At 65.8% G+C, this 56,250-nt stretch carries 52 protein-coding genes and 1 pseudogene (2 of these 53 running past the window's edge); 15 read left to right on the plus strand and 38 right to left on the minus strand.

The genetic code is table 11. From position 1 onward, the window contains the following. From iolD to ACM9HJ_RS06100, 3 genes are all read right to left on the minus strand, one after another. Positions 1 to 1,449: the 5' portion of a 3D-(3,5/4)-trihydroxycyclohexane-1,2-dione acylhydrolase (decyclizing) gene (iolD, locus tag ACM9HJ_RS06090; RefSeq protein ID WP_416570812.1), read on the minus strand. It extends 399 nt beyond the left edge of the window; the window shows 1,449 of its 1,848 coding nt (coding positions 1–1,449); the start codon lies at positions 1,447 to 1,449; its stop codon lies beyond the left edge, outside the window. After that, positions 1,446 to 3,368, minus strand: a complete 1,923-nt coding sequence (locus ACM9HJ_RS06095; RefSeq protein WP_416570813.1) for a bifunctional 5-dehydro-2-deoxygluconokinase/5-dehydro-2-deoxyphosphogluconate aldolase — start codon at positions 3,366 to 3,368, stop codon at positions 1,446 to 1,448. Before ACM9HJ_RS06095 ends, iolD begins: the two co-directional genes overlap by 4 nt. Positions 3,369 to 3,502: 134 nt before the next feature. Next, on the minus strand, positions 3,503 to 4,405 hold the full coding sequence (locus tag ACM9HJ_RS06100; RefSeq protein WP_416570814.1) for a MurR/RpiR family transcriptional regulator: 903 nt from the start codon (positions 4,403 to 4,405) through the stop codon (positions 3,503 to 3,505). A gap of 167 nt (positions 4,406 to 4,572) precedes the next feature. Here ACM9HJ_RS06100 and iolG (ACM9HJ_RS06105) point away from each other — a divergent pair, with 167 nt between their 5' ends. Together iolG (ACM9HJ_RS06105) and iolG (ACM9HJ_RS06110) are read left to right on the plus strand one after the other, a co-directional pair. Then, positions 4,573 to 5,559: an inositol 2-dehydrogenase gene (iolG, locus tag ACM9HJ_RS06105; RefSeq protein ID WP_416570815.1), complete on the plus strand. Its 987-nt coding sequence runs from the start codon at positions 4,573 to 4,575 to the stop codon at positions 5,557 to 5,559. A gap of 14 nt (positions 5,560 to 5,573) precedes the next feature. Then, positions 5,574 to 6,554: an inositol 2-dehydrogenase gene (gene iolG / locus ACM9HJ_RS06110; RefSeq protein WP_416570816.1), complete on the plus strand. Its 981-nt coding sequence runs from the start codon at positions 5,574 to 5,576 to the stop codon at positions 6,552 to 6,554. Between the two features lie 367 nt (positions 6,555 to 6,921). On the opposite strand, the gene ACM9HJ_RS06115 is transcribed toward iolG (ACM9HJ_RS06110), so the two are convergent. Next, the gene (locus ACM9HJ_RS06115; RefSeq protein ID WP_416570817.1) at positions 6,922 to 8,199 is read right to left on the minus strand and encodes a histidine-type phosphatase; all 1,278 of its coding nucleotides are present in this window, start codon (positions 8,197 to 8,199) and stop codon (positions 6,922 to 6,924) included. A gap of 29 nt (positions 8,200 to 8,228) precedes the next feature. After that, a complete protein-coding gene (locus ACM9HJ_RS06120; protein WP_416570818.1) occupies positions 8,229 to 10,787 on the minus strand; it encodes a TonB-dependent receptor in 2,559 nt (852 codons plus the stop codon). A 403-nt stretch (positions 10,788 to 11,190) separates the two neighbouring features. Here ACM9HJ_RS06120 and ACM9HJ_RS06125 point away from each other — a divergent pair, with 403 nt between their 5' ends. After that, entirely contained in the window at positions 11,191 to 11,382 is a 192-nt protein-coding gene (locus tag ACM9HJ_RS06125) for a hypothetical protein (RefSeq protein ID WP_416570819.1), read from the plus strand. Beyond that, positions 11,379 to 12,131: a triose-phosphate isomerase gene (tpiA, locus tag ACM9HJ_RS06130; RefSeq protein ID WP_416570820.1), complete on the plus strand. Its 753-nt coding sequence runs from the start codon at positions 11,379 to 11,381 to the stop codon at positions 12,129 to 12,131. Before ACM9HJ_RS06125 ends, tpiA begins: the two co-directional genes overlap by 4 nt. 18 nt (positions 12,132 to 12,149) lie before the next feature. Here tpiA and ACM9HJ_RS06135 read toward each other — a convergent pair whose 3' ends face one another. The 12 genes from ACM9HJ_RS06135 to ACM9HJ_RS06190 form a co-directional block, all read right to left on the minus strand. Then, positions 12,150 to 13,607: an alkaline phosphatase D family protein gene (locus ACM9HJ_RS06135; RefSeq protein ID WP_416570821.1), complete on the minus strand. Its 1,458-nt coding sequence runs from the start codon at positions 13,605 to 13,607 to the stop codon at positions 12,150 to 12,152. 5 nt (positions 13,608 to 13,612) lie between these two features. Next, complete coding sequence (locus ACM9HJ_RS06140; RefSeq protein WP_416570822.1) at positions 13,613 to 14,419, minus strand: inositol monophosphatase family protein; 807 nt, start codon at positions 14,417 to 14,419, stop codon at positions 13,613 to 13,615. 6 nt (positions 14,420 to 14,425) lie between these two features. Continuing rightward, entirely contained in the window at positions 14,426 to 15,772 is a 1,347-nt protein-coding gene (locus ACM9HJ_RS06145; RefSeq protein ID WP_416570823.1) for an MFS transporter, read from the minus strand. A 144-nt stretch (positions 15,773 to 15,916) separates the two neighbouring features. Continuing rightward, entirely contained in the window at positions 15,917 to 16,570 is a 654-nt protein-coding gene (locus ACM9HJ_RS06150; protein WP_416570824.1) for an NrsF family protein, read from the minus strand. Continuing rightward, on the minus strand, positions 16,563 to 17,123 hold the full coding sequence (locus ACM9HJ_RS06155; RefSeq protein ID WP_416570825.1) for a sigma-70 family RNA polymerase sigma factor: 561 nt from the start codon (positions 17,121 to 17,123) through the stop codon (positions 16,563 to 16,565). Before ACM9HJ_RS06155 ends, ACM9HJ_RS06150 begins: the two co-directional genes overlap by 8 nt. A 22-nt stretch (positions 17,124 to 17,145) precedes the next feature. Continuing rightward, positions 17,146 to 17,418 carry a hypothetical protein gene (locus ACM9HJ_RS06160; protein ID WP_416570826.1) on the minus strand — a complete coding sequence of 91 codons (273 nt, stop codon included), beginning with the start codon at positions 17,416 to 17,418 and terminating at the stop codon, positions 17,146 to 17,148. Between the two features lie 3 nt (positions 17,419 to 17,421). Beyond that, positions 17,422 to 17,922, minus strand: coding sequence for a DoxX family membrane protein (locus ACM9HJ_RS06165; RefSeq protein ID WP_416570827.1), 501 nt, complete (start codon positions 17,920 to 17,922; stop codon positions 17,422 to 17,424). Then, on the minus strand, positions 17,919 to 18,674 hold the full coding sequence (locus ACM9HJ_RS06170) for a putative DNA-binding domain-containing protein (RefSeq protein ID WP_416570828.1): 756 nt from the start codon (positions 18,672 to 18,674) through the stop codon (positions 17,919 to 17,921). The genes ACM9HJ_RS06165 and ACM9HJ_RS06170 overlap by 4 nt, the downstream gene beginning before the upstream one ends. Next, positions 18,668 to 19,525 carry a DUF692 domain-containing protein gene (locus ACM9HJ_RS06175; protein ID WP_416570829.1) on the minus strand — a complete coding sequence of 286 codons (858 nt, stop codon included), beginning with the start codon at positions 19,523 to 19,525 and terminating at the stop codon, positions 18,668 to 18,670. Before ACM9HJ_RS06175 ends, ACM9HJ_RS06170 begins: the two co-directional genes overlap by 7 nt. 12 nt (positions 19,526 to 19,537) lie before the next feature. Continuing rightward, entirely contained in the window at positions 19,538 to 19,837 is a 300-nt protein-coding gene (locus tag ACM9HJ_RS06180; RefSeq protein WP_416570830.1) for a DUF2282 domain-containing protein, read from the minus strand. A 215-nt stretch (positions 19,838 to 20,052) separates the two neighbouring features. Further along, complete coding sequence (locus ACM9HJ_RS06185) at positions 20,053 to 20,493, minus strand: PaaI family thioesterase (RefSeq protein WP_416570831.1); 441 nt, start codon at positions 20,491 to 20,493, stop codon at positions 20,053 to 20,055. A gap of 2 nt (positions 20,494 to 20,495) precedes the next feature. Beyond that, positions 20,496 to 20,774: a CoA transferase gene (locus ACM9HJ_RS06190; protein ID WP_416570832.1), complete on the minus strand. Its 279-nt coding sequence runs from the start codon at positions 20,772 to 20,774 to the stop codon at positions 20,496 to 20,498. 79 nt (positions 20,775 to 20,853) lie between these two features. On the opposite strand from ACM9HJ_RS06190, the gene ACM9HJ_RS06195 reads away from it, so the two are divergent. Both ACM9HJ_RS06195 and ACM9HJ_RS06200 read left to right on the plus strand, forming a co-directional pair. Further along, entirely contained in the window at positions 20,854 to 21,909 is a 1,056-nt protein-coding gene (locus tag ACM9HJ_RS06195; RefSeq protein ID WP_416570833.1) for a TonB-dependent receptor, read from the plus strand. Positions 21,910 to 22,200: 291 nt separating this feature from the next. Continuing rightward, positions 22,201 to 23,823: an ABC-F family ATP-binding cassette domain-containing protein gene (locus tag ACM9HJ_RS06200; protein WP_416570834.1), complete on the plus strand. Its 1,623-nt coding sequence runs from the start codon at positions 22,201 to 22,203 to the stop codon at positions 23,821 to 23,823. 161 nt (positions 23,824 to 23,984) lie between these two features. Here ACM9HJ_RS06200 and ACM9HJ_RS06205 read toward each other — a convergent pair whose 3' ends face one another. After that, positions 23,985 to 24,770: a LytTR family DNA-binding domain-containing protein gene (locus ACM9HJ_RS06205; protein ID WP_416570835.1), complete on the minus strand. Its 786-nt coding sequence runs from the start codon at positions 24,768 to 24,770 to the stop codon at positions 23,985 to 23,987. Between the two features lie 184 nt (positions 24,771 to 24,954). Between ACM9HJ_RS06205 and ACM9HJ_RS06210 the strand changes: the two genes are divergently transcribed. Together ACM9HJ_RS06210 and ACM9HJ_RS06215 are read left to right on the plus strand one after the other, a co-directional pair. Next, positions 24,955 to 25,422 carry a (2Fe-2S)-binding protein gene (locus ACM9HJ_RS06210; protein ID WP_416570921.1) on the plus strand — a complete coding sequence of 156 codons (468 nt, stop codon included), beginning with the start codon at positions 24,955 to 24,957 and terminating at the stop codon, positions 25,420 to 25,422. 4 nt (positions 25,423 to 25,426) lie between these two features. Beyond that, on the plus strand, positions 25,427 to 27,700 hold the full coding sequence (locus ACM9HJ_RS06215) for a molybdopterin cofactor-binding domain-containing protein (protein WP_416570836.1): 2,274 nt from the start codon (positions 25,427 to 25,429) through the stop codon (positions 27,698 to 27,700). Here ACM9HJ_RS06215 and ACM9HJ_RS06220 read toward each other — a convergent pair. From ACM9HJ_RS06220 to ACM9HJ_RS06255, 8 genes are all read right to left on the minus strand, one after another. Further along, complete coding sequence (locus ACM9HJ_RS06220; RefSeq protein ID WP_416570837.1) at positions 27,697 to 29,928, minus strand: NHLP bacteriocin export ABC transporter permease/ATPase subunit; 2,232 nt, start codon at positions 29,926 to 29,928, stop codon at positions 27,697 to 27,699. The two genes, ACM9HJ_RS06215 and ACM9HJ_RS06220, sit on opposite strands and share 4 nt — an antisense overlap. Then, entirely contained in the window at positions 29,925 to 32,078 is a 2,154-nt protein-coding gene (locus tag ACM9HJ_RS06225; RefSeq protein ID WP_416570838.1) for an NHLP family bacteriocin export ABC transporter peptidase/permease/ATPase subunit, read from the minus strand. The genes ACM9HJ_RS06220 and ACM9HJ_RS06225 overlap by 4 nt, the downstream gene beginning before the upstream one ends. Continuing rightward, on the minus strand, positions 32,078 to 33,040 hold the full coding sequence (locus ACM9HJ_RS06230; RefSeq protein WP_416570839.1) for an NHLP bacteriocin system secretion protein: 963 nt from the start codon (positions 33,038 to 33,040) through the stop codon (positions 32,078 to 32,080). The genes ACM9HJ_RS06225 and ACM9HJ_RS06230 overlap by 1 nt, the downstream gene beginning before the upstream one ends. 31 nt (positions 33,041 to 33,071) lie before the next feature. Continuing rightward, on the minus strand, positions 33,072 to 33,920 hold the full coding sequence (locus ACM9HJ_RS06235; RefSeq protein WP_416570840.1) for a hypothetical protein: 849 nt from the start codon (positions 33,918 to 33,920) through the stop codon (positions 33,072 to 33,074). Between the two features lie 10 nt (positions 33,921 to 33,930). Continuing rightward, positions 33,931 to 36,186 (minus strand): TOMM precursor leader peptide-binding protein, encoded by a 2,256-nt coding sequence (locus tag ACM9HJ_RS06240; RefSeq protein WP_416570841.1) that lies wholly within the window; start codon positions 36,184 to 36,186, stop codon positions 33,931 to 33,933. Positions 36,187 to 36,217: 31 nt separating this feature from the next. Next, on the minus strand, positions 36,218 to 36,499 hold the full coding sequence (locus ACM9HJ_RS06245) for an NHLP leader peptide family RiPP precursor (protein ID WP_416570842.1): 282 nt from the start codon (positions 36,497 to 36,499) through the stop codon (positions 36,218 to 36,220). Between the two features lie 106 nt (positions 36,500 to 36,605). Then, a complete protein-coding gene (locus ACM9HJ_RS06250) occupies positions 36,606 to 36,878 on the minus strand; it encodes an NHLP leader peptide family RiPP precursor (RefSeq protein ID WP_416570843.1) in 273 nt (90 codons plus the stop codon). Positions 36,879 to 37,030: 152 nt separating this feature from the next. Next, on the minus strand, positions 37,031 to 37,309 hold the full coding sequence (locus ACM9HJ_RS06255) for an NHLP leader peptide family RiPP precursor (RefSeq protein WP_416570844.1): 279 nt from the start codon (positions 37,307 to 37,309) through the stop codon (positions 37,031 to 37,033). A gap of 279 nt (positions 37,310 to 37,588) precedes the next feature. On the opposite strand from ACM9HJ_RS06255, the gene ACM9HJ_RS06260 reads away from it, so the two are divergent. From ACM9HJ_RS06260 to ACM9HJ_RS06275, 4 genes are all read left to right on the plus strand, one after another. Then, entirely contained in the window at positions 37,589 to 38,290 is a 702-nt protein-coding gene (locus ACM9HJ_RS06260) for a response regulator (protein WP_416570845.1), read from the plus strand. 315 nt (positions 38,291 to 38,605) lie between these two features. Continuing rightward, positions 38,606 to 39,820 carry a TonB-dependent receptor gene (locus ACM9HJ_RS06265; RefSeq protein WP_416570846.1) on the plus strand — a complete coding sequence of 405 codons (1,215 nt, stop codon included), beginning with the start codon at positions 38,606 to 38,608 and terminating at the stop codon, positions 39,818 to 39,820. Beyond that, positions 39,817 to 40,782 (plus strand): TonB-dependent receptor, encoded by a 966-nt coding sequence (locus ACM9HJ_RS06270; RefSeq protein ID WP_416570847.1) that lies wholly within the window; start codon positions 39,817 to 39,819, stop codon positions 40,780 to 40,782. The genes ACM9HJ_RS06265 and ACM9HJ_RS06270 overlap by 4 nt, the downstream gene beginning before the upstream one ends. 239 nt (positions 40,783 to 41,021) lie before the next feature. Continuing rightward, positions 41,022 to 42,227, plus strand: a complete 1,206-nt coding sequence (locus tag ACM9HJ_RS06275; RefSeq protein WP_416570848.1) for an MFS transporter — start codon at positions 41,022 to 41,024, stop codon at positions 42,225 to 42,227. A 186-nt stretch (positions 42,228 to 42,413) separates the two neighbouring features. On the opposite strand, the gene ACM9HJ_RS06280 is transcribed toward ACM9HJ_RS06275, so the two are convergent. From ACM9HJ_RS06280 to ACM9HJ_RS06295, 4 genes are read right to left on the minus strand one after another with little or no spacing between them, the layout of a single operon-like run. After that, positions 42,414 to 43,178 carry an enoyl-CoA hydratase-related protein gene (locus ACM9HJ_RS06280; protein ID WP_416570849.1) on the minus strand — a complete coding sequence of 255 codons (765 nt, stop codon included), beginning with the start codon at positions 43,176 to 43,178 and terminating at the stop codon, positions 42,414 to 42,416. Further along, positions 43,178 to 44,236, minus strand: coding sequence for an acetyl-CoA hydrolase/transferase family protein (locus tag ACM9HJ_RS06285; RefSeq protein WP_416570850.1), 1,059 nt, complete (start codon positions 44,234 to 44,236; stop codon positions 43,178 to 43,180). The genes ACM9HJ_RS06280 and ACM9HJ_RS06285 overlap by 1 nt, the downstream gene beginning before the upstream one ends. A gap of 35 nt (positions 44,237 to 44,271) precedes the next feature. Then, positions 44,272 to 44,430: a hypothetical protein gene (locus tag ACM9HJ_RS06290; protein WP_416570851.1), complete on the minus strand. Its 159-nt coding sequence runs from the start codon at positions 44,428 to 44,430 to the stop codon at positions 44,272 to 44,274. Continuing rightward, a complete protein-coding gene (locus ACM9HJ_RS06295; RefSeq protein ID WP_416570852.1) occupies positions 44,427 to 44,996 on the minus strand; it encodes an HpcH/HpaI aldolase/citrate lyase family protein in 570 nt (189 codons plus the stop codon). The genes ACM9HJ_RS06290 and ACM9HJ_RS06295 overlap by 4 nt, the downstream gene beginning before the upstream one ends. A gap of 282 nt (positions 44,997 to 45,278) precedes the next feature. Between ACM9HJ_RS06295 and ACM9HJ_RS06300 the strand changes: the two genes are divergently transcribed. Beyond that, positions 45,279 to 46,112 carry an IclR family transcriptional regulator gene (locus tag ACM9HJ_RS06300; RefSeq protein ID WP_416570853.1) on the plus strand — a complete coding sequence of 278 codons (834 nt, stop codon included), beginning with the start codon at positions 45,279 to 45,281 and terminating at the stop codon, positions 46,110 to 46,112. Between the two features lie 209 nt (positions 46,113 to 46,321). Next, complete coding sequence (locus ACM9HJ_RS06305; RefSeq protein WP_416570854.1) at positions 46,322 to 47,788, plus strand: methyl-accepting chemotaxis protein; 1,467 nt, start codon at positions 46,322 to 46,324, stop codon at positions 47,786 to 47,788. A gap of 60 nt (positions 47,789 to 47,848) precedes the next feature. Here the strand turns inward: ACM9HJ_RS06305 and ACM9HJ_RS06310 are convergent, their stop codons facing one another. The 8 genes and pseudogenes from ACM9HJ_RS06310 to ACM9HJ_RS06345 all read right to left on the minus strand — a co-directional run bounded on the left by ACM9HJ_RS06310 (position 47,849) and on the right by ACM9HJ_RS06345 (position 55,354). Continuing rightward, entirely contained in the window at positions 47,849 to 49,084 is a 1,236-nt protein-coding gene (locus ACM9HJ_RS06310) for an NAD(P)/FAD-dependent oxidoreductase (RefSeq protein WP_416570855.1), read from the minus strand. Next, positions 49,077 to 49,478 (minus strand): hypothetical protein, encoded by a 402-nt coding sequence (locus ACM9HJ_RS06315; protein WP_416570856.1) that lies wholly within the window; start codon positions 49,476 to 49,478, stop codon positions 49,077 to 49,079. The genes ACM9HJ_RS06310 and ACM9HJ_RS06315 overlap by 8 nt, the downstream gene beginning before the upstream one ends. Next, positions 49,475 to 49,885 (minus strand): nuclear transport factor 2 family protein, encoded by a 411-nt coding sequence (locus tag ACM9HJ_RS06320; RefSeq protein ID WP_416570857.1) that lies wholly within the window; start codon positions 49,883 to 49,885, stop codon positions 49,475 to 49,477. The genes ACM9HJ_RS06315 and ACM9HJ_RS06320 overlap by 4 nt, the downstream gene beginning before the upstream one ends. A gap of 17 nt (positions 49,886 to 49,902) precedes the next feature. Continuing rightward, positions 49,903 to 51,222 (minus strand): annotated as a pseudogene (locus ACM9HJ_RS06325) (aldehyde dehydrogenase family protein); the annotation flags it as partial. A 94-nt stretch (positions 51,223 to 51,316) separates the two neighbouring features. Then, positions 51,317 to 52,450 (minus strand): TonB-dependent receptor, encoded by a 1,134-nt coding sequence (locus tag ACM9HJ_RS06330; RefSeq protein ID WP_416570858.1) that lies wholly within the window; start codon positions 52,448 to 52,450, stop codon positions 51,317 to 51,319. 111 nt (positions 52,451 to 52,561) lie between these two features. Then, positions 52,562 to 53,719 carry a TonB-dependent receptor gene (locus tag ACM9HJ_RS06335; RefSeq protein WP_416570859.1) on the minus strand — a complete coding sequence of 386 codons (1,158 nt, stop codon included), beginning with the start codon at positions 53,717 to 53,719 and terminating at the stop codon, positions 52,562 to 52,564. 64 nt (positions 53,720 to 53,783) lie between these two features. Next, positions 53,784 to 54,119, minus strand: a complete 336-nt coding sequence (locus tag ACM9HJ_RS06340) for a 2Fe-2S iron-sulfur cluster-binding protein (protein WP_416570860.1) — start codon at positions 54,117 to 54,119, stop codon at positions 53,784 to 53,786. Then, positions 54,116 to 55,354: a cytochrome P450 gene (locus ACM9HJ_RS06345; RefSeq protein WP_416570861.1), complete on the minus strand. Its 1,239-nt coding sequence runs from the start codon at positions 55,352 to 55,354 to the stop codon at positions 54,116 to 54,118. Before ACM9HJ_RS06345 ends, ACM9HJ_RS06340 begins: the two co-directional genes overlap by 4 nt. A gap of 132 nt (positions 55,355 to 55,486) precedes the next feature. Here ACM9HJ_RS06345 and ACM9HJ_RS06350 point away from each other — a divergent pair, with 132 nt between their 5' ends. Beyond that, positions 55,487 to 56,250, plus strand: the 5' portion of a protein-coding gene (locus ACM9HJ_RS06350) for an AMP-binding protein (RefSeq protein WP_416570862.1). 238 nt of this gene lie beyond the right edge of the window; only the first 764 of its 1,002 coding nucleotides appear in the window; it begins with the start codon at positions 55,487 to 55,489; its stop codon lies off the right edge, out of view.

A 56,250-nucleotide genomic window follows, 5' to 3' on the forward strand; every position in this document is an offset into this window, starting at 1 on the left:
GGCCAGTTCGGAATTCATCATCAGGTAGGACCCGTCGCCCACCATGACATGCACTTCCCGCTGCGGCTGGGCCAGGGCGACACCGACACCGCCCGCGATCTCGTACCCCATGCAGGAATAGCCATATTCCATGTGGTAACCGCCGGGCCGCACCACCCGCCACAACTTGTGCAGGTCGCCAGGCAAGCCGCCGGCGGCACAGACGACGATGGCATCATCGGCGGCCGATCGCTGCACGGCACCGATCACCTGCGCATCGGTGGGCAGGCCGGAAGTGGTAGTGGTGGGGGCGGCCGTCACAAGGTCCACGTTCGCGTGCCAGTCGGCCAGGGCAGTACCCAGCCCCGCCACCCAGTCGCGCGGTGCCGTCCAGCCCGACAACCCAGCGGCCAGCAGGTCCAGCACCCGTCCGGCATCGCCGACCACCGGTTCCGCCCCATGCTTGTGGGCATCGAAGGGGGTGATATTCACCTGCACCAGATCGCGGCCCGTGCCATGGACCAGACGGCGGGAACCGGTGGTGAAATCGGCCAGACGCGTGCCGATGCCGACGATCAGGTCGGCCTCTGCCGCCGCCTTGTTGGCGGCCGCACTGCCGGTGACGCCGATGGCGCCCAGATTGGCGGGATGGTCCCAGGAAAGCGCACCCTTGCCGGCCTGCGTTTCCGCCACCGGCATACCGGTGGCGCTGGCGAAGCGGGCGAGCGTGTCACCGGCCTGGGCGTAATGCACGCCGCCACCGGCGATGATCAGGGGGCGCTTTGCCTTGGACAGCTTGTCCCGCAGCAGCGCCAGTTCGCGCGGATCGGGCTCCACCCGGCGGAAATGCCAAAGGCGGGGCGCGAAGAAACTTTCCGGCCAGTCATAGGCCTCGGTCTGCGTGTCCTGACAGAAGGCTAGTGTCACCGGCCCGCAATCGGCCGGATCGGTCAGCACCGCCATGGCACGGGGCAGCGCGTCCAGCAATTGTTCGGCCCGCTGGATACGGTCGAAATAGCGCGAGACCGGACGGAAGCAGTCGTTCGCCGACACGGTGCCGTCGCCGAAATCCTCCACCTGTTGCAATACCGGGTCGGGCCGGCGGCTGGCGAAGATATCGCCGGGCAGGAACAGCACGGGCAGGCGGTTGACATGGGCCAGGGCCGCCGCCGTCACCATGTTGGTCGCCCCCGGCCCGATGGAACTGGTGCAGACCATGGCCCGGCGGCGCCCCTTGGCCTTGGCATAGGCGATGGCGGCATGGGCCATGCCCTGTTCATTATGGGCGCGATAGGTGGGCAGCACGTCGCCCATGCCGTGCAGCGCCTCGCCCAGGCCCGCGACATTGCCATGGCCGAAGATGGCCCAGACCCCGGCGAAGAACGGCACGGGGCCGTCGTCGCCCTCTACCATCTGGGCCGCCAGCCAGCGGGTTGTGGCCTGTGCGGCGGTCAGTCGGATCGTGCTCATGCTGCCATCCCCTGTTCGCGGGCATCCCGCCAGGCCGTGACCAGCCGCCTCAGCTTGCCGGCCAGGGCCTCCACGGCCTGTTCATCATCGATGGCGCCGGTCAGCCACTGCCTAGCCACATCGTGGAAGATGGTACGGCCCACGGCGAAGCCCTTCACCTGCGGGAAGGTCGCCGCCACCTGGAAGGAGGCGACAAGTTCCTCCTCCGGCGCCGACAGGCCCAGCAGGACGATGCCACGGCATAACGGGTCGTTCTGTTCGACCACCTGGGAGATGCGGCCCCAGGCGGCCGCATCCTCCACCGGTTCCAGCTTCCACCAGTCGGGCCGGATGCCCAGATCGTAGAAGCGCTGAAGCGCACGGGCGACGGTGTCGCTGTCCACGGACATGCCGGCCGGCACGATCACTTCCAGCAGCAATTCATGGCGGGTCTTGCGGCAGGCATCGAACAGGCGCAGCAACTGCCGCTCCTGGCGTTCCTTCAGGTCGGCCGGGTCGTCGGGATGGTAGAAGACCAGGCATTTCACCACATGGTTCAGCGGCCATTCCGCCAGTTCGGTGGCCACGTCGGCGCTGCTCTCGAACACCAAAGGCCGCGATTTCGGCTCCTCGATGGGCCGGCCGATCCAGTAGGGGAAGTCGCCGGCCTTGGCCAGGGCATCGAAGCCGAAGCGCCCGTCCAGCAGCACGCCGAACCGCGCATCGCCGCCGGCCACCCGGTCCAGTGCCGCCAAAGCCAGGGTCTTGAAGGCCGGCACAAGGCCAATATCCACGCCCAGCTCCGCCGCCAGATCCTCGAACTGGCTGCGATGATCGATGGCCAGGACGGTCAGCTCCGGATAGGTCCCCTCGCGCGTCGTGGCCCAATGCACATGTTCCAGGTCCGCATCCTCGCGCAGGCGGAACGGGCGGTCATCATCGGCCAGGAACTGTTCCAGCTCCGTCCAGGTCGGCATGGCCGGGGCACAGCCATGGCGCGACACGACGATCGCCCCGCAGGCATTGCCCAGCTCGCAGCATTCCTCCAGCGACAGGTCACGCAGCCAGCCGCGCAGGAACCCGGCCATGAAGGCATCGCCGGCGCCTAAGACATTGTAAACCTCCACCGGGAAGCCGCGGGCGCCGATACCGTCATCCAGGCTGTCGGGAATGGCACCGGGGAAGGCCACGCAGCCCAGCGGCCCGCGCTTGGTCACCAGCAGCGCATCGGTTTTGGCGCGGATGGCCTTCAGGCAGGCGATGGTGTCGGTGCTGCCGCCCAGGATATGCACCTCCTCCTCCGTGCCGACGATCAGGTCGCAGAGCGGCAGCACCTCCTGCAGGCTCTCCGTCACCGCCCCGTGGGCGACGAAGCGGTTTTCGCCTGCGTCGCGGCCGGTCAGGCCCCAGAGCACGGGGCGGTAGTCGATGTCGAAGACCACGCGCCCGCCGGCCGCCCGCACGGCACGCGCCGCCTTCAGGCTGGCGGCCCGCACGCCCGGCTGCGACAGATGGGTGCCGTTGATCAGCACGGACCGCGCGCGGGCCACCAGTTCCAGATCCACATCCTCGGGCACCAGCGCCATGTCGGCGCAATTCTCCCGGTAGAAGATCAGGGGGAAACTATGCCGGTCGCGGATACCCAGGATGACCAAAGCCGTCAGCCGCGCCGGATCGGACAGCACGCCACTGGTCTCCACGCCCTCACGTTCCAGCTGTTCGGCGATGAAACGGCCCATATGGTCGGCACCGACACGGGTCAGCAAGCCGGTGCGCAGGCCCAGCCGGGCGCCGCCCACGGCGGTGTTGGTGGGGCTGCCGCCGACATATTTGGCAAACGACGCCATATCCTCCAGCCGGCCGCCAACCTGCTGTCCGTAAAGATCGACGCTGGACCGGCCGATGGCCAGAAGGTCCAGGGTTTGATGGTCCTGCGGCATTCAAGCGCTCCCCATGCGTTTTATCGCTGGGCCCGTTGGTCCGGGCCGTGATCTCGCCTCCATAGCTATGGCGTTTCATTGTGGAATGCAATAAAAATTTCATTCTATTAAAAAATAGAACGAACGCTTCGTTGCTACCCCTTGCGTGCCTTGCGCTTCGGCGGTACCGGTTCCTCGGGCTTTTCCTCCGCCGCGAAGGCCAGGCCTATGGCCAGGGCCTGGGCCAGACAGATGGAAGCGGCCAGCGACCGGAAACCCCGCACCTCCGACTCCCGGACCTGCAGCACACAATTGGCGGGCTTGGCGATGGGGCTGACCAGGCTGTCGGAAATGGCCAGGATGTCGGCGCCTTGCTCCACCGCGCGTTCCACCAGTTCCAGCGTTTCGCCGGCATAGGGCTGATAGGAAATGCCGATCAACAGGTCGCCCTTGCGGATGCCGCCCATCTGCTGGCGCGCCAGCCCCGCCACCCCGTCGATCAGGATGGTGCGCCGCCCCACCTGCTGCAGCAGATAGGCTAGGTACGAGGCAACCGGAAAGGAACGGCGAAAACCGGCGACATAGATGGTATCGGCTGCCTGGATCAGGCGGATGGCGGCGTCGGCCTGTTCCACCGTGGCCGGCTGTTCCAGCGTCTGCAACGCCAGGACATTGCCGCGCACGAATTCCGCCAGCAATTCCGCCGGATTGGTGGCCGGGTTGGCGACCATGCTCTGCGCGAAGCTGCGCACCCGCTCGCCATAGTTAAGCGCGGCATTGCCCGACACCAGCCCATCGCGGAACAGCCGCTGCATCTGGCTGGCACCGGAGAAGCCGAAGGTCTTGGCAAAGCGGATGATGGCGGACGGCTGCACATTCGTGCGTTCCGCGATGACGGCCAGCGTTTCCAGCGCCGTCTCATTCGGCTGGTCCAGCACGAAGCGGGCGATCTGTTTCAGGCGCTTGGACAGGCCGTCATACCGTTCCAGGATCAGAGCCCGCAACTCGTCGGCCGTGGCCGGCGGTGTCGTCAGGTCCGGCGTTTCGTCTTCCATCATGCCCCTCGGTTCCAACATGCCCATGGATAGAATATCCGTTCCGGCATGGAATATCGACCATCGAACGTGGATGGCAAATCAATTCCATTTTTTAAATAGAACGAATTTTCATTCCATGATAATCCTCCCCGAAAGGCGGCATCCGACCGCCACCAGGGAGGTTTTCCATGTTCAAGATCGCACAATTGGGGGCCGGCCGGATGGGCAGCGTCCATGCCGGCAATGCCGCCGCCCATCCGTCGCTCGACCTTGCCTATATCGTCGATCCGCGCGCCGATGCGGCAAACCGGCTGGCCCAGGCCACGGGCGCCAAGGTGGCCACGCTGGAACAGGTGCTGGCCGACGGGGATGTGAAGGGCGTGATCGTGGCCAGCGCCACCGATTGCCACTTGGACCATGTGCTGGCCGCACTGGGTGCCGGCAAACCGGTCTTCTGTGAAAAGCCGCTGGACCTGGACCTTGCCCGGCTGCGCGCGGCGGAAAGCCATTTCGGCCCGCAGGCCCCAGCCCTGTTCGTGGCCTTCAACCGCCGTTTCGACCGGCATGTGCGGGCGCTGAAGGCGCGTATCGACAGCGGCGCCATCGGCAATCTGGAAACCCTGCATGTCGTGAACCACGACCCGGAAAGCCCGCCGGCCGGCTTCATCCCCGGCAGCGGTGGCCTGTTCAAGGATTTCACCATCCACGACCTGGACCTCGCCCCCTGGATGCTGGGGGAGAAGGTGGTGGAGATTTTCGCCTGGGCCTCCTGCCTGGTCGATCCGGAGATCGGGCGGCTGGGCGATGTGGATACCGCCAAGCTGGTGCTGCGCACCGGCAGCGGCCGGCTCTGCACCCTGTCGAACAGCCGCCGGACCGGCTATGGCTATGACCAGCGGATCGAGGCATTTGGATCAAAGGGCATGGCGCGCATGGACAATGAGGTGCGCAGCACGGTTGGGGTCTGGGGGGCCGACGGCGCTCAGGCCGATGCCTTCCCCTACGCCTTCATGGACCGCTATGCCGGTGCGTACGCCGCCGAGCTTGACCATTTCGCCCAGGTGCTGGCCGGCAAGGCCAGGCCTGAAACCGGATACCAGGCCAGCATCGACGCGCTGGCCCTGGCCGAAGCGGCGGCTTTGTCCGTCCGGACCGGCCAGCCTGTTAAACTGTGACCAGGGATCAGAACATGCATGACATCGCCATTCTCGGCGCCGGCCGCATCGGCCGCATCCATGCCGCCAACGCCGCCCGCCATCCGGGCCTGCGCCTGAAATATATTGTCGATCCGGTGGCCGCCGCAGCGGAAGCCCTGGCGGCAGAGACCGGTGCACAGTTAGCGTCCCTGGATGCCGCCCTGGCCGACCCGTCGGTGGCCGGCGTGATCATCGCCAGTTCCACCGACACGCATCTGGACTATAGCTGCCGCGCCGTCGTCGCCGGCAAGGCGGTGTTCTGCGAAAAGCCCATCGACCAGAATCTGAAACGCGCCCGCTCTGCCTCCGCCACGCTGGCCGGTGCCCGCCTGTTCCTGGGCTTCAACCGCCGCTTCGACCCGCATTTCCAGGCGCTGAAGGCGCGGCTAGACAGCGGTGTGGTGGGCAATCTGGAGACGGTGCAGATCACCAGCCATGACCCCGCCCCGCCGCCCGTCTCCTACATCAAGGTGTCGGGCGGCATCTTCAAGGATATGAGCATCCATGATTTCGACATGGCGCGCTGGCTCCTGGCCGAGCCGGTAACCCAGGTCTATGCCGCCGCCAGCTGCCTGGTCGATCCCGCCATCGGGGAAGCCGGCGACGTGGATACGGCCAAGATCCTGCTGCGCACCGGCAGCGGCAAGCTCTGCGTCATCTCCAACAGCCGGCGCAGCGGCTATGGCTATGACCAACGGATCGAGGCGTTCGGGTCCAAGGGCATGGTCAAGGCCGACAATGTGCTGGAAAGCACCGTGTCGGTCTGGGGGGCGGAGGGTGCGGCCGCCGACCGGTTGCAGAACTTCTTCCTGGACCGCTACGCCGCCGCCTACCGCCTGGAAATGGACCATTTCGCCGATATCCTGTCGGGCAAAGCAGCCCCCGCCATCACCTATGAGGATGGGGTGGGTGCGCTGGCTCTGGCCGAGGCGGCGGCGCAATCGGCGCAGTCGGGCCAGGTGGTGACGCTGTAGGCATTGAGCCCGGTTACGCGGAAGAAGCCCGCCCAGGAACGATCCGGGGCGGGCTTTTTGCCGCCCATATCACACCTCTCAACACCTTCCCGGCGAAGCCCCTGGTGTTCGCACCATCATTCCCACTCTCTCCACCGTCACCCCGACGAAGGCCGGGGCTCAAGTCGTAGAGCGAAGCGCTTGTCATCTGGGCCCCGGCCTCCGCCGGGGTGACGGTGGATATTGATGAAACCCTCACGGCCCAAAATCTCGCGGAGGGTTGAGAAGGTGCTTTATTGCAAGGAGATAGGTTAAGCAAAAAAACCGCCCCGGATCGCTCCGGGGCGGCAGAACCGACGGCCACCAATGATGGGAAGGAGAGGAACCGTCAGGGTTGAGAGGCGGATTTCAGCTTGGCGTCGACCAGACCGAAGAAGTCGTCCGCCCGGCAAATCGTCTTGTCCTTGCCCTTGGCGCAGCCGGGCAAGGGCATGTAGGTGACGACGGCCGGATTGGCCTTCAAGTCCAGCAGTTCCAGGTTGCGCAGCTGGTCCATGGTCTGGGCGCGATAGAAAGCGCGGACGAAGCGCTTGCCACCCTTGTCGCGCAGCAACTCGATGCCGATGGCCCCGCCCGGCGGCGTGTCGTCGGCCGGATAGCTGTCGATGTGCCAATGCAGGTCCAGCATGCCGGCCAGGTCGGCGATGTTGGTGTCATGCCCGGCCATCAGCGCCAGCTTCACCTTGTCGTCCTGAAGATAGGACAGCATCTGCCGCATGATGGGGGCGGCCGCCCGGTCTGCGATATAGCCGGGCCGGTTCTCATATTTGAACTTCACGGGGTGGAAATTCAGCATCAGCTCGATATCGGCACGGCTGACCCGGCCCCAGGCCACCTCTGCCATCGTCTTGCCTTCCAGATATTCCAGCAGGAAGGTCTGGCTGATGGTGGAACCCTGGCCGAAGGCGCCGCCGACATCGGGCCGCCCCTCGTCAGGGTCGTTCTCCAGTGCCGTGGGCAGGTCGGTGAGCTTGCAGCCGGCGGGCAGCTTCTTCTTGGCGCACCAGTCATCACTCTGCCGGCCCAGGGCCCTTTGCAGGGTGTCGAACTCCTTACTGTACCGCGCCATCTCCGCCGACAGGCCACCCGGCGGTAGATGCGCGGAAGAGGCGGCCATGGCCTTGGCGGGGTCCAGCTTGGCGCCGTTGAAGGTGAGGGGGTGGAAGACCTTATCCTCCTCATCCCCCTTGGGATGGGACACCTCCACCGCACAGCCGGGGGCGAAACCTTCCGCCACGCTTTGGGCAGTGCGGATGGCGCGTTCCTTGGCGCTGGCTTCAACCTTGTACTGACCCGGTGCCGGGCAACCCTCGGCCGGGAACAGGCCGCGGGCGGTGAGGAACTGGCGGTCGAAGCGACCCAGCAGGGCCACACCGGCGGCACCGCGATCGGTCAGGTTGCCGTAGGGCACCGACCAGGCGGGCCATGCGCCTTCCGCCAGACCGGCTGCCGGTTCCTTGGTGGGGGGGCGGATGCCGTGGCGGGTGAACATCGCCACCTTTTCCAGGGTCAGGCCCGCCGGCTGGGCCGGCAGTTCTACCGCACCGGCCGTCAGCGGCAGGGCCAGGGCGGTCGCCGCCAGCAGCGGACGCAACAACGTATGCATCGTTCGATCTCCCTCTTCGCTTGGCCGCATCAGTATTTGAACTGCGCGCCCAGCTTGAAGGAACGGCCATAGCGCTCCGCCTCGGCCAGCAGGTGCTTCTCGCCGATATAGCGGCGGAACTTGGCATCGGTCAGGTTGGCACCTTCCACATACACCTCGACCTGTTCGGTGAAGTTGTAGCCCAGGCGGGCATCCATGGCGCCGTTGCTGTCAGTATAGATGTCGGTCGCCTTGTTGGCCCCCACCGTATCCAGGAAGGGCGAACGGTAGGAATAGGCGACGCGCGCGGACAGTCCGTCCTTCTCGTAATAGATCTGGGCGGACGCCACACGCTTGGACTGGCTGAACATGGGCAGCGTATCGCTGCGGCCCAGCACGCCCTTGGACTTGCTGTCGGTCAGGGTCAGGTTGCCCGACACGCCCAGCCCGTCGAACGGGGACGGCAGGAAGGTGCCCTGCACGCTGGCATTCACCTCCACGCCCTTGACCGTGGCCGACTTGGCGTTCAGCGGCGTGGTGACCAGGGCGGTGGGTAGGGTGATGCCACCGAAGCTGCCATTGGTCACCGTCACCGCCTGGCTATAGATCGGGTTGTCGATGTCCTTCTGGAACAAAGCCACCGACAGCACGCCCTGGCTGGTCAGGTAATATTCGGCCGACAGGTCGAAATTCACCGCCTTCAGCGGCGTCAGATCGGGATTGCCCTTGCTGACCGTGGCCGCCCCCGTATCGACGGTGATATAGGGCGGCAGGTCGGCATAGTTGGGCCGGCCGATGGCGGTGGTGACGGCACCGCGCAGCACGAACCGTTCATTCACATCAAAGCGGGCATTGATGCCGGGGAACCAGTCCGTATAGCTGGTCTCCCCGAAGGAATTGAAATCCTGCTGCGGGGTGGAGGCGGCGTTGATGATCTTGGCCGAATAGTCGCCCTTGGTGTGCTCCAAGCGCACGCCGGGGATCAGGGTCAGCCGGTCCCAGGTGACGGACGCCATGGCATAGGCCGCCGTCACATCCTCCGTCACCTTGTAATCGTTGGCCAGCGTGTTGGAGATCGAGCCGGAACGGCTGTAGGTCAGCGACCCGGCATGGGAGGCGACATAGGCCTGCGCGGCGTCGTAGCTGACGCGCGGATCGATGGGGAACCGCCCGCCGAAGATGGCCCGGCCCGTCGCATCGCCGGCCACCGACGCCAGGGTGAAGCCGGTGGCGTCATAGCTTTCATAGTCGCGGTTATTCGCCTTGCGCCGCGACAGGTACTTGACGCCCACCTTCACATAGGCATCGTCGCCCATCTCCACCGGCAGCTTGTAATCGGCGCGGTACTGGTAAAGGTTTTCCTCCGCCTTGCGCCGGTCGTAGGAGACGGAGCGCGCGCCATAGAGGGCGGCGTTATAGGCTTCGGCCGCCGGCGTCACCTGGAAGATGTCGCTGCTGGTATCATAGGTCGCGGCAAAGGCGTTGGAACCGGTACGGAACTGCCACTCGCTGCGCAGCGGGTCCTCCTTCACCGCACGGGTATAGGTGGCGTCCAGTTCCAGCGTGCCGTCGGCAATGTCGAACTTGCCGCCGATATTGCCGGTGGCAGTATTGTCATCCTCCTGCCGGACGCGGACGAAGCGGGTGCCGCGCGCCCGGAAGCTGCCGGTGGTGGCCGTCTGGGCGGTGATGGCGGTGGGGATTTCCACGCGGAACTGGTCGCGCACCTCGCTGTCGGAATATTCGGCGTAGGAGCTGCGCAGATAGAGGCGGGTGGTGTCGCTGACATTCCAGTCGAAATTGGCCACACCGCCGATGCGCTTGCGGGTCAGGTTATATTCGCGCGGCCGGAAATCATCGGGCACGGCATAGCCGCCGATGGTGCGCCAGTTGGTGGAACCCTGCACATTCTCCGACCGGATCGGCCGCTTGTCATAATTGGCCGACAGGACCAGGCCGAACTGACGCTCGTCGCCGAACACGTCGCCCACGGTCATGTCGCCGCCGAACGGATGCTTCTTGTTCAGTTGGTACTGGCCGACGCTGCCACGCGCGGTGGCGAAGAACTTGTTGCGGTCGAAGGCGCTGAGCGTGTTGATGTTCACCTGACCGGCGATGGCGTTGGCGTCGCGGTCGGGGGTCAGGCTTTTCACCACTTCCACCGACCCGATCATCGCCGACGGGATGTCGTCCAGCTTCACCGACCGGCCCGCAGGCTCCGGTGCCGCCGCCGTCTGGCCGTTCAGGGTGACGTTGGCCAAATCCGGGCTGACGCCGCGGATGATGACATAGCGGCCTTCGCCCTGGTCATTGGCCACCGACAGGCCCGGCAGGCGCTTGATCGCCTCCGCCACGTTCTGGTCGGGCAGCTTGCCGACATCGTCGGCCACCACGGCATCGACGATGCCCACCGCGTTCTGCTTCAGCTCCAGCGCCTTCTTCTCGGCCAGGCGCATGCCGGTGACCTCGATCTCCTCCAGCATCTCGCCGGCGGGCGGCGCCGACTGGGCGGCGGCCTGCGATGCGACGGCGGTGGACAGGGCCAGCAGGCTCACGCAGCCAACCAGACGGGCACGCGACCACGTGCCACGGGAATTGCACGGCGACATCTTCTTCCTCCCAAAGGACTTTATGTTTTTAAGAAGCGCCACCTGTGAAGCGGCACCTTGAAGAGAAACGGGGAGGCCGGGATGGGCGCCCGGTGGGGGGCAGCCGACGGCATCCCCAGGCACCGTCACGGGACGGCAGCCGATCGTATGGTTTCAACAGGCTGGTGCTTGCAGGCGCCCAATTCCCGGAACGTCATCTTCGTCTCCCTGGATTGTTATTTCGGCGGCCATCCGTCATCGGGACGGTCGCCAGCTTCGATTGTTGAGCTGATCATATGAATGAAAATTCCATTCGTCAACAAAAATGGAATTTTCCTTGTATTTTTTCTGCGACGGATGGAATTTGCATTCCACGGACGCCGGGGCGTCCCCCTTCCCCATTCCAAATTCCAGGAGCCTTGCCATGGCCAGGGTACGCAATCCCTTGATCCGCATGCAAACCGTGACCGTGCTGGGACCGGAACCCCAGGATGCGCGCGGATGGAACGACCTGCGCGAGGCACTGCGCCGGGCCGGCCAGCATCCCTCCCGCCTGGGCATGGCCCGCATCGCTGCGGCCCGACCGGCAAAGATCGTGAAGTGGGGGCGGGAATGAACAAGCGCCCTCCCCTGATTGCCGGAAACTGGAAGATGAACGGGCTGCGCACCGGCGGCCGGAACCTGGCGCGTTCGCTGGCCGGCTGGCTGGTGGAAACACGACCCGCTGTGGAGATGCTGATCTGCCCGCCGGCAACCCTGCTGGCGGAGATCGCCGCCAGCACAGTCGGCGGCCCCCTGCGGATCGGTGCCCAGGATTGCCATGAGCAGACATCGGGCGCCCATACCGGCAGCCTGTCGGCCGCCATGCTGGCCGATGCCGGGGCCGGCGTGGTCATCCTGGGCCATTCGGAACGGCGCCGTCTGGGGGAAGACAGCGCATTGGTCGCCGCCAAGGCCGCCGCAGCACTCGCGGCGGGATTGCGCCCACTGATCTGCGTGGGGGAGACGCTGGTGGAACGGGAAACCGGTATTGCCGCGCAAACCGTGACGGCGCAGCTGCGCGACAGCCTGCCACCCGGCATCGCCGCCACCGACCTGACCATCGCCTATGAACCGGTCTGGGCCATCGGCACCGGCCGTCACGCCGATGGCGCCACCATCGCGGAAATGCACGCCCTGATCCGTCGCGAATTGGCGGACCTGTTGGCGGACGGGGCGTCGTGCCGGGTGCTCTACGGCGGGTCGGTCACGCCGGCCAATGCCGATGCCATCCTGACCCTGCCCGGCGTGGACGGGGTGCTGGTCGGCGGGGCCAGCCTGGACACGGAAAGTTTCAAAGCCATCGCCATGGCGGGCGGCGCCTGAAGGGCGCCGCCGTCACCGTCACTGGTAATAAGGCCTATCCGGCCAGCCTTCCGGAACATCCGTTCCATAATAGCCGCCGCCCTTCTTGAACCGTTCCAGGCGCTTCAACTCGCCCGGATCGGCCTTCACGTCCCAGGTGCGCCTGCCGTTGGTCAGATCGGCCGGGGTGAGGATCAGCGGTTCCCATACCCGCGTGCCCGACACGTCGTGCAATGTCATGGTCAGGCGCGGCTGGTCGCCCATGTGGAAGTCGAGCACCCCGACATTGACGCTACGGGTCCAGGTGTCGCGGATGCGCACCTCCGGCATCTGGCGCAAATTCTTCGTCGCCGGCATCTGGGCCAGGGGCGAGGAACAGAGATCGTAGATGTCGTAGCCACCCTGGGCAGACTGGGGCACGCAGTTCAACTCGCCCATATGGCTATCGCCGGAAATGCAGGCCACGCCAGTGATGTTGCGGTCGCGGATGAAGTCGAAAATCTCGTTGCGCTCACTGAGATAGACACCCCAGCTATCCCCGCCCCGCTCATTCTCCGCCGTGGACCAGCCGGTGCCGGAAACCAGGATCTTGAAGATCGCCTTGCTTTCCACCAGGGCGCCCTTCAGCCAGGCTTTCTGTGCTGCCCCCAGCATGGTCTTGCCCGGCTGGTCGGGGTTTTCCGTGGGGTCGCGGTGATAGCGGCCATCCAGGAAGAAGAAATCCACCCCGCCATAGGATTGCTTGAAATAGACGCCCGGATTGTCGGCCGCGCCATAGGACGGATTGGCCCAGAAATTCCGGAACAGTTTCAGCGAGGCGTCCTTGTAGGGGCTGGTACCATCCGACCCATTATAGCCGAAATCATGATCGTCCCAGATGGCCAGCTGCGGCTTGCTGCGCAGCAGCGGCTCCAGCCGACGGACCAGACGACCCCGGCCGTAAAGCTCCGCCAATGCCGCCGGCTCATCACTGTCGCCATAGATATTATCGCCCAGCCAAAAGAACAGGTCGGGCTCCAGCGCCTGCACCACCGACCAGATCGGTTGTTCGGGATCGAACTGGATGCGGCAGCAGGATCCGAAGGCCACACGGAAATCCGCCTTGCCCGCCGGGGCTGTGCGCGTGCGGTAGGGGAAAGGCTGTTCACGGTCGTACACACCGTCGAATTTCAGCCGGTACCAATAGATGGTATCGGGCCTCAACCCCTCGGCCCGCAGGGTGACGCAGCAATTATCCTCCGAACGCGCCTTCACTGTCGGCCCGGTCAGGACCTTGGTGAAATCCCGGTCGGTGGCATATTCCAGGGTGACGTCGAAGGCGCCGCTGGCCCGTACCCAGACGGTGAAATGGCTTGGCCCCGGCGCCCCCACCATCGGCCCTTGCAGGGCACGCGGATAGCCCAAGGCCGCCGCCGACACAGCCACCGGCCACAGCGACATCCCCGCCAGCGACGTGGTGCCGACCAGAAACTGCCGCCGGCTTCCGTGCAAACGCATCCCGCTCACTCCCCGTTCAAGGCCTGGTTCAGCCGATCCACCAACGCCGCATGGATGCGGCCATTGCTGACACAGACATTTTGCCCGTGCAGGTCCAGCGCGTCGCCCCTGACATTGCTGATCGTACCACCGGCCTCCTGCACCAGGATGACACCCGGCGCCATGTCCCAGGCATTCAGCGCGCGTTCCCAATAGGCGTCCCAGCGGCCGCAGGCGACATAGGCCATGTCCACCGCGCAGGCACCCGTGCGGCGCAGGCCGGAAATATCGGCGGACAGCAGCGCCACCTCGCGTGCGAACACGGGATGGTCGGGCTTGCCCGCGAACGGCATGCCGCAGGACAGCACCGACTCACCCAGCGTGGCGCGCCTGGAGACATGGATGCGCCGGCCGTTCAGCCAGGCGCCCCTGCCCTTTTCCGCCACGAACATCTCCTCCATCACCGGGATATAGGTGACACCGGCCACCACCTCTCCGTCACGGGCCAGGGCCACGTTCACACCCCAGAGCGGGCAGGAGAAAAGGAAATTGGTGGTGCCGTCCAGCGGATCGACGATCCAGCTGTATGAGGGATCGCTGCCGCCGACGATGCCGCCCTCCTCCCCCAGGAACCCGTAATCGGGACGGGCGCGGGCCAGGATGGTGCGGGCGGTCTGCTCCGCCTCCTCATCGGCGACGGAGACGAGGTCGGCCGGTCCGCTCTTGGTGCGGATGGTCAGTTCCGACAATTGCGAGAAACGGCGCAGAAGCCCGTGACCGGCGGCCTGGGCCGCATCGATCATCGCCGACAGTTCGGGGGATGGGGAATTCATGATGGATCAGTCCCTCAATCGCGTGCGCCACAGGGTCGCCGCCAAAACCATGGAAACCACCGACGCGGCGATCCAGAACCAGATCACCGGGCCGAAATCATAATGCCGGACGCCGTCCACCATGGTCATGCCCCGCCCGATCAGCAAGCCGGAGACATGTTCCTGCAGGGCGGCCCCCACATAGCTGAAGATACCGATGACGCCCATCGCCGCACCGGCCACCCGCTTGGGCGCGATATCCACCGCGAACAGTCCGCCCAGCGAGGTGACGAGGCCGGTCATCCCGGCCCCGAACAGCACCATGCCCAGCAGCATCAGCGGCAATTGGTTGGGGCCGAAGAAGAAGAGCAGCATGCCGATCAGTTCCAGCGCCCCGAACAGCAGGTTGGCCGGCGGCCGGCGCGACTGGAACAGCTTGTCGGACAGCAGGCCGAAGCTGACGGCGCCGATGATGCCGGCCACGGTGCTGGTCATCAGCAGCGTGCCGGCCATGGCCAGGCTGTAGCCCTTGGCTTCCTGCAAATACAGGATGCCCCAGGAATTGATGGCATAGCGGGTGACATAGGTGGTGGCCGACGCCAGGCACAGCACCCAGATGGAAGGCAGTTTCAGGATGTGCAGCTGCTGGGCCAGGACGGACCGCGGATCGGGCTTGGGCTTCTCCCCATAATGGTCGCCCTTCCAGTCATTGACCGGCGGCAGGCCCAGCGTCTGCGGCCGGTCCTTCAGCAGAAACCAGACGCCGGCGGCGGTAGCGATGCCGATCAGGCCCGGCCCGAAGAAACCGCTCTGCCAGCCCAGCCAGCCGACCAGGGAGCCCACGATCAGGAAGGTCAGGCCCTCGCCGATGGAATGGGCCGTGGACCAGACGCCATAGGCCCGCCCGCGCTCGCGGTTGGAGAACCAGGCCGTCATGGCCACCACTCCGCCCGGCGCCCCGAAGCTCTGGAACCAGCCATTCAGGCCCCAGATCAGCACCGCCACCCACAGGCTGGTGGCGAAACCCATCAGCAGGTTGCATAAGGCCGTCAGCAGGAAAGTGACGGTCAGCGCGCGGCGGATATTGGCATGGTCGGCCAGGAAGCCGTTGGTCAGCTTGCCGATGGCATAGGTGTAGAACAGGGCCGACCCGATATGGCCCAGCTCCGCCGGGGTGAAGATGCCGCCATCGATCAGCGGCTTCTTCACTACGCCCAGCGCCAGTCGGCAGGTATAGATCAGCCCATAGCCCAGCGTGATGGCCAGCATCACCCGGATGCGGTAGCGGCGGTAATCGGCATCGACCTCCGCCGCCGGCCGCGTCACTGGCCGGTCGGGCCCCGTGGCGAAAAAGCCCAGCAAAGCCTGGAACATGGATGACGTCCTCCCGGATCGGACGGTTCGGCCCGTCGCGTTGGAAGGTAGATTATTCCATATTCCAAAATTTTAGAAGATATTTTCCATTGAAGGATCACAACACCGCGCATCTGCCATATGGAAAGGAACGCTCCAAGGCGGTCACATCTTCCCGACAACCCGTTTCCAACGGAACAGCAGCCGGCCCAACGGCGCCAGCAGCGCCCCCAGAAACAGGATGGCAACCACCTGGATGGCGATCAGCAGGGGCGCATCCAGATCGTCATGGATCATCCGTTCCCCGAACACGGCCATGCCGCCGCCAGCGATCAGCAGCAGGCCCATCATCCGGACAGGCGCCACAGGTGCCGCACGCCGCATGTCGGCCGCCAGGAACAGGGCGGACCCGATGCTGATCACGGGGAAGCAGTAAGGGCAGAACAGATGCACCAGGGCCGGCATCTCCTGCGTCGCCATGTCGGGCTTGCCGCTTTCCCACAGGACCAGCACCCAGAACGCGATGGCCGGCAGCCAGACCAGCCTTTCCCATCCACGCCGCCCCGGCACGGAGAAGGAAATGGCGGCGAACCCGGCCAACAGGGCGGTGAGCAGCGCCAGCCCCTGTTCGACCAACCAGGTCGGGGTTCCCATGACCATGGCCAGGTCACCCCGCACACCGTGCCAGGTGGTGGCCAGCAACATGAGCGCGATGGACAGCAGGGCCCAACGTACCAGCCGCAGAACCGGCGGCGGCAAGCGTCGGCTGGGCCCCGCCTCCGCACTCAACCGGTCGATCAGATGGCCCAGGTCAGCCATTTTCCGCATCCTTCCCCAACAATTGCCGCAAGCCGGCGATGCCACGATGCACGGCCACCTTCAATGCCCCGACGCTGACACCGCTGGCGATGGAAGCCTCCTTCAGGCTCATGCCCCGTACCTTCAGCATGTCGATGGCCAGCCGCTGGCGCTCCGGCAACTGCGATATCAGCGGCCCCAATGCCAGCACGGGTGGCACCTCGGTTACCGGCTGGGCCACGGTTTCAGCGAGATTCTCGTCGAAATCCGTCTCCACCGCCCGGCGGCGGTAATGGCGGCGCAGCGCATCGGCCAAACGGTTGCGGGCGATGGTTCCCAGCCAGGGGCCGACGGGCCGGCCCGGCTGATAGGTGGCCAACGCCTGATGCAGGGCCAGCAGCGTGTCCTGCACGAAATCCTCCAGATCGGCGATGCGCGCCAGCCGGCCGCGCCCGACGGCCCGGATCAGCGGCACAGCGGCATGCAGAAAGGCGGCATAGGCAACACGGTCCCCGTCCTGCGCCGCGACCAGCAACAGGCCAAGATCACCGTCCTCCACATCCGCCGCCCGCATCGTTCCCCCGGCTGGCAAGGCGTCACTGGGCCGGCTTGTCGGGCTTGGCGACACCGTTGGCTTCCAGGAATGCCTTGAATTTCCCGGCATCCAGGAAATAGAGGTCGAGGCATTCATTGAATTTGTCCGGGTCCTGGATGCGCTTGCAGAGGCGCTCCGCCTCCTCGTTCGCCGCCTGCTTTTGCGCCTTCTCGGCGGCACTCATCGACGGTGCGCCATCCTGTTGCGCCATGGCGGGTGGCAGATTCGCGAGGCAAACGGCCAGCAACAGGCCGGTGCGGTGGGTAAAGCGCATGCGTCACCTCGGTGCAAGGGCGAAGGGGAACAATCGAAACCGCCGCAAGGCGGCATCCAGCGACAGCAGGCCGGGACCCGACACGAACAGGACCGCCCCGACCATGATCCATGGAATCTGTTCCGCGGCAATGGCGATGCCATTCTCCATCCCCTGCGGCGTGCGGCCGATGACCAGGAACAGGGTTGCCGCCATGACGGCCAACCCCGCCGCCCCCGCACGTCCCGCCAGCCCCAGCAGCAGCGACAGGCCCAGCGCGATTTCCGCCCCGGTGGTCAGCGGGGCCGCCAGCACCGCCGGCAGGAACGGTACCGGATGGACCTCGGTGAACAGGAATTCCTGGCTGTCCCAGGTCAGCACCCGATGCCAGCCCGCCGTCAGGAATGGCCAGGCCAGCCACCAGCGGCCAAAGGCCAGAAACAGTGCCACCCCCCATTTCACGGGCGGGCTGGTGCGCATGGAGGGGCCGGGATCGGTCAGGAATTGCAGCAGCGGGCGGATCATCGCGTCACATCGTCGGTTGCGGCGGCGATCAGCCCATGGCCGATCAGCAGCGCCAGAAGGGGGGAAAGAAAGTCGGGATCAGCCAGGAGATTGACCGCCTCCAGCAGGGTCGCACCATCGGCCAGCGCCCGGACGAAGGCCCCGGCATCGGGCGGCAGCAGGGTGGCCGCAACCAGCAGATCAGGCCCTCGCCAGACCAGCGCCATGGCGGCATCTCCGCCTGTCGGCAAGGGTGGCGCGACGGATTTGACATCCGGCCGTCCCGCAAGCCAGGCGGAGAACATGCCCATCCGGCCTTCCACCAGCCGCAGCGACGGCACGGGCGTCAGGCACCGGATGGCCAAGGCATCGGGGGGCAGTGCCGCCAGGGCATGGATCGGCATCGGATCGGCATCCGCCGCGAAATAAGCAACATGCGCAGCCCAGTCGGCGGCGGCCAGCACGGACAATTCGTCCGGCAGGTCGCTCCCGAATCCCTCGCCATAACCGGCCAGCACGGCCGGTCGCGGCGGATGGGCACGCAGGTAACCACAGGCGAATTCGGCGAAACCTTCCGGCCCCAAACGGGCCTCCAGGCTGGGATAGGCCTGTACCAACACGCCGGTCAGCGCCGCCGTTACGGTTGCGGTATGAACATAGAGCGCCTTGTCCACCGCCACCGATACCGGCGCCAGATACGGCAGCGTCCGTACGAAGCCGGCGGGGTCGCCATAGCAGGCGGCCAGCATCGATCGCTGCAATTCCATCAGCATGACACCGCCTCCCTTATCGCATCGGCCCTGGCGGCCTGGGCCAGCAGCAGCGGCAGCGGCGGCAGGGCCGTGTCCCATTCCACCAGGGTCGGGCGTGGACCGAAACGGCGCAGAGCGATGTCGTACAGCGCCCAGACGGGATCGGGCACGGCGCTGCCATGATCGTCGATCAGCAGGGTAGCCCCATCGATCTCCATCGCCGCATGACCCGCCAGATGGATCTCCCCCACCGCGCTGGCGGGAAAGCGGGACAGGAGTTGCACCGCGTCCCGCCCCCGGTTGCGGGCGCTGACATAAAGATTGTTCAGGTCCAGCAACAGGCCGCAGCCCGTGCGGGCGGCCAGTGCCGCCAGAAACTCCCCCTCATCCATCTGGTCCATCTGGAAACCCAGATAGAGGGAGGGATTTTCGACCAGCAGCCGGCGACCCAGCACGTCTTGCACCCGCTCGACATTGCGACAGACGATGTCCAGCGTCTCCCCCGTCAGCGGCAGGGGCAGCAGGTCCGGCACATGGGTGCCGGCCAGCCCGGTCCAGGCCAGATGGTCGGAAACCATCGCCGGTTCGAACCGGTCGTAAAGCCTGCGCAGGCGGACCAGATGATCGCCATCCACCCCGTCGGCGGCCCCCAGGGACAGGGCCACCGAATGGAAGGAGACCGGATAATCCCGCCGTAGCCTTTCCAGTTGCGCCAGGCGCGGCCCGCCCGCGACCAGGTAATTCTCAGCATGCACCTCCAGCCACCCCACCGGTTGGGTCGCCGCCAGGAAATCCGGCATATGCGCATGCCGGAGCCCGACGCCGGCAGCAGCCGGAAAAGGATGAGGCCGGGGGATGGTGGAGCGGCGCATGCGGGGCCGGCCTTACTTCTTGGCGGCCATGGCGGGGTTGCTGCCCTCGTATGCGGTCAGGCTGCCCTTGGCGGCCTCGCACGCCTCCTTGGTCAGGGCCTTGAAGTCCTGGCCGCTGTAATCGACCTTGGACTGGGTCGCGCAGGAATGGCCGGCAGCCTTGTTGGCGCAGTCATTTTCGCCGGCCTTGGCCACGCCATAGCAATGGACCTTCTCCCCTTCCGCGGCATGGGCCGGGGCGGCGATGGCAGCCAGCGACAGAGCACTGGCGACGGCCGCACCAAGAGTGAGGGCGGAGATGCGCGTATTCATGGGTTGGTTCCTCGACAGGGCGTGATCATGGTGCCGGGATCGGCATCATCCGGACCGACGATCGTCGTCCGTATCCTGTCATTCGCCGCCCTCACAGAAAGGTTACGCGGGCCCGCGAAAAATTTTGACACCGCGACGTGGTGGCGCCGGGATGCTGAAACGGATGTGAAAACCTTGCACCACATCCCACCAGATTTGAGGAAAACCGCGCCGTTTCAGCCTGGATTCATCCCGCTGTAAACAGCGGAGCGGCGATATATGGCGTTGCCCCGCGCAACCGGCCCCCGTCTGCACATCAAGGTCCCATCGACGAATACCATGCGGCGGGTGGATTCGATCACCCGGCACCGGCTTTCAACCCATTCCCCGATCCCGACAGGGCGCAGGAAATCCAGGGACAAGCTGATGGTCGGGGTTCCTGTCTCGCGGTTGGCGAAACTGCCGACATAGCCCAAGGCGATGTCCAGGACCGTCCCCAGCATGCCGCCATGGCAGCCGCCCAACTTGTTGCAGTGCTTTTCCTCCACCTGGAAACCGACACGGACAAGCTCTTCGGGGTTGCCGTTCATCTCCAGCATGAAAAGCGGCCCCGCCAGCCGCGCGAAATGGTCTTCTGCCTCGACGGGAACCCAGTTGCCTTGCGTGATCGGGTCCATGTCTATGCCCCCTCGCCTTGCAGCCACCCGGCCAATACGGTTGCGCCATCCAGGGTGCGGCCGATATCCGCTGGCGTGCGCGACAGGCGGGGGGCGGGGGCACAATGGCTGACCCCGTCCACTTCCCGATAGGCGCCACGCGCCGCCATGTGCGGATGGGACATCACCTCGTCCAGGTCCAGCACCGGCGCGAAACAGGCATCGGTCCCCTCCAGGATCGCCGTCCATTCGTCCCGCGTGCGGGTCGCGAAAAGCGTGGCCAGCCGCTTACTGCGCCCCAACCACAGTGACGGGTTGTCCTGATCGGCGTAGAGATTCGCCGGCGCCTTCTACTACCATGACAAGAGCGACCGGACGGACGTGTTCCGGGTCGGTATCGACAGCGCCGTGCGCGCCGCCGCCGGCACCCCGGCCTTCGATACCGCTGCGTCCGCCTACAAGATCGAAAGCTATGCCTTCTTCGGCCAGGCGACGCTGCATGTCACCGACCAGTTCGACGTGACCCTGGGCGGCCGCTACAGCAAGGACAAGAAGCGGGCCCGTCAGACCGGCGCCACGATGGACGCCCTGCCCATCATCGCCGCCCCGTTCGACGTCACCAACCGGGCCGAATATTCATCCTTCGACCCGCGCATCGTGGCCACATACAAGTTCACGCTCGACGTGAATGTCTATGCCAGCTATTCGACGGGCTTCAAATCGGGCGGCTTCCAGTATGTGCCGTTCAACGCCGCCTCGGCCAACACCCTGTTCGATCCGGAGGATATCAAGACTTACGAAGTCGGGCTGAAATCCGAATGGCTGGACCGCAAGCTGCGCCTGAACGCGGCCGGCTTCTATTACGATTACCGCAACCTCCAGGTCTCCCGCATCATCGACACGCCCAGCGGCCCGCAGACCCTGATCAGCAACGCCGCCACCTCCACGGTGAAGGGCATCGAGGTGGAGTTGCTGATGCGCGTGGCCCGCGATGTCGAGCTGAGCGCCACCTACGGCTACCTGGATGCCACCTATGACAAATATGTCTTCAACCTGGGCCAGAATCTGGTGTTCGACGGCACGGCGCTGGTCCGCGCGCCCAAGAACACGCTGAACCTGGGCGGCGAATGGCGCATCCCCGTGGCGGATGACACGCTGACCCTGCGCGCCGATTACGCGCTGCTCAGCACCTTCTATCATGAGCCGGGTGAGGGCGACCCGATCTTCGGCTCGGGCATCCCGCTGACCCGCAAGGACGGTTACGGCCTGCTGGACCTGCGGGCGACGTATCAGATGGGCGCGTTCCGGATCAACGCGTACGGCACCAACGTCACGAACAAGAAGTACCGGCGGACGGTCAACGCGCTGGGTAACACGATCATCGGTTTCGCCGGGCAACCGGCGATCTATGGCGTCAAATTGGGTTATAGCTTCTGATACCACCGGTCAAACTGTTTGACCGGTGGTACGGCGGCGACTGCCGCCGCGCGGCACGTGCCGCGAAAGCCAAGCCCACGGATGTGGGTGCCGGCGACTGAGGGGCCTGAATGATACCGTCAAATGCCGGCCCGGTGATCGGTTTCGATCACTGGGAAATGGTATTGGCTTGCGGCCGGAAGCTGGGCTGGGCTGCGCGGCAGGTCGGCTTTGGGCCGATCAGGGCACTGTCGCTTCCCGCATCTTGTGGCATAAGGGGGCCAACCCCAAGCCCCTGGAACCCGGCCGCCCATGATCCGCCTCGAAAATATCAGCAAACACAATGGTCATCGGATTCTCTTCATGGAGACCTCCGCGGCGTTGAACCGGGGGGAGAAGGTGGGGCTGGTCGGTCCCAACGGGGCCGGCAAGACCACCTTGTTCCGGATGATCACGGGCGAGGAACCGCCGGATACGGGCCAGGTGTCGGTGGAGAAGCAGGTCTCCATCGGTTATTTCAACCAGGATGTCGGCGAAATGTCCGGCCTCAGCGCGGTCCAGGAGGTGATGGACGGCGCCGGGCCGGTCAGCGTGGTCGCCAAGGAGCTGGCGAGCCTGGAAGCGGCCATGGCCGATCCCGACCAGGCCGACCGGATGGACGCGATCATCGAACGGTATGGTGAGGTGCAGGCGCGCTTCGATGAGCTGGGCGGCTATGAGCTGGACGGGCGGGCACGGGAGGTGCTGGCCGGCCTCAGCTTCAGCCAGGAGATGATGGACAAGGATGTCGGCGAACTGTCGGGCGGCTGGAAGATGCGCGTGGCACTGGCCCGCATCCTGCTGATGAAGCCCGACGCCATGCTGCTGGACGAGCCCAGCAACCATCTGGACATTGAAAGCCTGATCTGGCTGGAGGGTTTCCTGAAGGGCTATGAGGGTGCTTTGCTGATGACCTCGCATGACCGGGAATTCATGAACCGGATCGTCAACAAGATCATCGAGATCGATGGCGGGTCGCTGAACAGCTACAGCGGCGATTACACCTTCTATGAACAGCAGCGGGCGTTGAACGAGCGGCAGCAGCAGGCGCAGTTCGAACGCCAGCAGGCCATGCTGGCCAAGGAGATCAAGTTCATCGAGCGTTTCAAGGCCCGGGCGTCGCACGCCAGCCAGGTGCAGAGCCGGGTCAAGAAGCTGGACAAGATCGAACGCGTCGAGCCGCCGAGGCGCCGCCAGACCGTGGCGTTCGACTTCCCGCCGGCACCGCGCTCCGGCGATGATGTCGCCGTCCTGCGCAACGTGCACAAGGGCTATGGCAGCCGGGCCATCTATCAGGGCTTCGACTTCACCATCCGCCGCAAGGAACGCTGGTGCGTGATGGGCGTCAATGGTGCAGGCAAGTCGACGCTGCTGAAGCTGGTGGCCGGTGCGGCACAACCCGACACCGGCACCGTCACCGTCGGCGCCAGCGTGAAGATGGGCTATTTCTCCCAGCACGCGATGGAACTGCTCGATGGCGAGCAGACATTGTTCGAGGCGTTGGAGAGCGCCTTCCCGCAGGCGGGCCAGGGATCGCTGCGCGCACTGGCCGGGTGTTTCGGCTTCTCCGGCGATGATGTGGAAAAGCGCTGCCGGGTCCTGTCGGGTGGGGAGAAGGCGCGGCTGGTGATGGCGATCATGCTGTACAACCCGCCGAATTTCCTGGTGCTGGACGAGCCGACCAACCATCTGGACCTCGACACCAAGCAGATGCTGATCACCGCACTGGCCGCCTATGAGGGAACCATGCTGTTCGTGTCGCACGACCGGCACTTTCTGGCGACGCTGTCCAACCGGGTGCTGGAGCTGACGCCAGACGGCATCCATCAATATGGCGGCGGTTATACGGAATATGTGGCGCGTACGGGGCAGGAGGCACCGGGCCTGCACGGCTGACCGGGTTTATTCCCGCCGCCGCGCGGCTCCTGCCGCGTAATGCCAACGGTCATAATTTGTGACCGTTGGTACGGCGGCGACTGCCGCCGCGCCGCACGTGCGGCGTGAGCCAAGCCAACGGATGTTGGCGCCGGCGCCTGAGGGGCTGAAAATATTGACGGTCAGCGGTCGCGGAGTCCGTCGCGGACGGCCGTGACATACATGCGACCGACAGGCACCTGGGCGCCATTGGTGAGCCGAAGCATCAGCCGCTGCCTGTCGCGCTGGATGCTTCCGATCGCCCGCCTCGCGACCCACCAGCTCCGGTGGACGCGCATGCCCAGAGCCTCGTCAAGAAGCCCCACCGCATCCGACAGGCGCATCAGCACAAGCGTCGAACCCTTGGGCGTGTGGACCCGGACATAATGGTCCTCGGCCTCAAGCGCGATGATCTCCGGCCCGAGTTCGCTGGGCACCCGCGCGAGAAGGGCGGCCGGAAAGGCTGGTGAGGCGTCGGAGGACACCTGAATCTCGCTTGTGTCTGCGGCCCGATCGGCCGGGGCAAGGGGAGCGCTCTCCTCCGGTATCTCCGTCCGCTCCGGCTGGCTCAGCTCGGCCGTCTGGACCGGTGTGCCCGCAACCGGCCGGATCAAGGCGACGACGATGACGATCTGGACCGCCGCCACGCACAGGAAAAGAATGGGCAACTGCGTCGGCGGAACCACGCGACCCGGCTGCACAAGCACAAGCGTCCAGGCCACCACGAAGGTCATTGGAACAGCGGACGCCAGCGCGATGAGGGCGTTCATCGTCCAGCGGCCCGCGCGGGCGATGCCTGGAAACAGTTCGCAGAGCCGCATGGCGCCGATAGCAAAGCCATAGCCAGCCAGAATGAGCCCGATCCAGAAGGCATAGCGCACCGGGCGTTCAAGCGCCGGATAGGTGCCGAACGGGCCGGCAAAACCCATGACCACCCCAAGCCCGATGGCCAGCGCCAACCGCCGCGGCTGGTCGGGGAACTTCCGTTCACGCTTCGCGAATTGCATGGTTCCGCCGTTGACGAAAAACCGAAATCTATTGGCGAACTGCACCCTTGTCGAGGCGGCGCCTGATCGAGCCCACTGTGCTCAAATTACAGGGGACGACAAGATCATGGCTTTCCACCTGCGTGTGAATGCACGCAAACATCTGATCGATGCACCCGAAGACATGCCGCTTTTGTGGGTGCTGCGTGAAAAACTAGGTATCAAGGGCCCGAAATTCGGGTGCGGTATCGGCTCTTGCGGCGCCTGCACGGTGCATATCGATGGCGAGGCGGTGCGGTCCTGCGTGACACCCGTCGGCACCATCGGCGCCGCCAGGATCACCACGATCGAAGGTTTGGCGAAGGGCGACAGGCTTCACCCGCTTCAGGAAGCCTGGATCGAGGAGGATGTCGCCCAGTGCGGCTATTGCCAGGCCGGCCAGATCATGGCGGCCGCGGCCTTTCTCAAGGCAAACCCCAATCCCTCGGACGCGGATATCGACGCCGGCATCACCAATCTCTGCCGGTGCGGAACCTATACAAGGCTGCGCGCCGCCATCCACCGGGCCGCCCGGGAGATCCGCGATGCCGGATGATTGCATGCGGAGCCCCGCCCCTTCCCGACGCGCCTTTCTAAAAGCCGCCGCCGCGGCAGGCGCGCTCATCGTGTTCGCCCGGCAGGCGTCTCCGGCCACCGCTTCCACACCTGCGGGCTTCAAAGGCGAAATCGGCCCGTTCGTGCGCGTGAATGCCGATAATAGTGTCGTTATCGGCGCCCACGTGCCCGACATGGGCCAGGGCACGTTCACCTCGCTGCCGATGCTGATCGCCGAGGAGCTCGACGTCTCCTTCGACCGGGTGACCGTCGAGCCTATGCCGCTGCTGCTCGCCAGGAACGAGAAAGGCCAGGTGCGCTCCTATGTCGGTGCCGGCCAGACAACGGCCGGCGGATCGAACAGCGTGCGCGTGGGCTATATGCCGTTGCGCAAGGCCGGTGCCCGCGCACGCCGCATGATCCTTGAAGCGGCGGCCGAGCAATGGGCACTGCCCGTCGAAACACTGACGACAAAGGATGGCATGGTCTCCCATGCCGCCTCCGGCCGGCGGTCGACCTATGGCGCGCTCGCGGCGGCCGCATCCCGGCGGCCCGACCCCCAGGGCGACCTGCCGCTCAAGGACCCGAAGGACTTCACCATCATCGGGAAGCCCCAGCGCCACCGCGATGCCGACCGCATCGTCCGCGGTGAGCCGCTTTTCGGCATCGACGCCGAGATGCCCGGCATGCTGCATGCCGTGATCGCACGCTCGCCCTATCTTTTCGGAACGGCCGCGAAAATCGATGACACCGCCGCCCGGGCGGTTCCAGGCGTGCTTGACCTGGTACCGATCCGCGGCTTGCGGCCCGAAGACCAGCTGCCGCCGGTCCAGCCCCTCTCGATACCGCTTGCCGATGGCATCGCGGTCGTCGCCGACAGCCTGTGGGCGGCGATCAAGGGGCGGGACGCGCTCATCATCGAATGGCACCGGGGGCCCGGCGAAGCCGCCAATGAGGACAGCGCCGCCGCCTATCGCGAAACCTGGGCGAAGATGGAACAGGGTGACGGCGCCATGGTGCGGCAGGACGGCGACTTCGACACAGTCGCCGCGACGGCCAGCCGGGTCATCGAGGCGCGCTATGAATCCGCGATGGTGGCACATGCCTGCATGGAACCGCCCAATGCGCTGGTTGCGGTGTCGTCCGATGGCACACATGCCAGTGCGATCGTGACAACCCAGGCGCCGGACATGGCGGCATCCGTCATCTCGCGCGTCACGGGGGTCGATCCGCTCAAGGTCGATGTAAAATTGGCACGTCTCGGCGGCGGGTTCGGACGGAAGTTCGACCAGGACATGGTCGCCGAGGCAGCGCTGATCGCCAAGGCGCTACGCCGGCCCATACGGCTGGTATGGACGCGGGAAGACGACATCTGCCACGATCTCTACCGGCCGGGCGCCTGCCATCTGATGCAGGCCGCGATCGACGGTGACGGCAAGCTGTCGGGCTGGCGGCACAAGCTGGCCACACATTCACGCACGGCCTTTTCCAGGGGCGTGCCACCACAGCTCATCGAATATTATCCCGACGGATTTCCGGCCCATCATGTTCCCAATCTCCGGGTCGATTATTATCCGCTGCCCTCGGCGGCCCCGCGCGGCTCCTGGCGCGCGCCCGGGCACAATGTGAACTGCTTTGCCATCGAATGCTTCCTTGACGAGATCGCCTTCGCACTTGGCCGTGATCCGGTCGAATATCGGCTCGAACTCATCGGGCCGGGCCGCAAGCTCGACTATCTCTATCTGCCGGGCATGCCGCCGCGGGTCTTCGATACCGCGCGTCTGGCAAATGTCATTCGACTGGCGGCCGGGAAGAGCGGCTGGGGCCAGCCGCTGCCGAAAGGCCACGGACGCGGCATCGCCGCCAACTTCACGTTCGAGACCTATGCGGCCGAAATCGTCGAGGTCGCCTTTGTCGATGGCAAACTGACTGTCGAGCGCGTGACGGCAGCGGTCGATGCCGGGCGGATCATCAATCCCAACGGCGCCCGGGCACAGATCGAGGGCAGCATCCAGGACGCGCTGTCGGCGGCACTGGGGCAGGTGATCACCATCACGGACGGGCAGGTCGAACAGTCGAACTTCGACAGCTACAACATGATGCGGATCGACCGGGCCGCCCGGCGCATCGATGTGCATTTCATGGGAAATGACGAGCCGCCGACCGGTTTGGGCGAACCGGGCGTACCGCCACTGGCACCGGCCCTTTCAAACGCGATCTTCGCCGCCTCTGGCCGGCGGATAAGGCACACCCCGATGCTGAAGGGTTTGGAAGGTTAGACCACCTGTCGTTTAGCCAGGGCGGCGAAGGCGCCGCCCTGTTCCATCAGCTGCGCATAGGTGCCGCTTTCCACCAGACGCCCGCGATCCATGACAAAGATCCGATCGGCCTCGATGATGGTGGACAGGCGATGCGCGATCACGATCCGCGTCGCCTTCAACTCCCGCAGGCTTTGGGTGACGATGGCCTGGGTCGTATTGTCCAGGGCGCTGGTCGCCTCGTCGAACAGCAGGATACGTGGGCGGGCGGCGAGGGCGCGGGCGATCATCAGGCGCTGCTTCTGTCCGCCGGAAATGACGCCGGCCCCCTCGGCAATCACCGTGTGCATACCCATGGGCATGGCACGGATATCCTGGTCCAGCCCCGCCAGCCGCGCCGCCTCCCAGGCATCATCCACCGTCAGGCGCGGGGTGGAACCGATGATGTTGGCGAACAGGGGACCGGGGATCAGCTTGCCATTTTGCAGCACCACCCCCAGCTGCCGTCGCACCGCGCCCAGATCAAGCCCCACAAGGTCCTGGCCGTCATAATAGATGGCGCCGCCCTGCGGTTGCTCGAAGCCCAGCAACAGGCGGAACAGCGTGGATTTGCCGGACCCGGACGCACCGACGATGGCAACGAATTCCCCCGGCTGAATGCGCAGCGAGACATCGTCCAGCGTCAGCGGACCGGACGGTGCGTACCGGAAACTGACATGGCTGATATCGACAGCACCGGTGAAGAGCCGCGGAGCCGCCTGGACATGGTTGGGTTCGGGCATGGCCTGCAGCAGGGGCTTCAGGCGTTCATAGAGCGGTGCCGCGCTCAGCGCGCTGGTCATGGCCATGGTCATGGCCAGGGTCGCGGCGAAGAACTGGCTGAAGGCGGCATTGAAGGCGGCGAACGCCCCGGTGCCGAGCGGTGCGAAGGATGCCACCGCCGCGAACAGGCAGAGCGAGGCGATGACCACATAGCCTGCATTGAACACCTCCAGCCGGTTGACCAGACGCTGCACGCCGAAGCTCAGGGTCTTCTGCCGCGCGAACCGCGTCGCCCAGAGCGAAAAGGCCCGCCTCTCGCCGCCATTGGCCCGCAGCTTGGCCACACCGGTCAGCAGTTGGAAAACCCGACTGGCCAGATCGCCCTGCACGGCCACCATCTGCCGTTCCAGCCGCAGCCGCAGCAGATTGATCAGCACCGCCACCGCAACCCCGCCGCCGACCAGCACACCGACCAGCAAACCCAGGCGCCAGTCCACCGTGAACAGGAAGGCGAAGCTGGCCAGGCTGAATATCCAGCTGACAAGTGCCGTCTGGGCGGCGGCACTGATGACATGCAGGATCTGGGTGGCGCCGAATATCCGCTGTGTCAGGTCACCGGCGGCGAAGGTCCGGAAAAACGGGGCCGGCAGCCGCAGCACCCTTTGCATGACCGCCGCCTGCACGGTGATGGCGGCCCGCGCATCCACCCGCAGCAGGGCGATGGCTCGGGTCAGTTCAAAGGCACCGACACCCAGGGTCGCCGTCAGCAGCAGCAGCATGAACTGCGCCAGGCTGCCCGGTTCCCCCGCCGGAATGACAGTGCTGATCACCGCCCCGGTCGCCATCGGCACTCCCAGGCCCAGTATCCCGCCCAGCATGCCCAGCAGCAGAAGGCGGGCGATATCGCGATCGCTGCCGCGAAGCGCGAAACGCACCAGCCCCATCAGGCTGACCGGCTCGTCCGGCAGAGGACGGTAGAACATGAAGGCCTGCTGTTCCAACCCAGCCGCTTGTTCGGCATCCAGGCGCACCCGCGTACCCGTGGCGGGGTCCCACAGCCACAGATCCCCACGGGCGGAAGGCAACAGGGCCACGGCCTCCCCGTCCTTGCGGAAGGCCAGCAAGGGCACGGCATTTTCCCGCCACCACCCTTCCCCCGCCAGCGAAACCACGCGCCAGGCCGCACCCGCCTGCCGGGCGAGGATTTCCAGGCGCTGGTCGGAATCCTCGGCCGCCGGGGCGGCAATGTCGGCATGGATGCCAATAGCCCGGAATATCTGCTGACAGGCATCGACCATCGCATCACCCGTCCGTGGAAGGGTGGTGGCATCGCTATCCGGCCCGGTCAGAACCTGGGCAAGATCGGCGATGGCGGTGGCGAACATCCGGCGATCGGCCCGTGTCTTGTCCAGCAGACGGCGGGCCGGCGCCTTGTCCGGCGTCGGAACGATCTCAAGGGCGGCTTCGGAAGCGGGCGTGTCATTCATTGGCCGGTGCCGATCAGGCTGCGATAATGACCGTCGCGGGCCATGAGCTGGTCATGGGTTCCGCGTTCGGCGATGCGGCCGCGATCCATGACGATGATCTCGTCGCAATCGCGGACGGTGGACAGACGGTGGGCCACGATCAGGCAGGCGCAGCCGCGCCGGCGCAGGTTTCCGTCAATGGCCGCTTCGGTCACGGGGTCCAGGGCGGCCGTCGCCTCGTCCAGCACCAGCACGCGCGGCCGGCCGGCGAGCGCCCGGGCGATCTCCAGCCGCTGGCGCTCCCCGCCGCTGAAATTGACGCCCGCCTCCTCCACCGGGGCGTCATAGCCGCCGGTCCAGGCGGCGATGACGTCGTGGATGACGGCATCCCGCGCGGCATTGACCATGTCCTCCTGCGGCAGGGTGGCGTCCCACAGGCTGAGATTGTCGCGGATGGTGCCCGCGAACAGATAGATATCCTGATCCACACTGCCGATCGTGGCGTGCAGCCGGTCGCGGTCGATCTCCTCGCGGGGAATGCCATCCAGCAGCACCTGCCCCGCCCACGGCGTCAGCACGCCGGTGACCAGCCGGGCCACGGTCGACTTGCCGCTGCCCGACCCGCCGACCAGGGCGACGCGCCGACCCGGCTCCAGCGTCAGGTTGAAATCCTCGATCAGGGGCGGTTCCAGCCGGCTGTACCCGAAGCGCAGGCCATGCAGCTCCAGATGCCCTTGCAGTTCCTCCGTATGGCTTCCCCCCGCCGCCGATCCGGCATCGATGGGAAAATCCAGGACATCGTCCAGGCGGGCCATGTCGCCCTGGGCCTCCTGCAACTTGCCTGCCAGGCCCATCAGATTGGTCACCGGCTGGGTGAAACCGGACATCAGTCCCTGGAACGCCACCAGCATGCCGATGGACATGTCGCCATCGATGACCCGCAGGCCGCCCAGCCCCAGGATGGCGACCGCGGCCAGCGCGTTCAGCACGCCCGGCAGCACCGTCAGCAGACGGGTGTTCAATTCCAGCTTCTGCTCACCGCTGATCACCTTGGCCAGCTGGCCCGACCAGCGGGCGAAGAAATCCCCCTCGCCGCCGGTGGCCTTCAGGGTCTCGATGGTTTCCACCCCGCCCATGGTGACCGCCATCAGCTTGCCCCGGTCCTGCAACAGCCGGAAACTGTCGTCCCGCCGCTTGCGCGCGATGGCCCGCAGGACCAGCAGATTCAACGCGGTGATGACCACGCCGACCAGGGCCAGCCCGACATCGTATGTCGCCATGATGGCGGCATAGAAGATCACCGACAGGACATTGACCGCGTTGGTGGCCAGGTCGCCGGCCAGCAGCTGGGCCACGCGATCATTGGCCGCGACGCGGACGCTGATATCGCCCACGTAACGCTGATTGAAGAACGCCACTGGCAGACGCAGCACATGCCAGAAGAAGACGGCCGAGGATTGCAGCGACAACCGCATTTCCAACCGCAGCAGCTGCGACTGCTGCAGGGATGTCAGCAGCATACGCATGCCGGCGGTGGCCAGCATGCCGATCAGCAGGGGGGCCAGCCAGCCGTCCAGCCGCTTGATCAGGATTTCATCGATGAATACCTGGGTGAACATCGGCAGCGCCAGCCCCGGCAGCACCAGGGCCAGCGTGGCGATGACCACGAAGGCGAAGGCCGTGCGCACACCCTTCAGCCTCGATGACAGGGCCCTGGCCAGGCTGGGCTCATGACCGCCTTTGGTGAATTGCGGCCCCGGCTCCATCGCCAATGTGACGCCCGTATAACCGTCGCTGAACTCCGCATCCGTCACCCGGCGGGGGCCGGCGGCCGGATCGTTGAGATGGACGATACCGGGGCCGAACCCTTCCACCACCAGGAAATGGTTGAAGTTCCAGAAGACGATGGCGGGCAGGGCCGCCTCGCGCAGTTGCGCGATGTCATAGCGCTTGCCGCCGGCGATCAGGCCATAGGTACGGGCGGCCTTCACGATATTGCTGGCCTTGCTGCCATCGCGGGAGACGCCGCAGGCCGCCCGCAATTCCTCCAGCGAAACATGACGGCCGTAATGCGCCAGGATGATGGCCAGACTGGCGGCACCACACTCCACCGCCTCCATCTGCAGGATCGTGGGCGTCCGGACCCGGCGCCTGGGCGCGGCCGGGGCCATCAATTGCGCCCGCCATCATCGAGGAAGGGAAACAGCAGGGCGATCGGCCGCCGGTTCTCCAGCACGAAGCTGCCGGTACACAAGGTGCCGCTGCTGATCTCCAGCGCCTCGCCCTCCGGTGAGGACCAGCGATAGCGGCCCGGTGCGTCCGCGTCGGGGATCAGGTCCACCTCGACGGCGATGGGGGCACCGTCGGGCGCCAGCTCATCCACCAGCGCCGGATTGGGCACCAGGGCCAGCATGCCCGCCCTGGTGGCGGGATATTTGGAAACCGACCGTATCCGCCCCAGCATATAGCCATCGCGTTCACGCAGACTGGTGACCGGCGAGACTTCGGTGAGCATGCCCGGCCGCAACAGCTTGGCATTGCTGCCTGGCGGCAGGTACAGCACGACGCGCAGCGGCGACTCCCCGTATTCCACGCTCAGAATGGGGTCCCCCGGCTTCACCGGATGGCCGTTGGTGGCCATGACCTCCACCACCTCGCCATCCTGATCGCTGACCAGGGACTGATCCAGGGCCGCCTCGAACCGCATCCGGTCCAGCTCCCGCCGCGCTTCTGCCAGGCTGGCCCGCGCCTCCGCCCCCGAAGCCAGGGCCAGGTCGCGCACATAGGCCTCGGCCGACGCGATATGCTGTTCCAGGGTAGGGTTGACGACCCGTCCCAGCACCTCGCCCTTGCTGATATGCTGACCCGGCGTGAGCTGTGGCAGATCGACCAGGATGCCCGGGATGCCGGCCACGATGTTGAACGTGCCGCCATCATGGATCAGCACGCCGCGACCGGACATGCGCGACGGCAGGGTGCCGAAGACGCTCCAGACCACGACCGCCGCCAGGATGGCGACCATAGTCCACAGCGCGATCCAGGTCCGGGCCGGCGTGATCCGGACGAGCTGATCCAGCTGTTCGGGCGAGGAAAGCCCGTCCTGCGCCGCCTGCCTGAAAATCGGATTATGCATCGCGCCCCTTCATCACCCTTTGTCCCGACCGTCAGGCACAGGCAGCAGCAGCGGGTTCCAGATGCCGCCATCCCAGCGAGGATAGCAGCGCATGCATGGCCCCGTTGCCCGGATAATCATCCATGCCGCCGATGATCCGGCCGGTGTTGAATGCCTCCCGCGCGATGATGGCCCGATCGCACGCGGGCAGCGTCGCGATGAATTCCAGGCTTTCCGCGACATGGTGGATGTCGGTGCCGACGGCGCTGTGGACCCGCAGGCAACGGGTGGCGTTGACCCCGGCCGGCAGGGCGCCTTCCACCTCGGCGACAACCTCGGCCGTGACGTTCAAGCTGGTGCGTTCCAGCGCATAGGCGTAGCCCAGGACGGCCACCGGCTCGTCGGATTCCGCCAGCGCCTGCTGGCGTCCGGCCAAGGCCATTGCCGCCGCCGGCTGGCATTGTTCGACGAACGCCTCTGCCGGCAGGTCCAGCGCCTCGATATCCCGCCAGGCCAGGATGTCGTGCCCCGTTTCCTCCTCCGCGACATGGCGGCAATAATCGGCAAGGGCGACCTGCCCCCGGTCTTCCAGCCGCTGGGCCGCGCGGCGCATGGCCCCCGGCGTGGCGCCCGTGGTGCGCCACGCGGACGCCAGGCCGTGGATATAGCGCAACAGGACGTCACGCCCGGCGGAAGATGGCCGGACCATCGTTGCCACCGAAAGGCCGGCATAAAGGGCGCCGGACATCAGCTGCCGGGTCGATGCCGCATCGCCTTCCGGCGACAGGGTCTCGGCCGGATGGTCCTGCCATGGCGAGAGATGATGCAGGCGGAACCGTTTCACCGACGCTTCAAGCAGCAGGCCGCCGGGCAGGAAGAGCCTTTCCGTGAAGTCAGCCAAGATACTCTCCCTATATGAAGATCGGGACGGGGTTCAGGTCGGCCTCGGCCAGGGGGCGGTCCAGCCAGCCCATGCGCATGGGAACGTCGTAGAGCCGCCCCGGCGCGAACCGCGCCCAGAAATGCCGCAGACCCGGTACCACCACCTTGACCACCGGCAGGCCCAGTTCTTCGCGTGTCTGGTCCAGCACCAGCATCTCCAGGCCGGCACGATCCAGGATGGACAGGCAATGATGGATGTCCGTCAGGAAATCGCCGCTGTGCTGCACGGGGAAATCGTCCCGCCGCGCGGGAACCTGACCGGGGTCGGGCGCCAGATAGGGCTGGTTCGCCAGCGTCGCGGTGCGCAGCCAGTGCAGCGTTTCCTCATCCTCCAGCTTGCCCTCGGCCTCGCCCGAAGACAGTCCCAGCATCTGGTTCATCTCGGCATAGGCGCGCTGCAGGGCGATGCGGGCATCCAGATGGCAGCCCAACCCGAACAGAACCCTTTCCTGCGGCTGGTCCACGGCACGTGACAGCGCGACGAACACGGGAATGCCAAGGTCGGTCGTCAGGTCCAGCGCCCAGGTTTCCCGTCCATGCTTCTCCCGGTAATGCGCGGCGATGCGCGGCAGATAGGGATCGTCGAAGCTTGCGGTATCGACGCCGCGCCGCCGCAGGCGGTTGTACCACCACAGCGCCACGCCATCGCGTTCCACCAGTTCGAAGAAGCCCTGCAGCAGGGCCTCCTCCCTTGTGTTGCCGGCAGCATTGCCATTGGAACAGCCCACGGCATGGAATTCCGGGCTGTCGCGTCCGCCATCGACCCCATAATAGACCAGTTGCGTGGGCAGATATTTGTGCCGCTTCCCGCTCAGCGACCAGAGCGGCGTCCAATCGATGGCCAGATCATCCGGCAGGGGCATGGGGGTGATGTTGAAGACCGAGCCCTTGGCATTCTGCGCCTCGCGGTCGGCGAACTGGGCGTCGCTGTAACCCATGACGGTGTTGGGGTGGATGGCCTCCCCTGCCTCCCAGTCCTTCCAGGCCCGCCGGACACGTACCTCGTCCCCCGCGATCTCGCCGCTGCAGCGCTCCAGCGCCTCGCACAGGGCGCTGACCTTGGCCTGTGCTTCCGACACGCCCTTGCCCGCCGCGGCGCTGCGCAGATTGCGCTTCAGGTCGCGCAAGCACCGGATGGGCCGCGCGGCGTTGAACCCGGCGGCATAGACATGGGCCAGGGTCTCCCCCGGCGGGGTCACCGGCTGCACCATGCCGACCAATCCCGTTATGGGGCTGACGAGATGGTGGAAGGCGGCCAGCGTCGCCTCCGGTGCGACAATGCGATGGCCGCCATCCGCCTGGAACGCCGCCCGGCCGGCGCTCAGTTCGAAGGGCCGGGCCGCGGGTGCCGCCGGACGACCGCAGGCGGAACATAGCGGATTGCGCGTCAGGATGTGGGTCTGCTGGGCCTGGGTGACCCAATCCCGGCTGATCACGCGACCACCCATGCCGCTGGGCAGGCCGGCCAGGATCAGGGCAGCCTCCAGGGCAACCGCATGGCATGTGGCGGCATGGGCAACGGCCAGCCCGACCCTGGGTGTCAGACAGCCCGTCTCCCCTGGACCTGCGTCGCCCAACCTGGCGACCGCGAAATTATGGACGGCGCGGTTGCGGGACAAACGGCGTTGCAGGCACTGCCAGCAGCCGGTGGTCCCCGGCTGGAAATACGGGCCCAGCCATTGTTCGCGTCCGCCGGCCCGCGCCAGCAGCCAGGACCGCCCCGCCGTCAGTGCGGCATCGTTGATATCCTTCAGCTCCGGCCGCAGATAATCGTCGGCCAGAACGATCCACAGATCCGCGCGCTCGGGCGCCACTTCGGTCAGGGCGGCGACGGCCAGGGCCGCATGCAGGGGGGCCGCACCCACCTCCCCCACCGTCAGGACGGCCACATGCCGGGTGATGTGCGCGTCCTGGACAGCGCCTGCATCGGCACCCACGGCATGCCAGAAGCCGGCAATGGCGGGGGGCACGTCTGGTGCCGGCGGGGCGAGATGCCCCAGCGCCTCCATCCGGCCCAGGGCGAAATAGACGCGCGCCACCTCCACCTGTCCAGCCAGCGCATCCACGATCTCGTCGGCCGTACGCCGGCCGTCGATCAGGGGCACCAGCTTCTCGTACACGGCGCCATGCAGCACCTTGCCGCCATCATCGGTCAAAAGCATGACGCCTTCACCGGGAATGACGACCGCGCGCAGATGCGCCTTCAGGGCGGGGATGCTCAACATGAAGACAGGGCCGCTATTGGAACAGGGGGGATCAGAACAGCGGCGCACAGGCCGAATGGGCGGCAAGATCGAAACCGCCGGTGACCAGATCCAGTTCCTCATCGGCCAGATCAACCGGCCGGGCGGGCAACACCAGGGTATAGGCGGTGGCGGTATTTTCCACGACGCTGACGGTCAGGCCGGCCGGCATTTCCATCCCCTCCTCCGTCAGCACGGCCATGGGGTCGGCCATCAGCCTGGCCTTGAACCCCTCATCGCTCCAGGCCTTGGCGACGATCCTGCCATAGGCTGCGGCCTTCTCATCATGGGTCATCGCACAGCCCTTCCGGTATCAAGGTGTTTGTAATCGACAATTGCCAAGGCCCTTTCCGACGTCACTGGATATGCCGTCGGAAAGGGCCTTGGACGGGTACTGTACCTTAGAAACAATTACACAAATTGCATATCGCGGTTATGCCACCCGCAGCGGTATCCAGATCATCATCGGACAGATCGGTCGGTCGGGCCGGCAGGACCAGCGTACGCAAACTGCTGGTATCCTCCACCACGGAAACGACGATCCCGGCGGGAATTGCCAGGCCTTCGGCCTTCAGCACAGCGGTCGGATCGGCCAGCAGACGGGCCTTGAACCCCTCGTCGGCCCAGGCCTTGGCGATGATCCGGCCGGTGATCTTGGCGCTCTCTTCGTTCATCTTTCTCTACCTCTGCTATGGTTTGGATGGGCGGGACCGATGCCTTATACCAACCTGCGATGAGTGATACTCATCGCAGGTTGGTTGGCGCCCTTGGCGCCTGAGGGGCTGCATTGGCCAGGACCGCAGGTTCTGGTCAATGCAGCTACGTATTAAAGCGCCGAAAGAGGCCGGCACCAGCAGGCGACCCCGCCACCATCGACGGAATCCAGCTCATCATCGGACAGGTCGGTGGGCCGGGCCGGCAGGACGAGGGTGCGGGTGGTGCTGGTCTCCTCCACCACGCGCACGGCGATCCCGGCCGGGATCTCCAGCCCCTCCGCCTTCAGCACGGCGGCCGGATCGGCCAGCAGCCGGGCCTTGAATCCGTCATCGGCCCAGGCCTTGGCAATGATCTTGCTGGCGGCCTTGTCGTTCGCTTCATTCATCATCACAGCTTTCCTTGGTCGCGTGATCGTCCGTTCGGACAGGGTGAGGATTGTCGAAGTGCAGGGCATCCCGCCAGCGCGGCCGACCGATACCGTCGACACCCCGGGACCGGAAGGAAACACCCTCCACCGCTAAAGCTTTGGAAAGGGCCGCCTTTTACCTCGGCACCAGACCACGGGTGTCCTGATGGCTGATCTCGCGTGAGAGTATTTACGGGGTCGGATACTGTCTGTAGAACAATCGCGTGACACTGGTTGTCGTCCATTTTTCGGCAGTGCAGCATGCAAGTCGCCAGCCCCGCCCCGGCTCCCCTCTCCGTCGCAATCGTCGAGGACGATGCGGGGTTTCAGGAGGCGCTGGCACGGGCCGTTCAAGCCGCTCCCGACATGATGCTGTCGGGCGCGGCCGCCAGTTGCGCGCAAGCGGTGCGGATGCTGGACGGGCCGCCGACTGATGTGCTGCTGGTCGATCTGGACCTGCCCGACGGTTCCGGCGTCGATATCATCCGCGCTGCCACGCAGCGGTGGCCGGAATGCAACATCATGGTCTGTTCCAGCTTCAACGATGAGGCGCATGTCATGCGCTCGATCCAAGCCGGGGCCGCCGGCTATCTGCTGAAGGACAGCACCCCGGACCGCATCATCGACGAAATCCGTAATCTGGCCGCAGGTGGCAGCCCGATCAGCCCGATCATCGCCCGGCAGATCCTGCTGCGTTTCCGGCAACGCGGGGTGGATGCCCCCCCGATCGATGTCGGCGGGACGGTTGTGCGGCAGGAAACGTCGTCATTGCTTTCCCCGCGTGAGAAGGAGGTACTGGACCTCATCACCAAAGGCTTCACGACGGTAGAGGTCGCCCGGCTGCTGCAATTGTCGCATTTCACGGTCCGGACCTTCGTACGGCGCATCTACGGCAAACTGGAGGTCACCTCCAAGGCCGAAGCCATTTATGAGGCCAGGATCCTGGGCCTGCTGGACGGCTGACAACTGGCAATCAGGCCCGAGAGGTACCTGCCTCACGCTGCGGCTGCCGCTGAACCGGCGAATGGAAGGCTGCTGGATTCAACAGCCGCCCAGGCGCGGGGATTCCGCGACCAGCACATACCCAAGATAATAATACCTTATAATCAAAATGTTAGCAGATGATCCCATAGGACTTCCCCGGTGGCCGCCACGTGCGACAGAGCTGTCGCGGGGCGTCAAGACTATGTCGCACCGTGGGCGGAACGGGCTGGTACCTTCAGATGACGAAAAACATCGGCTGCCCGATAACGGGCGCCCATCCGAAGGGGGAAACCTATGCGAAGCTTCCGGGCCCAACTTTTCATCGGCGCGGCGATCACCTCGCTCGGCGTTGCCGGTCTGGCCTCGGCCCAGACGGCGGCACCCGCAGCGCCGACAGAGACAATCGAGCTGGAAGAGATCGTCGTCACCGCCCAGAAGCGCAGCGAGCGTTTGCTGGACGTGCCCATGTCCGTTTCGGTAACCACGGGCGAGCAGCTGCTTTCCGCCGGCATCAGCTCCACCGGCGATCTGGGCCAGATCAGCCCCGGTCTGGTCACGGTCAATAACGGCCTGTCCTTCACGCCGGCCGTGCGCGGCATCTCGTCCGTCGGCACCTCGCCGGGGGACGAGACCAACGTCTCCCTCTATCTTGACGATGTCTATATGGGGGCGCCGCTGGCCGGCCTGTTCGACCTGAAGGACATCCAGCGGGTGGAGGTACTGAAGGGCCCGCAAGGCACCCTGTTCGGCCGCAATGCCACGGGTGGTGCCGTGCGCATCGTCACGCTGGCCCCGTCCTTCACGCCGCGCGCGGAAGTGTCGGCCGGTTATGGCTTCGACTTCAAGGAGGTCAAGCTGGGCGCCTATGCGACCGGGGCGCTGGCCGACAATGTCGCGGGCTCGCTGAACCTCTATTACACGAATAATGACGGCTATATCAAAGGCGTGGCCGGCAACCAGGGCAAGCGCTGCGGCGTGAACGAGACCTTCTCCACGCGCGGCAAGCTGCTGTTCAACCTGGGTGATGATCTGGATGTGACCCTGGCCGCCGATTATTCCAACCGGCATGACAATGCCCTGTTCGCCCTGTCCCCGCACAACCGGCAGAACGGCAATCGCGGCAATTCCGCCGCCGTGATCGCCGGTCCCTTCGAATATGCAGGCGGCACGCAGCCCATCGTCGATGTCGAAGGTGGCGGCGGCGGCATCGATGCCAACTGGCAGGCCAATGATTATCTGACGGTCCGGTCGATCAGCGCCTATCGCACCGTCGATGGCTATTACCAGACCGACACCGACCGCACCAACCTGCCCATCGGCGCGCTGGTCCTGCCGCAATATCAGGACACGTTCAGCCAGGAATTCAATTTCTCCGGCCCCGGCGATGACCGGCTGAGCTGGATCGCCGGGCTTTTCTACTACCATTCCAAGGCGGGCAACCCGTCCTTCGCCTCCTATAGCGGGATGCCCCCAACGGCACCATCGTCGCGAACTATCGCAACAAGGTGATCACCGAAAGCTATGCGGCCTTCGGCGAACTGACCTGGAACGCCACGGACGAGCTGCATTTCACGGCCGGCGGTCGCTATACGACGGAAAACAAGGATTTCACCTTCGCCGACATCGTGCGGGCGGCGGGTCTGCGCACGGGTGCGGCCGACAAGACCTGGAACAGTTCCACCTATCGCCTGGTCGCCCGCTATGACCTGGCCGATGACTGGAACGTCTATGCCTCGGCCAGCAACGGCTTCAAGAGCGGCGTGTTCAATGCCGGCTCCCTGCCCGCCATTCCCGTGGAGCCGGAAAAGATCGACGCGCTGGAAGTGGGCATGAAGGGCCGCGTCGGCGGTATCACCCTGAACGCCGCCGCCTTCAGCTATGATTATTCCAACATCCAGGTGCAGGGTCAGACCTTCATCGCCGGCGGCGCCTGGGTCATCACCCTGTCCAACGCGGCGGAAGCCAAGATCGAAGGGTTCGAGGTCGGGGCCAATGGCAATCTGACCGACACCATCTCCTTCGATGTCGGCCTGTCAGCCATGCCGACGGCCAAGTACAAGAGCTTCCCCGGCGCCCAGGTCTTCATCCCCAACGCCACCGGCGGCACCACCAGCACCGTGCCCTATGACGCATCGGGCAGCCGCATCATCCGTGCGCCGGAATGGCAGGCCAATGTCCGCTTGGCCTACAAGGACACGGTTGCCCAGGGCGATCTGGAGGCGTCGGTCAGCTATTCCTACAATGACGGCTTCTACTGGCAGCCGGGCAATTTCAGCCCCGAGGACAATTACGGGCTGGTCAATGGCCGCATCGCCTGGACCGAACCGTCGGGCACCCTGACCTATGCCATCTGGGCCAACAATCTGCTGGATACGAAATACAGCATCTATACGGCCAGCACGGGCGTAGGTATTTCCGAAGCGCTGGCCAAGCCGCGCCTGATCGGCGTCGATGTGACGGCGCGCTTCTGATCCGAGAACCTGTTCGACGATGGCCGTGCCCGCCAAAACGGGTGCGGCCATTCCCGTCGATGGATACAAGGGCGGCTGATACCAGATCCGGTGAGTTGAACTCCCCGGATCTGGTACGGCGGCGACTGCCGCCGCGCGGCACGTGCCGCGTAGCCAAGCCCACGGATGTGGGCGCCGGCGATTGAGGCCCGATGATCGTTCACGATCATCGGGAACGAGTATCAGTTCGGAGAGAGTGGATGGGTTATCTGACGGAATTCCGGGCGAACTGGCGGGCGCTGGCGGCGGCCGGCATCGGCATGGCGGCGGGCTATCTGCTGGTCAATTACATCAGCAATGTCTTCACTCCCCATTTGATCCAGGAATTCGGCTGGTCACGCGCCGATCTGGCGTGGGTGGGCGCCACCGCCATCCTGGGCATCATCGGCCAGCCCATCGCCGGGCGTCTGACCGATGCGTTCGGCGTGCGCCGGGTGGCGCTGGTCGGGGTGATCACCGGCCCGCTGATCTTTCTAGGGCTCAGCATGCTGTCCGGCAACCTGCTGCATTATTTCCTGCTGTGCCTGGCGCAGGTCACCATCGTCGGCGGCACCACCAGCACCGTGGTCTATAGCCGCCTGATCGCCCAGAATTTCAGCCGGGCGCGCGGCGTGGCGCTGGCCATCGCCGCCTGCGCCACCCCGGCGGTAGCCGCCCTGGCCATACCGTTCCTGTCCACCTTCATCGACACAAATGGCTGGCGTGCAGGCTACCAGTTGCTGGCCGCCTGTGCCGCCGTGGGCGGCGTGGTGGCCCTGGCCCTGATCCCGCCGGCCGTGAAGGTGGCCAAGCCTGCGGCCGGTCTGCGCTCGGACACGATCGCGCGCTATCGCTTCATCCTGGCCAGCCCGGCATTCCGGCTGATCTTCACCGGCGTGGTGCTGGGCAACCTGTCCTGGACGTTGCAGACGGCGCAGTTGAAGGTGCTGTTGCAGGATCACGGTATCGACGGGGCGACCAGCGCGCTGGCCCTATCGCTCTATGCCGCGGGGGTGATTGTGGGGCGGCTGCTGTGCGGGGTGCTGCTGGACCGGTTCCCGACATATGTGGTGACGGCCATCGCCATGGGCCTGCCCGGCATCGGTCTGGGCCTGCTGGCCACCGGCACATCCAGCCCGGTGATCGTCGCGGGTGCCGTGCTGCTGCTGGGATTGTCGCTGGGGGCGGAAGGCGATGTGCTGGCCTATACGGTCATGCGCTATTTCAAGATCGAGATATACAGCACGGTGCTGGGCCTGGTCCTGGCCGGGCTGGCCCTATCGGTGACCTTGGGTTCGCTGCTGCTGGGCACGATGCTGGATATCACCGGCAACAGCTTCACCGCCTTTTTGACCCTGACCAGTGCGGCGGCGTTGCTGGGGGGCTTTATGTTCCTGCTGCTGAAGCGGCAGCCGGTGGTGGCGTGATAAATCCCCCTCCCCGCGAAAGTCTGTGCAGCGAGGGTTTCAGTAATATCTACCGTCACCCCGGCGAAGGCCGGGGTGACGGTAGTGAGGATGGCAACGATGGTGACCGCGAGTTTCGCCAATGTCCCACTTACGCGGGGCAAGCACCTCATTCCAAGTGGCTAAGTTGGCGCCTATGGGCACCGCTCACCCCTTCCAAACCGGCCGCCGCTTCTCCGCAAAGGCGCACGGCCCTTCCTTGGCGTCGGCGCTGCGATAGGCGACCTCGGACGCGTGGCGGGCGGCGCGCAGGGCGGCGGATCGGCCCATCTCGGTCGACAGCATCACCGTCTCCCGCGCCGCCTTCACCGACAAGGGTGCTCCTTCCAGGATTTCCGCCGCCAGGGCCAGGGCCGTCGCCATCAGATCGGCGGGCTCGGCAAGGCGGTTGACCAGCCCGATCTCATAGGCGCGCCGGGCGCTGACCGGCCGGCCGGTCAGCAGGATTTCCATCATGATCCGCTGGGGGATCATATGGATCAGGGGGGCGGCCCAGGGGGAACTGCGTCCCACCTTCACCTCCGTCACGGCGAATTGCGCGTTTGTGCTGGCCACGCACAGGTCGCAGGCCTGGGCGATCATCCAGCCACCGGCGAAGGCCACGCCGTTGACGGCGGCGATGGTGGGCTTGCTCAGTTCGATATTGTCACCGGGCACGGGGAACATGTCGCGCGGCGGTACTTCCAGGCCCAGTTCCAGCATCTCCTTCAGGTCGCCGCCGGCGCAGAAGGCTTTCTCCCCCGCCCCGGTCAGGATGGCGACGCGCAGGGAAGGGTCACGCTCGAACCGGTCCCAGGCAGAAAAAAGACCCTGGCGGATATCCCGGCCCAGGGCGTTGCGGCTTTCAGGACGGTTCAGGGTGATGATGGCGATGCCATCATCACGCGCATCGAACAGCACGGCATCGCTCATCAGAAACCCCTTTTACGGATGATATGGGCCGACCGGTCCAGTTCCTCGCGGAAGTCCGGATGGGCGATGGCGGTCAGGCGGCGCGTGCGCTCGGCAAGACCAACCCCTTTCAGCTCGGCCGCCCCGAATTCCGTCACCACCACATCCACATCGGTGCGGGCCGTGGTGACCGGGCCGGACAGGCTGGCGGTGATGCGGCTGACCTTGCCGCCGCGCGCCGTGGCCGGCAGGGCGATGATCGACCGGCCGCCGGGCGACCGGGCACCAGCGCGCACGAAATCCACCTGCCCGCCGGTACCGCCGATATATTGATCCCCGCTCTGTTCGGCATTCACCTGGCCGGTCAGATCGACCTCGATGGCGGAATTGATGCTGACCAGCCGTTCCAGCCGCGACAGCACCCCGTCGCCATGGGTATGGGAAGAGTTGCGCATCCCCACGGACGGATTCTGGTGGACGAAATCATAGAGCCGGCGCGTGCCGATCAGGGCACCGGTGACGGAAATGCCCCGGTCGATGCTCTTACGGGCGTTGGTGACCACGCCCGCCTCCACCAGATCGACCAGCCCATCACCGATCATGCCGGAATGAACACCCAGATCATGTCGATCCCGTAACAAGCGTAGAATGGCATCCGGCACCGCACCGACACCGGTCTGCAAGATTGTTCCGTCGCCGATATAATCTACTGCGAAGCGGGCGATGGCCTCGTCCGTCTCCCCGATCCGGGCCGGCGGTACTTCCACCGGTTCACGGCTGACATGGAGGGAGGCGGTGATACGCGCGGCCGGCAGCATGGCGTCGCCATGGGTGAAGGGCACACGCTCATTCACCTCCGCGATCACCACCCGCGCCTTGGCCACGGCCGCCTGCACGAAGTCGTTGATCAGGCCGAAACTGTGATTGCCATCGGCGTCGGGCGGGCTGACCTGGACAAAGGCCACGTCGCAGCCGATCAGCCCCTGGCCGATCATCGGTGCCACCTGCCCGACATGGCAAGGGATGACGTCCAGCAGCCCCGCCGCCGTCAGCGACCGCAAGGCGCCGATGGCGCCCATGCTCGACATCCGGACCCTGGCCGCCGCATCGGGGGTCACAGGCCGGAAAAACTGGTGGCCGCGAAGGCCGACAGGTCGCCAATGGCATCGGCCTGCGCGATCAAAGCCTCGACCAGCGATGTCGGCTCCCCGCAAGCCTGGCCCCAGACGATGCGGTCGCCACGGCGCAGATAGCGCGTCAGATCGATGCTCACGACAGCCCCGCCTGACGCAGCAGCGTCTGCGCGCGGGCCAGATAGGGCCGGTCCAGCATGCCGCCCTTGTACCCGATGGCCCCGACACCGGGGTTCGCGGCGAACAGGTCGACGATTTCGCGCGCCGCCTGGATTTCCGCCTCTGTCGGGCTGAAGGCCGCGTTGATCACCTCCACCTGGGCCGGATGGATGGCCAGCATGCCGCGATAGCCGTCGCGTCGCACCTGCTCGGCCCGCAGGCGCAACCCGTCAACATCGCGGAAATCGCCCCGGATGGTCTCCACCGGCAGCACGCCGGCCTTGGCCGCCCCCAGCAGGCACAGGCTGCGCGCCAGTTGGTAGGTGAAGCCATAGCTGCCATCGGGATTACGGTTCTGCGACGCGCCCAGGGCATCGGCCAGATCCTCCGCCCCCCAACTCATCGCCACCAGACGCGGCGCGCCGGCATAATCACCCGTGGTGAACATGCCATCCGCCGTCTCCGTCACCAGGGCCAGCACCTTCGTGATGCCGCGCGCAATGCCGTTGGCCACCTCCAGCGCCGACAGACCGGACAATACATTCATGGGCGATGTTCAGATGGTCACGGTCACCATCGAAAAGCGCCCACAAGGCCGCCGATCCAGCATGCGACCGCGCATCGGCGAAGGAGGTGTAGTCCGTGAGCTTAGACATTGATCCACCAAGGTTTTCTTGATTTTGTCCATCCTGGCGGGCCGCGCATCGGGGCCGTCGCCGGTGGTGGGTGGATTTGTGGCACGATCGATTGTTGTTGTGAATATAGAATATTATTGTCTATATTGAACACTTAAGATTTATCCGGACAACACGTCTTTCAGGGGGAAGCGATGCGCATGACCGGCGGCACCAAGCGGGCGGCAACGCCCGACCGCGAACTGGCCAAAGCGGTGAAGGAGAGCAAGGCGCCGGCCATCGCGCGGGCCGCCGCCGTGCTGCGCCTGCTGGGCAAGAGCGATGCGCCGCTGGGCGTGCATGCCATCGCGCGCGAGCTGGGGCTGGTGCCCAGCACTTGCCTTTATGTGCTGCGGGCCCTGGTGGCGGAGGAGTTCGTCTCCTACCACCCCGACACCAAGCGGTACGCGCTGGAGGCGGGCGTGCTGACCCTGGCGCGGCACTGGCTGCGCCGCAATCAGTTCACCGACCTGGCACAACCGCAATTGGACAGGATCAGCCGGGAATTCGACACGACCGTCCTGGGCGTGCATGTCGTGGGGCTGGACCATATGATCGTGGTGAATGTGTCCCAGACCGGCCAGAATTTCCGGCTCAGCGCCCAGGTCGGCAGCCGGTTTCCCGCCCTGATCTCCGCTACCGGCCGTTGCGTCGCCGCCTTCGGTGGCCATGCGGAAGCCGAACTGGCGGCACGTTTCCAAACCCTACGCTGGGATGAGGCACCGGGGTTCCAGGAATGGAAGGCGCAGGTGGAGGATGTCCGTCGGCAGGGCTTCGCCCTGGATTACGGGCAATATATCTCCGGCGTCACCGTGGTCGCCGCCCCCGTCTGGAAGGCGCGCGGCCCGATGAGCCACGCCATCGTCGCCATCGGCATCGGCAGCGCGCTCCGCCGCACGGGCCTGCCCGCCTTGCAGCAGGCCCTGGTGTCGGCTGCCCGCACCCTGTCCGGCCAGTTGAGCGGGGAAGAGATAGGCTTTCCGCCTTGACCCTGCGGCCACAGGACCAGCCCCGGCACAGGTCGCTGAAAACCAGGGCGGGGCTGGCAATGCTTCGATGATGAACAGGGATGGCGCCATGCGAAACCGTTCTGCCGGCGAATGACATGGGTCAATGCAGGTGGAACGGCTTTGTTGGATAATGGCTCTTCAAACGAACCGGGGCGCCCGCCCCAGAGCAGCCGAAAGCTGGACGGCCCATGACCCCGATCGAACGGATCCGCAATACCACCACTCTTCTCTCCCTCGGCCTGCTGGCGATCCAGATACCGGTGCTGGTCGCGGCACCATGGATCGTCAGCGGCTCGGTGGGCTGGTTCGGCCCGGCATGCAGCGCCGTGCTGACCCTGCTCGGGCTGGCCGCATGGCGCCTTCTGCCACCGCAATTCACCCAGTGGCTGCTGGCGATGTTGCTGCCCATGGCCGGCCTGGTGGCTGTGGTCACCTTCCATGGCCAGACCAGTTGGCAGACCGGCATGCAGATCTATTCCTATGTGCTGCTGGCGGTGATCACCGGTACCTGCAACTGGCGGCAGGTGGCGCTGGGGGCGGCGACGCTGGCGGCAGGCTTCTTCCTCGGCGGCTTGGTGGTGCCGAAGGCACTGGGCGTGGATGGGGATAGCTTTCTCAATCTGCTGGTCTATCCCTGGTTCGCCACCTTCGAGGGCGCGTTGATGGGTTGGATCGCCGCCACCCTGTCACAGGCATTGCACCAGTCGCAGGCCGCCCTGGCCGATGCCCAGACCGCCCACGCCGAAGTGGCGCGGGCATCCGCCGAACGGGAAGCCGGCACCGAGACGGCACGCCGGGAACGGGCGCGGATATTGTTGCAAGTGGCCGACCAGTTGGAACAGCAGGTCGGCAGCCTGGCGCGCCGGGTGGCCGACGCCGCCGCGTCCGCCGAAGCGGATGCCGAGGGCCTGCGCGGTCTGGTGCGGGCCGGGTCCGACCAGTCCCATGCCGTGCACCGCGCCGGCGATGATGCCGTCGGCAGCGCCGGCGCCGTGGCCGCTGCCGCCGGCCAGCTTTCCTCCGCCATCACCGAGATCGCCACCCAGATCGCCCGCTCAAGCGCCGAGACGCGCGGTGCCACCGCCCAGGCCCGCGAGACCCGGGCCATCGTTCTGGGCCTGACCGAAGCCGCCACCAGCATTGAAGGGGTGCTGCGCACCATCAGCGAGATCGCCGAGCACACCCAATTGCTGGCCCTGAATGCCACCATCGAGGCAGCAAGGGCAGGCGAGGCCGGCAAGGGCTTCGCCGTCGTGGCCTCGGAAGTGAAGAATCTCGCCGGGCAGACCGCACGGGCCACCAGCGAGGTCGGCGAGAAGGTAGTGGCCATCCGCGAGACCACCGACCGCGCCGGCAAGGCGATCGAGGCCATCGCCACGGCCATCTTCGATCTGGACAATGTCACCGCCGCCATTGCCGCCGCTGTGGAGGAGCAGGACAGCGCCACCCGCGAGATCGCCCGCAGCGCCCGTCAGGCCGCCGAAAGTGCGGAGGCTAGTGCCACGGGTGGCAGCGCCATGGTCGATGCCTGGAACGAGACCGACCGTTCCGCCGACAGCATCACCCGCCTGTCGGAGACCCTTGGGGAGGAAACCCGGCAGTTGCTGAACACCGTGGATGGCTTCGTCCATCAGATCCGCAGCAGCGCCGGTTAGAGCGGGTTGAGAGCTGCACACCCGTCGAACTGCCGGCGCATGCCCGGCGGATAGCCAAAGTCAGGCGGGTACCAAGGCCTTCAATTCAACCGTCGGGTCGGCTAACCGGATCGGGTTCACCGCAACCGCGCCCGTCACCAGGGCGCGGCCCTGCATGAAGTCGCGCGGGCAGGAAAGGCAATCCAGTGCGATGACGCGACCGTCCCTCAGATAGACGACGCTGAACGGCGGGACACCCACAGCACCGCGCACGATCTGCGTATCGTGGCCGATGGACAGGCCGGCCGTCTGCATCTTCACCGCGTACTGGTCGGACCAGAACCAGGGCATTGCGGTGTAAGGCTCCGCCTGGCCCAGGATGGTGCCGGCAGCACACTTAGCCTGGTCGATGGCGTTCTGGACGGATTCCAGCCGCACCGGTACCGGTGCGAAGCGGCTAGGATGCAGGGCGCAGTCGCCGATGGCCAGGATATCCGGATCGGACGTCCGGCAATATTCATCCACCTGCACGCCATCGGGACAGGCAAGGCCGGCTGCCGCCAGCGGTTCGACATTGGGGATGATGCCGATGCCGACAACCACCAGATCGGCGGGCAGCAGCTCACCGGTGGAAAGCCGTACGCCCGCGACCTGTCCGTCCCCGCCGGTCAGCCCCTCCACGCCCGTGGACAGGCGCACATCCACGCCATGGCCCCGATGCAGGTTCAGCAGGAATTGCGGCACGGGAGAGGCGGTGACACGGGCCAGCAGCCGATCCTGCGTCTCCAGCACCGTGACATGGTGGCCACCGGAACGCAGCACGGCGGCACTTTCCAGCCCGATATAGCCGCCACCGACAATGACCACGCGCCGTTCCGGTAGCACCAGCCCGGCCTTCAGCCCGTCGATATCGGCGATGGAGCGGATATGGTGGATGCCGGCCAGATCGGTGCCGGGACAAGACAGGCGGCGCGGACGCCCGCCCGCCGCCCAGACCAGCTTTGCATAGGGCAGCGCCGTGCTGTCATCCAGCACGACCCGGCGCGCCAGCCGATCGACCCCGGCGACACGCCGGCCCAGGCGCAGCTCCACCTGCTTTTCGGCCCAGAATGCCGGCGGGCGCAGGAACAGCCGTTCCACCTGCCGCTTGCCCGACAGGTAGTCCTTGGACAGGGGCGGGCGCTCATAGGGCGGGAACGCCTCATCCCCCACCATGGTCACCGGCCCCGCATATCCGCCGGCCCGCAGGGATTGGGCCAGTTGCGCCGCGGCCTGCCCGGCCCCGGCGATGATGATCCCGTCCGCCGCCTCAGCCAATCTCCCGGTCCCCCCGCCAGCCGCCCCAGGCCAGGAATACGGCCGCCCCCAGATCGGCGGCCAGGGGAAGGGCGAAGACCGGGGCCGCCCCCTGCATCAGGCCGACGGCGATGATGATGGCGGCGACCAGCTTGGCCAGGGCCGCCCGCCGCGCCACCAGCACGGTCGGCCCCATCAGGCGCAGAATGGCGGACCACACGGCGAACAGGCCGAACAGGTTGACCAGCAGCCAGCCGGTCGGCCCCAGGTCGGGCGCGATCCCCCCGCCGCCCAGCAGCCCGTCCAGCCCGAACCACAGGTCCAGATAGAGCGGTGCCAGACCCGGAATGGCAAAGGGCGCCAGGATGACCAGATCGGACAGGGCGGTCTGCCGCACGATGCCGGCGGCGTTCATGCCGGCACCGGACCACTGAAGGCAGCCTGGGCCACGGCAGTGTTCATGAAGTCGCGGAACCGCAGCCATTTGCCGTCGGCGACGGTGATGACATGCACGAAGTCGGACTCAATCCCGCCACCCGTGGCCCGCGCCGTCAGGCGCAGATGGCCGGTCACCACCACCTTGTCGCCCTGGCAGATGAATTCCTCCGGATCGAACTGGTGGATATCGACGGAGCGCAGCACGGTATCGAAGAACCGCCGCGCCTCCACCCGGCCGCGATAGGTGCCGGCATAGGGGATGATGGCGGGGCCATAGAATTCGATGACCACATCATCATGCAGATGGCTGACGATGGTATCGACATCATGGGCACCGAAGGCGGTGAAGATGGCGGTCGTCACATCAAGCGGGGAAAGCGTCATGGCGGTTTCCTTATCGTTCAAGGTGTGGTCAGGAAGTCGAAAAGCCGCGCCTTCAGCCGGGTGAAGGGCGGGCGCACGATGGCGCTGCTGTCGATCCAGGTCTGGCGATAGATGGCGCGGCGCACGGAGAAGGTCTTGAACCCGTCATGGCCGTGATAGGCGCCCATGCCGCTGGCCCCCGTGCCGCCAAAGGGCAGGTTTTCCACCGTGTACTGCATGATCACGTCGTTCAGGGCCAGGGCGCCGGAATGCGTTTCCCGCCGCAGCCGGTCGATCTCCCCCCGGTCATGCCCGAAATAATAGAGCGCCAGCGGCCGGTCCCCGGCACGGATGCGGGCGATGGCATCATCGAACCGCTGATAGGTGCGCACCACCAGCAGCGGCCCGAAAATCTCCTCCCGCGCGATCAGGCTGTCATCGGGCGGATCGATGACCAGGGTGATGGGCATGCGGCGGGTGACGGCATCACCCGCATCCGCCGCCATGACGCGGGCCCCGCGCTGGCTTGCATCGTCCAGATAGCGCGACAGCCGGTCGAAATGACCCTGGTTGATGACGGCGGCGACATCGGGATTGCGACCCGTGTCGGGGCCCAGCCGGCGGGCGGCGGCCAAGGCAGCGGTGATGAAGCCCTCCTTCGCCGCCTCCGGTACCAGTACATGGTCGGGTGCCAGGCAGACCTGGCCCATGTTCAGCATCTTGCCACCGACGATGCGCAGCGCCGCCGTTTCCAGGTTGGCGGATCGGCCGACCAGCACCGGCGACTTGCCACCCAGTTCCAGGGTGACGGACACCAGATTGTCGGCGGCCGCACGCATGATGGCCTTGGCCACCGACGCGCCGCCCGTATAGATCAGGTGATCAAAGGCCAGGCGACTGAAGGCGGCGCCCACCTCCTGCCCGCCCGTCGCGATCGCCACCTCATCCTCCGCGAAAAAGGTCGGCAGCAATTCGGCCAGCAAGGCAGCTGCGCGTGGTGTGTGTTCCGACGGTTTCAGGAAGGCGCGGTTGCCGGCGGCCAGGATGCCGGCCAGCGGCCCCAGCAGGAGGTTGAGCGGGAAGTTCCACGGCCCGATCACCCCCACCACCCCCGCCGGCTGATGGAACACCTCCGCCCGTGCGCCCAGCAGGCCCAGGGGGAAGCGCAAGGGCCGCCGTTCCGGCCGCATCCAGCGCCGGACATGGGCGCGGGCATGTTTCAGCGCCTCGATGGTGGTGTAGATGTCGGCGATCAGGCTTTGCGTGTGCGACCGGGCGCCGAAATCGGCCTCCAGCGCCTGACAGAAGGCGTGCTTGTTGCGGGCCAGCAGGTCGATGGCCCTGGACAGGCGGTCGCGGCGGGTGGCGGCACTGGGATAGGGGTCTGCCGCATATCCCTACCGCAGATGGGCAAGTGTCGCCGCCAGCTCTGTTGTCTGTTCCATGGCACCCTCAGAACCGGAAGCCGGTTTCGACGCCGTACAGGCGCGGCGGGCCCATCGATCCGACGAATTCGGCGCCATATACGGTACCGGTCAGGATCTGGTTGGTGAAATAGCGTTCGTTGGTGATGTTGTCGGCAAAGGCCGCCACGCTCCACCGCCGGTCCTCGCTGGTCCAGCCCACACGCGCCTTCAGTAGGCCGTACCCGCCTTCCGACGCGGCATCGATATTGAAGACGGTGAAGTAGATCTTGCTCGCCCGAGCATAATCCACCCGTGCCGTCACCGTGCCCACCCCGTCCAGCGGCCGGGTGAACTGCAAGCCGACCTGCGTCTTCCATTCCGGGGCCCGCGGCAGCCGCAGCCCGTCCAGGTCGCGGACAAGCGTTCCCGGCGCCTGGGTCAAGGGGGCGGGGCGCAGCGGCTCCGTCAATTCGCCCTTGGTGAATTTGGCATCCAGCCAGGTGACGGCGCCGTCCAGCTGCCATTGGTCGGACAGAGACAGCACGCCTTCCACCTCCGCGCCATTGACGGCGGTTTCGCCGACATTGCGGATGATCGGCTGGTTGCCGATGCTGTCCTGGGCCTGGAGGTTGGTATAATCGTAATGGAACAGGGCGCCGTTCAGGCGAAGCCTTCGGTCCAGCAACTCGGTCTTGGCGCCGGCCTCGTACGACCAGATCTTCTCCGGTTGGAACTGCTCGCGCTGGCTGCTGCCGATATTGTAACCGCCACTCTTGAACCCGCGCTGCGCCGTGGCATAGAGCAGGACATCGTCATCCAGGGCGTAATCGATGCCGATTTTGGGCGTGAAGGCGTTGAAGCGGGCCGGACCATCGACGGGTGCGACCACGAAACCGAACGGGTCGGGCTGCACGCCGGTGCGGCCGGTGGAAACCGAACCGGGGAAAAGCTGCGGATTGGGGGCCAGGCGCATACCGGTCAGGGTCACCAGTTCGAACCGCTGGTCCCCGTCTCGCTTCTCATGGCTGTAACGCGCCCCGGCCCGCAGCCGCAGCCGGTCGCTGACGTCCATCGTCGCATCGACATAGCCGGCCAGGGCCTGGGTCTTCTGCCGGCCGCTCAGATGCAGTTCACAGCAGAGATTGGTCTGCGGCAGATCGATGGGAAATGTGGGGATCACCCCGGCCCGTTGCAGGTCGGTCAGGCCGCCGACCAGGATCGGTTCCCAGAAATCGCCGAAGATGTTGTTGTCGATGCGGTTATCCTCCTTGAACTAGGAGGCGCCGGCGATCTAGGAGAAGCGCTGACCCGTCGGGGAGCTGAGCTGGACATCGCCGCTGGCTTGCCAATGGTCCTCCGCCCGGCCCACATAATTGTTGAAACTGTCGGACAGGTCGAATTCGTTCTGGGAGACGGGGTGGGTGGCGCGATAGCTGGCATTGACGGCCAGCACATGCTCGCCGATGTCCCATTTCAGATCGCCGGCCAGCCCCCAGACCTCGCTCTTGTTGAAATAGGGCGTGTCGGCATAGAGCGTGCGGGATTTGGGCGCCGTCACACGGCCGCTGTTCTTGATGGCGAAATAGGGCAGCGTCTGCGAGCCTTCCCGCGTGGCGTACCAGCCGGGGATCTCCTCCCCATAGCCGGCGCTGGCGAAGTAATAGACGTTGGACCGGTCGTCGGCGTGATAATAGTCGGCCGACAGGCCCAGCGTGGCAGTCTCCGACAGATCGGCTTCCAGTTTCAGCCGGACGGAGACATCGTCCTTGTCGCCGACATCCTGGGTGATGTCGGGCTGGGTCGGCGGCAGCGTGCCGCGCGGCCGCACGACCTTGGCATAGCCGTCATGGTTTTCCGCCTGCGCGGCCAGACGGGCGCGGATGTGCTCGCTCAACGGTCCGCTGACGGCGCCATTGGCCTGGATGCGTTGGTAATTGCCCAGGATCAGGCGGCCTTCCGCCTCCAAACTGTCGGTCGGGCCCTTGGTGATGATGCTGACGGCACCGCTGGTGGCGTTGCGGCCATAGAGCGTGCCCTGCGGCCCGCGCAGCACCTCGATCCGGTCGACGTCGAAGAAGGCCGGCCCGATGGCGGCGGCACGGCTGATATATACGCCGTCGATATAGGTGGCCGTGGAACTGTCGGTACCGGCAATGATGGTCGGCGTGCCGATACCGCGGATGAAGATGGAGGTGTCGCCCTGGTATGTGGATATCTGCACGCCCGGCACCAGTGCTGCGATCCCCTCCACCGCCGTGATCGACTTCTCCTCCAAGGCACTGGCCGTCAGCGCCGATATGGCGGCGGGCGCGTCCTGCACGCTTTCCGCCCGGCGGTTGGCGGTGACCACGATCTCTTCCAGCAGGCCCGTTTCCTGTGCCGTGGCCGGCAGTGCCAGCAAGGCGGCCAAAGCCGTCCCGCCCAGCAGGATGGTGCTTCTCTTCGACATGTTTCCTCCCTGTCCCCGGTTTTCGGGGTTTTTCGTGTTTTGGTTATTTGTCAGACCGGTGATGTTAACCCTCCACCGGGATCAGCAGCCGCATGCCGTCCATCGCCTGGCTCAGCGTGATCTGGCAGCCCAGACGTCCGCCCGGCGGGCAATCGCCGAAATAGGACAGCGTGTCCGCCTCCATCGGGGCGGCCGGCCCGACCAGCGCCTGCATGGCAGGGTCGGTAACGGTGACACGGCAGGTTCCGCACGATCCCGTGCCGCCGCATTCCCCGATGATGCCGTCGATATCATTGGCCCGGCCGGCCTCCATCACGGTCCAGCCGGCGGGCACCCGCACCGTGCGTTCCGTCCCGTCGCGCTGCACGAAACGGATGGTGATGACGGGGGGCGCGGTCACGGCGTCCCCTTGGGCACGAAGCGGATCGGGTTGCGCTCCGGCCCGTGGTTCAGCAGGCTGACGCCCTGCCAGACCAGCGGCTGCGACCGTTCCAGCCGCTCATAGCGTTGCAGCAGTTCCTGCACGGTGATCTCCGCCTCCAGCCGGGCCAGCGGTGCGCCCAGGCAGCGATGAATGCCGTGGCCGAAGCTCATCTGCTTGTTGCCGTTGGGCCGGTCCAGGCGGAAGCTGTGGGGCTGCGGGAAGATCTCCGGATCGTAATTGGCCGCCCCGAAGAAGCAGGCCACCCAGTCGCCCCGCCGGATCTGCGCCGAACCGATGGTGACATCGGCCGTGGCCACCCGGAACAGCCGCTGCGGCGGCCCGTGGAAGCGCAGCGTCTCCTCATAAAACGCGTTGAACCGGGCTTGATTGGCGCGCAATTCATCCCAGACCCAAGGCAGGTCGGCCAGGACGGCGAACGTATTGCCCAGCAGGAAACTCGTCGTCTCTGCCCCCGCCACGGTCACGGTCACGCAGAAACGCACGATCTCGTCCCGCGTCAGGCGTTCGCCCTCCACCTCCGCCTCGATGAAGGCGTTCAGCAATTCGCCGGGCGGGCGCTCGCCGCGACCCAGGGCCGCCACCCGGTCGGTGACATGGGCGGCGTAGAAGGCCAGCACCTCCTCGTTGCAACGCTGGCGGTCGGCGGGCGCCATGTCCGCCGACAGCATGAAGGCCGTGGCCCAGCGCCTGTTGTCGCGGTCCCGTTCCGGCGGCACGCCCATCATCTGGGCGATGACCCGCGCCGGCAGCAGGGCGCAGTAATTGTCCATGACATCGGTGCCCAGGCCGTCATCGAAGAAGGCGTCCATGGTGGCGCGCACGATGTCGCGCACGGCGGGGCGCGTCGCCTCGATGGCGGCGGGGGTAAACACCTTGGCGGCGATCCGGCGCAGGCGGGTGTGCTCCGGCCGGTCATGGTTGACCAGCATCAGCGACGGCGCCGACGACGCCTCCTGCAAACTGTCGCGGGAGGAAAAGGTCTCGTGGTCAAAAGCCACCCGTGCCACATGCTCATGCGACAGCACGACCCAGGCCGGCTCCGGCTGGTCCACGCCCGGTACCGTGCCCGGCGGATAGTCCCGGTACCCGTATACCGGCGCCACCGGCCGCAGCAGGTCATAGAAGGGATAGGGATCGGCCACGACCTCCGGCCGGGTCAGCATCTCCACCGTGAAATGGTCGGGATTCAAGCGTTCATCTCCCATGCTTCATTATTTATTTTAGAAACTATTTCTTATGGAAAGAATTTGCTACGGTCCGTTCGGCCTGTCAACAGCCAAATCCGGGCCAGCACGAAGCCGGTCCGCAGGACAAGGGAGGAGATGAAGATGCAAGGCCTGATGATGCATTGCCCGCTGACCACCAGTTCGATCCTGAACCATGCGGTCCGCGCCAATCCCGAACGGGAGATCGTGTCGGTGGAGGCCGATGGAACCCGCCTGCGGCTGACCTACGCAGCTATGGCCACACGGGCACGGCGGGCGGCGTCGCTGCTGCTTGAACTGGGTATCGGTAGCCGCGACCGGGTGGCGACGCTGGCCTGGAACAGCCATCGCCATCTGGAACTCTATTACGCCATCCCCGGCATCGGCGCCGTCTGCCACACGGTCAATCCCCGCCTGGACGCGGCAACCATCGGGCGGATCGTGGCGGATGCACAGGACGGGGTGCTGTTCTTCGACGTGGATTTCCTGGAGATCGCGCGCGGGCTGAAAGACCGGTCGCCCATCCGCCGCTTCGTCATGCTGGGGCCGGCCGGTGCATCGGTTCTCGACTGGCCGGTCGGGGAACGCAGAATCGTCAAACTGAAGCAGGGCCGACCCGTCTTCGGCGTGGAACTTCGCATCGCCGATGGCCGCGAAGCGGCGGGCATCACGCCGGGGGAACTGCTGGTGCGCGGGCCGGGCGTGGCGAGCGCCTATTTCGGCAGCGATACCGCCTTCGGTTCCTGGATGCCGACGGGTGATATCGCGGAGATCGACGCCCAAGGCTATTTGTCCATCACCGACCGCGCCAAGGACCTGATCAAGTCCGGCGGGGAATGGATCAGCCCGACAGAACTGGAACTACTCGCCTGTCAGGTGGA

This window comes from Niveispirillum sp. KHB5.9 (assembly GCF_048066115.1).
GTDB lineage: Bacteria > Pseudomonadota > Alphaproteobacteria > Azospirillales > Azospirillaceae > Niveispirillum.

Excerpts from the sequence above, each read along its gene's own strand:
- ACM9HJ_RS06295 (WP_416570852.1), bottom strand. The coding sequence starts at position 44,996 with ATGAATGTATTGTCCGGTCTGTCGGCGCTGGAGGTGGCCAACGGCATT.
- ACM9HJ_RS06230 (WP_416570839.1), bottom strand. The coding sequence starts at position 33,040 with ATGCATAATCCGATTTTCAGGCAGGCGGCGCAGGACGGGCTTTCCTCG.
- ACM9HJ_RS06260 (WP_416570845.1), top strand. The coding sequence starts at position 37,589 with ATGCAAGTCGCCAGCCCCGCCCCGGCTCCCCTCTCCGTCGCAATCGTC.
- tpiA (WP_416570820.1), top strand. The coding sequence starts at position 11,379 with ATGAACAAGCGCCCTCCCCTGATTGCCGGAAACTGGAAGATGAACGGG.
- ACM9HJ_RS06185 (WP_416570831.1), bottom strand. The coding sequence starts at position 20,493 with ATGGACCCGATCACGCAAGGCAACTGGGTTCCCGTCGAGGCAGAAGAC.
- iolG (WP_416570816.1), top strand. The coding sequence starts at position 5,574 with ATGCATGACATCGCCATTCTCGGCGCCGGCCGCATCGGCCGCATCCAT.
- ACM9HJ_RS06200 (WP_416570834.1), top strand. The coding sequence starts at position 22,201 with ATGATCCGCCTCGAAAATATCAGCAAACACAATGGTCATCGGATTCTC.
- ACM9HJ_RS06255 (WP_416570844.1), bottom strand. The coding sequence starts at position 37,309 with ATGATGAATGAAGCGAACGACAAGGCCGCCAGCAAGATCATTGCCAAG.
- ACM9HJ_RS06100 (WP_416570814.1), bottom strand. The coding sequence starts at position 4,405 with ATGATGGAAGACGAAACGCCGGACCTGACGACACCGCCGGCCACGGCC.
- ACM9HJ_RS06115 (WP_416570817.1), bottom strand. The coding sequence starts at position 8,199 with ATGCATACGTTGTTGCGTCCGCTGCTGGCGGCGACCGCCCTGGCCCTG.
- ACM9HJ_RS06170 (WP_416570828.1), bottom strand. The coding sequence starts at position 18,674 with ATGCTGATGGAATTGCAGCGATCGATGCTGGCCGCCTGCTATGGCGAC.
- ACM9HJ_RS06285 (WP_416570850.1), bottom strand. The coding sequence starts at position 44,236 with ATGGGCGCCATCGGCGCCTTGCGGTCGCTGACGGCGGCGGGGCTGCTG.
- ACM9HJ_RS06160 (WP_416570826.1), bottom strand. The coding sequence starts at position 17,418 with ATGCGCTTTACCCACCGCACCGGCCTGTTGCTGGCCGTTTGCCTCGCG.
- ACM9HJ_RS06300 (WP_416570853.1), top strand. The coding sequence starts at position 45,279 with ATGCGCATGACCGGCGGCACCAAGCGGGCGGCAACGCCCGACCGCGAA.
- ACM9HJ_RS06210 (WP_416570921.1), top strand. The coding sequence starts at position 24,955 with ATGGCTTTCCACCTGCGTGTGAATGCACGCAAACATCTGATCGATGCA.
- ACM9HJ_RS06220 (WP_416570837.1), bottom strand. The coding sequence starts at position 29,928 with ATGAATGACACGCCCGCTTCCGAAGCCGCCCTTGAGATCGTTCCGACG.
- ACM9HJ_RS06125 (WP_416570819.1), top strand. The coding sequence starts at position 11,191 with ATGGCCAGGGTACGCAATCCCTTGATCCGCATGCAAACCGTGACCGTG.
- ACM9HJ_RS06140 (WP_416570822.1), bottom strand. The coding sequence starts at position 14,419 with ATGAATTCCCCATCCCCCGAACTGTCGGCGATGATCGATGCGGCCCAG.
- ACM9HJ_RS06145 (WP_416570823.1), bottom strand. The coding sequence starts at position 15,772 with ATGTTCCAGGCTTTGCTGGGCTTTTTCGCCACGGGGCCCGACCGGCCA.
- ACM9HJ_RS06245 (WP_416570842.1), bottom strand. The coding sequence starts at position 36,499 with ATGACCCATGATGAGAAGGCCGCAGCCTATGGCAGGATCGTCGCCAAG.
- ACM9HJ_RS06215 (WP_416570836.1), top strand. The coding sequence starts at position 25,427 with ATGCGGAGCCCCGCCCCTTCCCGACGCGCCTTTCTAAAAGCCGCCGCC.
- iolG (WP_416570815.1), top strand. The coding sequence starts at position 4,573 with ATGTTCAAGATCGCACAATTGGGGGCCGGCCGGATGGGCAGCGTCCAT.
- ACM9HJ_RS06240 (WP_416570841.1), bottom strand. The coding sequence starts at position 36,186 with ATGTTGAGCATCCCCGCCCTGAAGGCGCATCTGCGCGCGGTCGTCATT.
- ACM9HJ_RS06280 (WP_416570849.1), bottom strand. The coding sequence starts at position 43,178 with ATGAGCGATGCCGTGCTGTTCGATGCGCGTGATGATGGCATCGCCATC.
- ACM9HJ_RS06150 (WP_416570824.1), bottom strand. The coding sequence starts at position 16,570 with ATGGCTGACCTGGGCCATCTGATCGACCGGTTGAGTGCGGAGGCGGGG.
- ACM9HJ_RS06315 (WP_416570856.1), bottom strand. The coding sequence starts at position 49,478 with ATGAACGCCGCCGGCATCGTGCGGCAGACCGCCCTGTCCGATCTGGTC.
- ACM9HJ_RS06320 (WP_416570857.1), bottom strand. The coding sequence starts at position 49,885 with ATGACGCTTTCCCCGCTTGATGTGACGACCGCCATCTTCACCGCCTTC.
- ACM9HJ_RS06205 (WP_416570835.1), bottom strand. The coding sequence starts at position 24,770 with ATGGGTTTTGCCGGCCCGTTCGGCACCTATCCGGCGCTTGAACGCCCG.
- ACM9HJ_RS06175 (WP_416570829.1), bottom strand. The coding sequence starts at position 19,525 with ATGCGCCGCTCCACCATCCCCCGGCCTCATCCTTTTCCGGCTGCTGCC.
- ACM9HJ_RS06095 (WP_416570813.1), bottom strand. The coding sequence starts at position 3,368 with ATGCCGCAGGACCATCAAACCCTGGACCTTCTGGCCATCGGCCGGTCC.
- ACM9HJ_RS06265 (WP_416570846.1), top strand. The coding sequence starts at position 38,606 with ATGCGAAGCTTCCGGGCCCAACTTTTCATCGGCGCGGCGATCACCTCG.
- ACM9HJ_RS06275 (WP_416570848.1), top strand. The coding sequence starts at position 41,022 with ATGGGTTATCTGACGGAATTCCGGGCGAACTGGCGGGCGCTGGCGGCG.
- ACM9HJ_RS06165 (WP_416570827.1), bottom strand. The coding sequence starts at position 17,922 with ATGATCCGCCCGCTGCTGCAATTCCTGACCGATCCCGGCCCCTCCATG.
- ACM9HJ_RS06250 (WP_416570843.1), bottom strand. The coding sequence starts at position 36,878 with ATGAACGAAGAGAGCGCCAAGATCACCGGCCGGATCATCGCCAAGGCC.
- ACM9HJ_RS06305 (WP_416570854.1), top strand. The coding sequence starts at position 46,322 with ATGACCCCGATCGAACGGATCCGCAATACCACCACTCTTCTCTCCCTC.
- ACM9HJ_RS06155 (WP_416570825.1), bottom strand. The coding sequence starts at position 17,123 with ATGCGGGCGGCGGATGTGGAGGACGGTGATCTTGGCCTGTTGCTGGTC.
- ACM9HJ_RS06120 (WP_416570818.1), bottom strand. The coding sequence starts at position 10,787 with ATGTCGCCGTGCAATTCCCGTGGCACGTGGTCGCGTGCCCGTCTGGTT.
- ACM9HJ_RS06335 (WP_416570859.1), bottom strand. The coding sequence starts at position 53,719 with ATGTCGAAGAGAAGCACCATCCTGCTGGGCGGGACGGCTTTGGCCGCC.
- ACM9HJ_RS06180 (WP_416570830.1), bottom strand. The coding sequence starts at position 19,837 with ATGAATACGCGCATCTCCGCCCTCACTCTTGGTGCGGCCGTCGCCAGT.
- ACM9HJ_RS06225 (WP_416570838.1), bottom strand. The coding sequence starts at position 32,078 with ATGGCCCCGGCCGCGCCCAGGCGCCGGGTCCGGACGCCCACGATCCTG.
- ACM9HJ_RS06135 (WP_416570821.1), bottom strand. The coding sequence starts at position 13,607 with ATGCGTTTGCACGGAAGCCGGCGGCAGTTTCTGGTCGGCACCACGTCG.